General features: G+C 69.3%; 53 protein-coding genes. 24 read left to right on the forward strand and 29 right to left on the reverse strand.

Annotated features, from left to right (window positions below; genetic code table 11):
- The 5 genes from secD to H7I41_RS02170 form a co-directional block, all read left to right on the forward strand.
- Positions 1-1,337, forward strand: a 1,337-nt coding sequence (secD, locus tag H7I41_RS02150; protein ID WP_264010912.1) for a protein translocase subunit SecD, incomplete at its 5' end; no start/stop codon positions are given.
- Positions 1,338-2,642 carry a protein translocase subunit SecF gene (secF, locus tag H7I41_RS02155; protein ID WP_264010913.1) on the forward strand — a complete coding sequence of 435 codons (1,305 nt, stop codon included), beginning with the start codon at positions 1,338-1,340 and terminating at the stop codon, positions 2,640-2,642.
- 6 nt (positions 2,643-2,648) lie between these two features.
- A complete protein-coding gene (locus H7I41_RS02160) occupies positions 2,649-4,292 on the forward strand; it encodes an ABC transporter substrate-binding protein (RefSeq protein ID WP_264010914.1) in 1,644 nt (547 codons plus the stop codon).
- Positions 4,293-4,345: 53 nt separating this feature from the next.
- On the forward strand, positions 4,346-4,861 hold the full coding sequence (locus tag H7I41_RS02165; RefSeq protein WP_372503646.1) for an adenine phosphoribosyltransferase: 516 nt from the start codon (positions 4,346-4,348) through the stop codon (positions 4,859-4,861).
- An 81-nt stretch (positions 4,862-4,942) separates the two neighbouring features.
- Entirely contained in the window at positions 4,943-7,261 is a 2,319-nt protein-coding gene (locus H7I41_RS02170) for a RelA/SpoT family protein (protein ID WP_264010962.1), read from the forward strand.
- Here the strand turns inward: H7I41_RS02170 and H7I41_RS02175 are convergent.
- The 3 genes from H7I41_RS02175 to H7I41_RS02185 are packed head-to-tail and all read right to left on the reverse strand — an operon-like array spanning position 7,228 to position 10,352.
- Complete coding sequence (locus H7I41_RS02175) at positions 7,228-8,412, reverse strand: preprotein translocase subunit SecD (RefSeq protein WP_264010916.1); 1,185 nt, start codon at positions 8,410-8,412, stop codon at positions 7,228-7,230. The two genes, H7I41_RS02170 and H7I41_RS02175, sit on opposite strands and share 34 nt — an antisense overlap.
- A gap of 58 nt (positions 8,413-8,470) precedes the next feature.
- Complete coding sequence (locus H7I41_RS02180) at positions 8,471-9,436, reverse strand: peptidylprolyl isomerase (protein ID WP_372503644.1); 966 nt, start codon at positions 9,434-9,436, stop codon at positions 8,471-8,473.
- 16 nt (positions 9,437-9,452) lie between these two features.
- On the reverse strand, positions 9,453-10,352 hold the full coding sequence (locus tag H7I41_RS02185) for a peptidylprolyl isomerase (RefSeq protein ID WP_264010917.1): 900 nt from the start codon (positions 10,350-10,352) through the stop codon (positions 9,453-9,455).
- A 131-nt stretch (positions 10,353-10,483) separates the two neighbouring features.
- Between H7I41_RS02185 and H7I41_RS02190 the strand changes: the two genes are divergently transcribed.
- Both H7I41_RS02190 and hisS read left to right on the forward strand, forming a co-directional pair.
- Positions 10,484-11,152, forward strand: coding sequence for an MBL fold metallo-hydrolase (locus tag H7I41_RS02190; RefSeq protein WP_264010918.1), 669 nt, complete (start codon positions 10,484-10,486; stop codon positions 11,150-11,152).
- Between the two features lie 4 nt (positions 11,153-11,156).
- Positions 11,157-12,425 (forward strand): histidine--tRNA ligase, encoded by a 1,269-nt coding sequence (hisS, locus tag H7I41_RS02195; protein WP_264010919.1) that lies wholly within the window; start codon positions 11,157-11,159, stop codon positions 12,423-12,425.
- 30 nt (positions 12,426-12,455) lie between these two features.
- On the opposite strand, the gene H7I41_RS02200 is transcribed toward hisS, so the two are convergent.
- Together H7I41_RS02200 and H7I41_RS02205 are read right to left on the reverse strand one after the other, a co-directional pair.
- On the reverse strand, positions 12,456-13,094 hold the full coding sequence (locus tag H7I41_RS02200; RefSeq protein WP_264010920.1) for a carboxymuconolactone decarboxylase family protein: 639 nt from the start codon (positions 13,092-13,094) through the stop codon (positions 12,456-12,458).
- Positions 13,082-13,321, reverse strand: a complete 240-nt coding sequence (locus H7I41_RS02205; RefSeq protein WP_264010921.1) for a hypothetical protein — start codon at positions 13,319-13,321, stop codon at positions 13,082-13,084. The genes H7I41_RS02200 and H7I41_RS02205 overlap by 13 nt, the downstream gene beginning before the upstream one ends.
- A gap of 161 nt (positions 13,322-13,482) precedes the next feature.
- Here H7I41_RS02205 and H7I41_RS02210 point away from each other — a divergent pair, with 161 nt between their 5' ends.
- Positions 13,483-14,469, forward strand: coding sequence for an amidohydrolase family protein (locus tag H7I41_RS02210; RefSeq protein WP_264010922.1), 987 nt, complete (start codon positions 13,483-13,485; stop codon positions 14,467-14,469).
- On the opposite strand, the gene H7I41_RS02215 is transcribed toward H7I41_RS02210, so the two are convergent.
- The 7 genes from H7I41_RS02215 to urtA form a co-directional block, all read right to left on the reverse strand.
- On the reverse strand, positions 14,470-15,573 hold the full coding sequence (locus H7I41_RS02215) for an MBL fold metallo-hydrolase (protein ID WP_264010923.1): 1,104 nt from the start codon (positions 15,571-15,573) through the stop codon (positions 14,470-14,472). It abuts the gene before it with no gap.
- A 70-nt stretch (positions 15,574-15,643) separates the two neighbouring features.
- Positions 15,644-16,183 carry a hypothetical protein gene (locus tag H7I41_RS02220; protein ID WP_264010924.1) on the reverse strand — a complete coding sequence of 180 codons (540 nt, stop codon included), beginning with the start codon at positions 16,181-16,183 and terminating at the stop codon, positions 15,644-15,646.
- A gap of 122 nt (positions 16,184-16,305) precedes the next feature.
- Positions 16,306-16,998, reverse strand: a complete 693-nt coding sequence (gene urtE, locus H7I41_RS02225) for an urea ABC transporter ATP-binding subunit UrtE (RefSeq protein WP_264010925.1) — start codon at positions 16,996-16,998, stop codon at positions 16,306-16,308.
- Positions 16,998-17,831: an urea ABC transporter ATP-binding protein UrtD gene (gene urtD, locus H7I41_RS02230; protein ID WP_264010926.1), complete on the reverse strand. Its 834-nt coding sequence runs from the start codon at positions 17,829-17,831 to the stop codon at positions 16,998-17,000. Before urtD ends, urtE begins: the two co-directional genes overlap by 1 nt.
- Entirely contained in the window at positions 17,828-18,955 is a 1,128-nt protein-coding gene (gene urtC, locus H7I41_RS02235) for an urea ABC transporter permease subunit UrtC (protein WP_264010927.1), read from the reverse strand. Before urtC ends, urtD begins: the two co-directional genes overlap by 4 nt.
- Positions 18,952-19,836, reverse strand: coding sequence for an urea ABC transporter permease subunit UrtB (gene urtB / locus H7I41_RS02240; protein WP_264010928.1), 885 nt, complete (start codon positions 19,834-19,836; stop codon positions 18,952-18,954). The genes urtC and urtB overlap by 4 nt, the downstream gene beginning before the upstream one ends.
- 4 nt (positions 19,837-19,840) lie before the next feature.
- Positions 19,841-21,106, reverse strand: a complete 1,266-nt coding sequence (urtA, locus tag H7I41_RS02245; protein WP_264010929.1) for an urea ABC transporter substrate-binding protein — start codon at positions 21,104-21,106, stop codon at positions 19,841-19,843.
- Positions 21,107-21,336: 230 nt separating this feature from the next.
- On the opposite strand from urtA, the gene H7I41_RS02250 reads away from it, so the two are divergent.
- From H7I41_RS02250 to H7I41_RS02265, 4 genes are all read left to right on the forward strand, one after another.
- Positions 21,337-21,756 carry an Rv2576c family protein gene (locus H7I41_RS02250; RefSeq protein ID WP_264010930.1) on the forward strand — a complete coding sequence of 140 codons (420 nt, stop codon included), beginning with the start codon at positions 21,337-21,339 and terminating at the stop codon, positions 21,754-21,756.
- A 91-nt stretch (positions 21,757-21,847) separates the two neighbouring features.
- Positions 21,848-22,369: a 2Fe-2S iron-sulfur cluster-binding protein gene (locus tag H7I41_RS02255; RefSeq protein ID WP_264010931.1), complete on the forward strand. Its 522-nt coding sequence runs from the start codon at positions 21,848-21,850 to the stop codon at positions 22,367-22,369.
- Positions 22,366-23,355 carry an FAD binding domain-containing protein gene (locus H7I41_RS02260; RefSeq protein ID WP_264010932.1) on the forward strand — a complete coding sequence of 330 codons (990 nt, stop codon included), beginning with the start codon at positions 22,366-22,368 and terminating at the stop codon, positions 23,353-23,355. Before H7I41_RS02255 ends, H7I41_RS02260 begins: the two co-directional genes overlap by 4 nt.
- The gene (locus H7I41_RS02265) at positions 23,352-25,439 is read left to right on the forward strand and encodes a xanthine dehydrogenase family protein molybdopterin-binding subunit (protein ID WP_264010933.1); all 2,088 of its coding nucleotides are present in this window, start codon (positions 23,352-23,354) and stop codon (positions 25,437-25,439) included. Before H7I41_RS02260 ends, H7I41_RS02265 begins: the two co-directional genes overlap by 4 nt.
- On the opposite strand, the gene H7I41_RS02270 is transcribed toward H7I41_RS02265, so the two are convergent.
- The 5 genes from H7I41_RS02270 to H7I41_RS02290 are packed head-to-tail and all read right to left on the reverse strand — an operon-like array spanning position 25,425 to position 31,307.
- The gene (locus tag H7I41_RS02270) at positions 25,425-26,210 is read right to left on the reverse strand and encodes an alpha/beta fold hydrolase (protein WP_264010934.1); all 786 of its coding nucleotides are present in this window, start codon (positions 26,208-26,210) and stop codon (positions 25,425-25,427) included. The two genes, H7I41_RS02265 and H7I41_RS02270, sit on opposite strands and share 15 nt — an antisense overlap.
- Before the next feature lie 41 nt (positions 26,211-26,251).
- Positions 26,252-27,901 carry a FumA C-terminus/TtdB family hydratase beta subunit gene (locus H7I41_RS02275; RefSeq protein WP_264010935.1) on the reverse strand — a complete coding sequence of 550 codons (1,650 nt, stop codon included), beginning with the start codon at positions 27,899-27,901 and terminating at the stop codon, positions 26,252-26,254.
- Positions 27,898-29,253: an amidase gene (locus tag H7I41_RS02280; protein ID WP_264010936.1), complete on the reverse strand. Its 1,356-nt coding sequence runs from the start codon at positions 29,251-29,253 to the stop codon at positions 27,898-27,900. Before H7I41_RS02280 ends, H7I41_RS02275 begins: the two co-directional genes overlap by 4 nt.
- Before the next feature lie 2 nt (positions 29,254-29,255).
- Positions 29,256-30,386, reverse strand: a complete 1,131-nt coding sequence (locus H7I41_RS02285) for a hypothetical protein (protein ID WP_264010937.1) — start codon at positions 30,384-30,386, stop codon at positions 29,256-29,258.
- Between the two features lie 9 nt (positions 30,387-30,395).
- Entirely contained in the window at positions 30,396-31,307 is a 912-nt protein-coding gene (locus H7I41_RS02290) for a nitrilase family protein (protein ID WP_264010938.1), read from the reverse strand.
- A gap of 157 nt (positions 31,308-31,464) precedes the next feature.
- Here H7I41_RS02290 and H7I41_RS02295 point away from each other — a divergent pair, with 157 nt between their 5' ends.
- Together H7I41_RS02295 and H7I41_RS02300 are read left to right on the forward strand one after the other, a co-directional pair.
- A complete protein-coding gene (locus H7I41_RS02295) occupies positions 31,465-32,493 on the forward strand; it encodes a LacI family DNA-binding transcriptional regulator (RefSeq protein WP_372503645.1) in 1,029 nt (342 codons plus the stop codon).
- Between the two features lie 31 nt (positions 32,494-32,524).
- Positions 32,525-33,541, forward strand: a complete 1,017-nt coding sequence (locus H7I41_RS02300) for an Rv2578c family radical SAM protein (protein ID WP_264010940.1) — start codon at positions 32,525-32,527, stop codon at positions 33,539-33,541.
- A 1-nt stretch (position 33,542) separates the two neighbouring features.
- On the opposite strand, the gene H7I41_RS02305 is transcribed toward H7I41_RS02300, so the two are convergent.
- The 4 genes from H7I41_RS02305 to H7I41_RS02320 form a co-directional block, all read right to left on the reverse strand.
- Positions 33,543-34,808 (reverse strand): acyl-CoA dehydrogenase family protein, encoded by a 1,266-nt coding sequence (locus H7I41_RS02305; RefSeq protein WP_264010941.1) that lies wholly within the window; start codon positions 34,806-34,808, stop codon positions 33,543-33,545.
- A complete protein-coding gene (locus H7I41_RS02310; protein WP_264010942.1) occupies positions 34,805-35,947 on the reverse strand; it encodes an acyl-CoA dehydrogenase family protein in 1,143 nt (380 codons plus the stop codon). Before H7I41_RS02310 ends, H7I41_RS02305 begins: the two co-directional genes overlap by 4 nt.
- 55 nt (positions 35,948-36,002) lie before the next feature.
- Positions 36,003-37,232 (reverse strand): amidohydrolase family protein, encoded by a 1,230-nt coding sequence (locus H7I41_RS02315; protein WP_264010943.1) that lies wholly within the window; start codon positions 37,230-37,232, stop codon positions 36,003-36,005.
- A gap of 99 nt (positions 37,233-37,331) precedes the next feature.
- Entirely contained in the window at positions 37,332-37,961 is a 630-nt protein-coding gene (locus H7I41_RS02320; RefSeq protein WP_264010944.1) for a TetR/AcrR family transcriptional regulator, read from the reverse strand.
- Positions 37,962-38,103: 142 nt separating this feature from the next.
- On the opposite strand from H7I41_RS02320, the gene H7I41_RS02325 reads away from it, so the two are divergent.
- Both H7I41_RS02325 and H7I41_RS02330 read left to right on the forward strand, forming a co-directional pair.
- Positions 38,104-38,994 carry an acyl-CoA thioesterase gene (locus H7I41_RS02325; RefSeq protein ID WP_264010945.1) on the forward strand — a complete coding sequence of 297 codons (891 nt, stop codon included), beginning with the start codon at positions 38,104-38,106 and terminating at the stop codon, positions 38,992-38,994.
- A 40-nt stretch (positions 38,995-39,034) separates the two neighbouring features.
- On the forward strand, positions 39,035-40,768 hold the full coding sequence (locus H7I41_RS02330) for a glycoside hydrolase family 3 protein (protein ID WP_264010946.1): 1,734 nt from the start codon (positions 39,035-39,037) through the stop codon (positions 40,766-40,768).
- Positions 40,769-40,782: 14 nt separating this feature from the next.
- Here the strand turns inward: H7I41_RS02330 and H7I41_RS02335 are convergent, their stop codons facing one another.
- From H7I41_RS02335 to ypfJ, 3 genes are read right to left on the reverse strand one after another with little or no spacing between them, the layout of a single operon-like run.
- Positions 40,783-41,319: a DinB family protein gene (locus H7I41_RS02335; protein WP_264010947.1), complete on the reverse strand. Its 537-nt coding sequence runs from the start codon at positions 41,317-41,319 to the stop codon at positions 40,783-40,785.
- A complete protein-coding gene (locus tag H7I41_RS02340; RefSeq protein WP_264010948.1) occupies positions 41,312-42,958 on the reverse strand; it encodes a DUF885 domain-containing protein in 1,647 nt (548 codons plus the stop codon). The genes H7I41_RS02335 and H7I41_RS02340 overlap by 8 nt, the downstream gene beginning before the upstream one ends.
- On the reverse strand, positions 42,951-43,832 hold the full coding sequence (gene ypfJ / locus H7I41_RS02345) for a KPN_02809 family neutral zinc metallopeptidase (protein WP_264010949.1): 882 nt from the start codon (positions 43,830-43,832) through the stop codon (positions 42,951-42,953). The genes H7I41_RS02340 and ypfJ overlap by 8 nt, the downstream gene beginning before the upstream one ends.
- 73 nt (positions 43,833-43,905) lie before the next feature.
- Here ypfJ and H7I41_RS02350 point away from each other — a divergent pair, with 73 nt between their 5' ends.
- The gene (locus H7I41_RS02350; protein WP_264010950.1) at positions 43,906-45,408 is read left to right on the forward strand and encodes a carboxylesterase/lipase family protein; all 1,503 of its coding nucleotides are present in this window, start codon (positions 43,906-43,908) and stop codon (positions 45,406-45,408) included.
- On the opposite strand, the gene H7I41_RS02355 is transcribed toward H7I41_RS02350, so the two are convergent.
- Together H7I41_RS02355 and H7I41_RS02360 are read right to left on the reverse strand one after the other, a co-directional pair.
- Positions 45,405-45,911, reverse strand: coding sequence for an SRPBCC family protein (locus tag H7I41_RS02355; protein WP_264010951.1), 507 nt, complete (start codon positions 45,909-45,911; stop codon positions 45,405-45,407). The genes H7I41_RS02350 and H7I41_RS02355 overlap by 4 nt on opposite strands.
- 19 nt (positions 45,912-45,930) lie before the next feature.
- The gene (locus H7I41_RS02360; protein WP_264010952.1) at positions 45,931-46,818 is read right to left on the reverse strand and encodes an oxidoreductase; all 888 of its coding nucleotides are present in this window, start codon (positions 46,816-46,818) and stop codon (positions 45,931-45,933) included.
- 76 nt (positions 46,819-46,894) lie between these two features.
- Here H7I41_RS02360 and aspS point away from each other — a divergent pair, with 76 nt between their 5' ends.
- From aspS to H7I41_RS02375, 3 genes are all read left to right on the forward strand, one after another.
- Complete coding sequence (aspS, locus tag H7I41_RS02365) at positions 46,895-48,670, forward strand: aspartate--tRNA ligase (RefSeq protein ID WP_264010953.1); 1,776 nt, start codon at positions 46,895-46,897, stop codon at positions 48,668-48,670.
- Positions 48,667-49,119, forward strand: a complete 453-nt coding sequence (locus H7I41_RS02370) for a nitroreductase family deazaflavin-dependent oxidoreductase (RefSeq protein ID WP_264010954.1) — start codon at positions 48,667-48,669, stop codon at positions 49,117-49,119. The genes aspS and H7I41_RS02370 overlap by 4 nt, the downstream gene beginning before the upstream one ends.
- Before the next feature lie 65 nt (positions 49,120-49,184).
- Positions 49,185-49,610 (forward strand): nitroreductase family deazaflavin-dependent oxidoreductase, encoded by a 426-nt coding sequence (locus H7I41_RS02375; protein ID WP_264010964.1) that lies wholly within the window; start codon positions 49,185-49,187, stop codon positions 49,608-49,610.
- A 48-nt stretch (positions 49,611-49,658) separates the two neighbouring features.
- Here the strand turns inward: H7I41_RS02375 and H7I41_RS02380 are convergent, their stop codons facing one another.
- Complete coding sequence (locus H7I41_RS02380; protein ID WP_264010955.1) at positions 49,659-50,843, reverse strand: thiolase family protein; 1,185 nt, start codon at positions 50,841-50,843, stop codon at positions 49,659-49,661.
- Positions 50,844-50,940: 97 nt separating this feature from the next.
- Between H7I41_RS02380 and H7I41_RS02385 the strand changes: the two genes are divergently transcribed.
- Complete coding sequence (locus tag H7I41_RS02385; protein WP_264010956.1) at positions 50,941-51,414, forward strand: winged helix-turn-helix transcriptional regulator; 474 nt, start codon at positions 50,941-50,943, stop codon at positions 51,412-51,414.
- Here H7I41_RS02385 and H7I41_RS02390 read toward each other — a convergent pair.
- Positions 51,411-52,022, reverse strand: a complete 612-nt coding sequence (locus tag H7I41_RS02390; protein ID WP_264010957.1) for a TetR/AcrR family transcriptional regulator — start codon at positions 52,020-52,022, stop codon at positions 51,411-51,413. The two genes, H7I41_RS02385 and H7I41_RS02390, sit on opposite strands and share 4 nt — an antisense overlap.
- 37 nt (positions 52,023-52,059) lie before the next feature.
- Between H7I41_RS02390 and H7I41_RS02395 the strand changes: the two genes are divergently transcribed.
- The gene (locus H7I41_RS02395) at positions 52,060-52,899 is read left to right on the forward strand and encodes an SDR family NAD(P)-dependent oxidoreductase (RefSeq protein ID WP_264010958.1); all 840 of its coding nucleotides are present in this window, start codon (positions 52,060-52,062) and stop codon (positions 52,897-52,899) included.
- Here H7I41_RS02395 and H7I41_RS02400 read toward each other — a convergent pair.
- Complete coding sequence (locus H7I41_RS02400) at positions 52,896-53,273, reverse strand: MmcQ/YjbR family DNA-binding protein (RefSeq protein WP_264010959.1); 378 nt, start codon at positions 53,271-53,273, stop codon at positions 52,896-52,898. The genes H7I41_RS02395 and H7I41_RS02400 overlap by 4 nt on opposite strands.
- A 41-nt stretch (positions 53,274-53,314) precedes the next feature.
- Here H7I41_RS02400 and H7I41_RS02405 point away from each other — a divergent pair, with 41 nt between their 5' ends.
- Both H7I41_RS02405 and H7I41_RS02410 read left to right on the forward strand, forming a co-directional pair.
- Positions 53,315-54,262, forward strand: a complete 948-nt coding sequence (locus H7I41_RS02405; RefSeq protein ID WP_264010960.1) for a DUF389 domain-containing protein — start codon at positions 53,315-53,317, stop codon at positions 54,260-54,262.
- A 12-nt stretch (positions 54,263-54,274) separates the two neighbouring features.
- The coding region (locus H7I41_RS02410) for a transglutaminase family protein (protein ID WP_264010961.1) at positions 54,275-55,769 on the forward strand (1,495 nt) is incomplete at its 3' end.

Here is a 55,769-nt window from a genome sequence, read left to right on the forward strand (position 1 = left end):
AGCGGCCAGCGCCGCAGCCGCGGCCCTACCCGCAGCGGCCAGCGCCGCAGCCGCGGCCCTACCCGCAGCAGCCTGCGCCGGCCGACCCCACCACCGAACCCGCGCCCGCCACCCCCCGCCAGGAGGCGCCGCCTGCGCAGAATCGGCCACCGGGGCAGACCCCGCCGCCAGGGCAGACCCCGCCCGGTCAGACCCCGCCCGGTCAGAGCGACGAGCGCAAGGATCTGGCGCAGCGCATCTCCGACGAGAAGCAGCTCAGGCAGAGCGCCGACCCGTCCATTCAGCTGCTGGCCCTGCAGTTCCAGGCCACCCGCTGCGGCGACGAGGACGTCCTCGCCGGCAACGACGATCCCAACCTGCCGTTGATCACGTGCTCCACCGACGGCCAGACGGTCTACCTGCTCAACAAGTCGATCATGAGCGGCGAGCAGATCCAGGACGCCACGTCCGGCCTGGACCAGCAGCAGGGTCAGTACGTCGTCGACGTCCAGTTCAAGGACGAGGGCGCCAAGATCTGGGCCGACTTCACCGCGGCCAACGTCGGTACCCAGACCGCGTTCACCCTCGACTCACAGGTGGTCAGCGCTCCCGAGATCCGCGAGGCGATCCCGGGCGGGCGCACCCAGATCACCGGGTCGTTCACCAACGACACGGCGCGCGAACTCGCGAACGTGCTCAAGTACGGGTCGCTGCCGCTGTCGTTCGAGTCGTCGGAGGCCGAGACGGTCTCTGCCTCGCTGGGGCTGCAGTCACTGCGGGCCGGCCTGATCGCCGGCGCCGTCGGCCTGGCGGCCGTGCTGCTCTACTCGCTGCTCTACTACCGCGTGCTCGGTCTGCTCATCGCCCTGTCGCTGGTGGCCGCGGGCGCGGTGGTCTTCGCGATCCTGGTGCTGCTGGGCAGGTACATCAACTACACGCTCGACCTGGCGGGCATCGCCGGTCTGATCATCGGTATCGGCACCACGGCCGACTCGTTCGTGGTGTTCTTCGAACGCATCAAGGACGAGATCCGCGAGGGCAGGTCGTTCCGCTCGGCGGTGCCACGCGGCTGGGCGCGGGCGCGCAAGACGATCCTGTCGGGCAACGCGGTGAGCTTCCTGGCAGCCGCAGTGCTGTACTTCCTGGCCGTCGGGCAGGTGAAGGGCTTCGCGTTCACGCTCGGCCTGACCACCATCCTCGACGTCGTCGTGGTGTTCCTGGTGACGTGGCCGCTGGTGTATCTGGCCTCCAAGTCTCCGACACTGGCCAAGCCCAAGTACAACGGGCTCGGCGCGGTGCAGCAGATCGCCCGGGAACGACGCGCCGCGTCGCACGCGACCACCGGACGGGGACAGTAGATGGCGGCCATCAACCGGAACACCAAGAAGTCGTCGACCGCGGTCGAGGCGGCTCCCGTCGAAGCGGGTTCCGCCGCACCGAAACACGGCTTCTTCGTCCGGCTCTACACCGGCACCGGCGCCTTCGAGGTGATCGGGCGCCGCAAGTTGTGGTATCTGATCAGCGGCGCGATCGTGGCGGTCTGCATCCTCAGTTTCATCGTGCGGGGCTTCACCTTCGGCATCGACTTCGAGGGCGGCACCAAGGTGTCGATGCCGGTCAACGGCGTCAACGGCACCGCGACCACCACCCAGGTCGAGACCGTGTTCACCGACTCTGTCGGCAGGCCGCCCGAAACGGTGGTCGTCGTGGGCAGCGGTGACTCGGCGACGGTGCAGATCCGTTCCGAGACGCTGAGCAACGACGAGGCCGCCGACCTGCGCAGCGCGCTGTTCGAGGAGTTCCAGCCGAAGGGCGCCGACGGCCAGCCCAGCGAACAGGTGATCAGCGACTCCGCGGTGTCCGAGACGTGGGGCGGCCAGATCACCCAGAAGGCGCTGATCGCTCTCTTGGTGTTCCTGGTGCTGGCGGCCCTCTACATCGGGCTGCGCTACGAACTGTGGATGGCCGTCGCCGCCATCGTCACGCTGTTCTTCGACCTGATCGTCACGGCCGGCGTGTACTCACTGGTCGGATTCGAGGTCACGCCCGCAACGGTGATCGGCCTGCTGACGATCCTCGGTTTCTCGCTCTACGACACGGTCATCGTGTTCGACAAGGTGGAGGAGAACACCGAGGGTTTCGAGCACACGACCCGGCGCACGTTCGCCGAGCACGCCAACCTGGCGATCAACCAGACCTTCATGCGGTCGATCAACACCAGCCTGATCTCCGTGCTGCCGATCCTCGCGCTGATGGTCATCGCGGTCTGGCTGCTCGGTGTGGGCACCCTGATGGATCTCGCGCTGGTCCAGCTGGTCGGCGTCATCGTCGGCACCTACTCGTCGATCTTCTTCGCCACCCCGCTGCTGGTGACGCTGCGGGAGCGCACCGACAAGGTCCGCACGCACAACCGCCGGGTGCTGCGGCGCCGGACGGGAGCCGCCGCCAAGAGCTCGGCGGCGGCCGCCGACGCGGGCGCAGCCGACGACGACATCGACCCCGAGGTCGACGACGCCACCGAGGCCCGCGACGCGAAAGAGGCCGACCAGACCGAGACGGTCACCGCCTCGGCCGGCACCAAACCCGCTGTGGGCGCGCGACCGGTGCGCCCGACCGCCAGCAAGACCGGGCGGCCCGCGGGCAAGCGGAGCCCCCGGCGGTAGACGCCGATGGCAGCCCTCAAGCGGCGCGCCGTCGCGCTGGCGGCGGCGCTGTCGATCACCGCACTGCTGGCGCCCGCGTGTTCGGGCAGCTCGGCCGACGCCATCGACTACGCCGTCGACGGGTCGCTGAGCACGTACAACACCAACACGGTGACCGGCGCCGCGTCGGGCGGACCGCAGGCGTTCGCCCGGGTCCTCACCGGGTTCAACTACCACGGGCCCGACGGCCAGATCGTCGGCGACCACGACTTCGGCACCATCTCGGTGTTCGGCCGCACGCCGCTGGTGCTCGACTATCAGATCAGCGACAAGGCGGTCTATTCCGACGGTAAGCCGATCACCTGTGACGACCTGGTGCTGGCGTGGATCGCCCAGTCCGGCCGGTTCCCGGGCTTCGACGCCGCCAACCGGTCGGGCTACAGCGACATCGCCTCGATCGACTGCGCACCCGGCCAGAAGCGGGCCCGGGTGTCCTTCGCGCCCGACCGGGGATTCGTCGACTTCGGCCAGTTGTTCGCCGCCACCGCGCTGATGCCCTCGCACGTCCTCGCCGACGAACTCGGCGTCGACGTCACCACCGCGCTGCAGTCCGGCAACCTGCCCACCATCGACCGCATCGCGCAGGCGTGGAACACCACCTGGGACCTCCGCCCGGACGTGGACCTGAAGAAGTTCCCCTCGTCGGGTCCCTACAAGCTGGAGTCGGTGACCGGCGATGGCGCGGTGGTGCTGGTGGCCAACGACAAGTGGTGGGGCGCCAAAGCGGTTACCGGCCGGATCACGGTGTGGCCGCGCGGCGCCGACATCCAGGACCGGGTGAACGAGGGCGCTTTCGACGTGGTCGACATCGCGGCCGGGTCGTCGGGCACGCTCAATCTGCCCGAGGACTACGTCCGCAGCGACAGCCCGTCGGCGGGCATCGAGCAGCTCATCTTCGCGCCCGTGGGGCCGCTGGCCGCGCCGCCGGCACGCCGTGCGGTCGCGCTGTGCACACCCCGCGACATCATCGCCCGCAACGCCCAGCTCCCGATCGCCAATTCGCGGCTCAACCCGGCCAACGAGGACGCATTCGGCGCGACCGAGAACGTTCCGGAGGCGGCGCAGTTCACGGCGGCCAATCCGGTCGCCGCGCGGGCCGCGCTGAACAACCGGCCGCTCACGGTGCGTGTCGGCTATCAGACACCCAACGCGCGGCTGGCGGCGACCGTCGGCGCGATCGCCAAGGCGTGCGCACCGGCGGGCATCACCGTGCAGGATGCCGCCGGCGCCGCGGTAGGCCCGCTGTCCCTGCGCAACAACGACATCGACGTCCTGCTGGCGAGCACCGGCGGCGCGGCGGGCAGCGGATCGACGGGCTCGTCGGCGATGGACGCCTACGCGCTGCACACCGGCAACGGCAACAACCTGCCGCGCTACTCCAATCCGCGCATCGACGGGGTGACCGGCGCGCTGGCGGTGACGTCCGATCCCAAGGAGCTCGCCCGGCTGATCGGCGAGGGCGCACCGGTGCTGTGGGCCGACGTGCCGACGCTGCCGCTCTACCGCCAGCAGCGCACGCTGCTGACATCGGACAAGATGTATGCGGTGAGCAGTAATCCGACGCGCTGGGGCGCGGGCTGGAACATGGACCGCTGGCGGCTGTCGCAGTGACCGGCGGGCAGGAGCGACGGGGGCACCTCCCGCCCGAAGGGCAGGGGGCCGAGATCTCGCGGCTCGTCGCGACGATGATGCGCGAGGTGCCCGACTTCCCCGAGCCCGGCATCCAGTTCAAGGACCTCACGCCGCTGCTCGCCGACGCCGGCGGGCTGTCCGCGGTCGCCGACGCGCTGGCCGCCACCGCCGACGGCGCCGACCTGATCGCGGGCATCGACGCCCGCGGATTCCTGCTCGGCGCCGCGGTCGCCATCAGGCTGGGCACCGGCGTGCTGGCGGTCCGCAAGGGCGGCAAGCTGCCGCCGCCGGTGCACACCGAGACCTACCAGCTCGAATACGGCACCGCCACGCTGGAGATCCCGGCCGACGGCCTCGATCTGACCGGGCGCACCATCTGGATTATCGACGACGTGCTGGCCACCGGAGGCACCGTCGCGGCCGCGAACAAGCTGCTGATCAGCGGCGGTGCGACCGTGCTCGGCGCCGCGGTGGTGCTCGAGCTGACCGCGCTCGGTGGTCGCGAGGTGGTGGCGCCGCTCCCGGTCACCAGCTTGCACACGGTGTGAGGGATATCCTCGACACGGACGGCGACGTGGGCAGGAGGTGTGACAGTGGCTGATGACGGGTCCCTGACGCAGACCCAGCCGATGCCCGTGGTGTCACCGGAGGCCGAGCAGGCCGCGCCGCCGGAGGCCCCCAAGACGACATCGAGCGCCTCGCGGCGGGTGCGCGCCCGGCTGGCGCGCCGGATGACCGCCCAGCGCGGCACGCTCAACCCGGTGCTCGAGCCGCTCGTCGCGGTGCACCGCGAGATCCACCCGAAGGCGAACCTGCAGCTGCTGCAGCGGGCCTACGAGGTGGCCGAGGAGCGGCACGCCACCCAGTTGCGGCGCTCGGGCGACCCCTACATCACCCACCCGCTGGCGGTGGCCAACATCCTGGCCGAGCTGGGCATGGACACCACCACGCTGGTGGCCGCACTGCTGCACGACACCGTCGAGGACACCGGTTACACGCTGGACGCGCTGACCGCCGAATTCGGCAGCGAGGTCGGCCATCTCGTCGACGGGGTGACCAAGCTGGACAAGGTGGCGCTCGGCACGGCCGCCGAGGGCGAGACCATCCGCAAGATGATCATCGCGATGGCGCGCGACCCTCGGGTGCTGGTGATCAAGGTCGCCGACCGGCTGCACAACATGCGCACCATGCGGTTCCTGCCGCCCGAGAAGCAGGCGCGCAAGGCCCGCGAGACGCTCGAGGTCATCGCGCCGCTGGCGCACCGCCTCGGCATGGCGACGGTCAAGTGGGAGCTCGAGGACCTGTCGTTCGCGATCCTGCACCCGAAGAAGTACGAGGAGATCGTGCGCCTGGTCGCCGACCGGGCGCCGTCGCGCGACACCTACCTGGCGAAGGTCCGCGCCGAGATCAACGCGACACTGAGCAAGTCGAAGATCAACGCCGTGGTCGAGGGCAGGCCCAAGCACTACTGGTCGATCTACCAGAAGATGATCGTCAAGGGCCGCGACTTCGACGACATCCACGACCTGGTCGCCGTGCGGATCCTGTGCGACGAGATCCGGGACTGCTACGCCGCGGTCGGCGTGGTGCACTCGCTGTGGCAGCCGATGGCCGGCCGGTTCAAGGACTACATCGCCCAGCCCCGCTACGGCGTGTACCAGTCGCTGCACACCACCGTGGTCGGCCCCGAGGGCAAGCCGCTCGAGGTGCAGATCCGCACCCGCGACATGCACCACACCGCCGAGTACGGCATCGCCGCGCACTGGCGGTACAAGGAGTCCAAGGGCCGCAACGCGGTACCCGCCGGGCACGCCGCCGCCGAGATCGACGACATGGCCTGGATGCGCCAGCTCCTCGACTGGCAGCGGGAGGCCGCTGACCCCGGTGAGTTCCTGGAGTCGCTGCGCTACGACCTCGCGGTGCAGGAGATCTTCGTGTTCACCCCCAAGGGTGACGTGGTCACACTGCCCACCGGGTCGACGCCGGTGGACTTCGCCTACGCGGTGCACACCGAGGTCGGCCACCGGTGTATCGGTGCGCGCGTCAACGGCCGGCTGGTGGCGTTGGAGCGCACGCTCGAGAACGGCGAAGTGGTCGAGATCTTCACGTCCAAGGCGCCCAACGCCGGACCGTCCCGCGACTGGCAGAGCTTCGTGGTGTCACCACGGGCGAAGGCCAAGATCCGGCAGTGGTTCGCCAAGGAGCGCCGGGAGGAGGCGCTGGAGGCGGGCAAGGACGCCATCGCCCGCGAGGTGCGCCGCGGCGGACTTCCGTTGCAGCGCTTGATGAATGCGGAGTCGACGGCGGCGCTGGCCCGCGAGTTGCGCTATGTCGACGTCTCGGCGCTCTACACCGCGGTGGGGGAGGGCCACGTCTCGGCCCGCCACGTGGTGCAGCGCCTGCTCGCCCAGTTCGGCGGCGACGAGGCGGCCGAGGACGAACTCGCCGAGCGGTCCACACCGGCCACCATGCCGATGCGGCAGCGCAGCACCGACGACACCGGCGTCGCGGTGCCCGGCGCGCCCGGGGTGCTGACGAAGCTGGCCAAGTGCTGCACCCCGGTGCCCGGCGACAAGATCATGGGCTTCGTCACCCGCGGCGGCGGGGTGAGCGTGCACCGCACCGACTGCACCAACGCCGATTCCCTTCGGCTGCAAGCAGAACGACTCATCGACGTCGAGTGGGCGCCCTCGCCGTCATCGGTGTTCCTGGTCGCGATCCAGGTGGAGGCGCTCGATCGGCACCGGTTGCTGTCCGACGTCACCCGGGTGCTGGCCGACGAGAAGGTCAACATCCTGTCGGCGTCGGTGACCACGTCCAACGACCGGGTGGCGATCAGCCGGTTCACCTTCGAGATGGGCGACCCGAAACACCTGGGTCACCTGCTCAGTGTGGTGCGCAACGTGGAGGGCGTCTACGACGTGTACCGCGTCACGTCGGCGGCGTAGCCGGGCGGTGCGCCCCGGCTGCGGCCGGCATTGACCAGCAGCAGCACGCCGCCGATCACCAGCGCCACGACGACCACCCCTGCGGCGAGCAGACCGATCCGCCACACGATCGGACTCCCTTGCAGCGGCACGGTTTCGGTGGTCGACGACTCGAGGATCAGCGGAAAGGGCAACGCCCCGCCCTGCAGCGCCGCGGCGAGGTCGCGGGCGTCGTCCTCGGTGAAACCCCCGGTGATCTGCGTGCGTCCGCCGGGCATGGCCTCCCTGATCTCGGGTGCGCTGAGGACGGCGGTGTCGAGTGCGAAGGCGACCTGCGTGCCGATGTTGGCGGCGGTGAAGTCCGCCCAGCGCGACGTGCCGTCACCGTCGAATTCGAGGTCCACCACCCATTGGCCGCTTCCTTCGTCGAACTCGTGGCCGGCGCTCTCGATCCTCTCGCCGTCGATGATCGTCTCGTCGAGCAGGTAGACCGTCTCGCCATCGTCTGAGCAGGTGACCAGCGGCTGGTTCGGGTCGTCACGGCCCGCCAGTGCGTCGTTGTCGCCGCAGCGGGTGGCCTGGAACTGCAGCGCTAGCAGCTGGATCGACGGGTCGGCGCTCTGCCGGAGCTCTTTCTCGTCGGCCACCGCCTGCGGGCTCGGCGTCTTCGGTCTGTCGGTCGGTGCGCCCGCCGGCTGCGCTTCGATCGCGTGGATGACCGGGCGCAGATCGAGTCGGCCGGCTGCACCGATGTCGCTCCACGATTCGTCGTCGGCGCCGGGTACCGACAGGATGATCGCGTCGTCGTCAACGGTCGCCGCCGCGTCGGTGCCACCCCGGGCGGCGGCGCGGGCCTCGACGACGCCGCGGGCGCGTTCGAGCGAGTCCCCGGACGCCGACGATCCCGGGGCGGGCCGCAGCGTCAGCTCGGTGCGCTCCCCGGAGGCGGCGCCCGGCGCCCACCTGTCCCGGGTCAGCACCAGCGCGATCGCGTACCCGCAGACGACGACGGCGAGCACGGCGATCACGAGCCAACGCAATCCACGGTTCGGGGCGGCCGGCGACATCGGCTGCCACGGACCGTGACCGGCGCCGGGCGGCGGCCACGGGCTGCCCGGTGGTGGCGCCATGCTCATCGGATCGTCCCCCTCATCGCCCGCGAACCGGGTCACACCATTACACCCCGGCCGGCGGGGGTTGGGCGGCGCTGATCCGGCCACCCGGCGGGTGTCAGTCCAGTCGCGCCTGAGTGATCGTGACGTCCTGTGCCGGTGGGCCGTCGTCGGCGCCGTCGGCCACACCGTCGGCCGCGATCTCGTCGAGCGTCGCCAGACCGGTCGCGTCGACGGTGCCGAACACCGTGTAGGTCGGCGGCAGCCGGGAGTCGTCGTAGATCAGGAAGAACTGGCTGCCGTTGGTGCCGACACCGGAGTTCGCCATCGCCACCGTCCCGCGCGGATAGACCACCGCCTGCTTCAGCGCCGGATCGGACAGCCGGTACTGGTTGGTGGGGTACTCGTTCGGGAAGCGGTAGCCCGGCCCGCCCTCGCCGGTGCCCGACGGGTCGCCGCACTGCAGGATCTTCAGCACCGGCGAGTTCGTCAGCCGGTGACACGTGGTGCCGTCGAAGAAGCCCTGCTGGGCCAGGCTGGAGAAGTTGTTCACGGTGCACGGCGCCTCGGCGTTGTGCAGCGTCAGACCGATGTTGCCGCGGCTGGTCTCGATGCCTGCGCCCACCGTCGCCGGGTCGGTGGGCACCCGGCCGCTCCGCGGCGCGGCGGCCTTCTTGCTCGCCGGAGCCGGCGTCGCGGGGTACTGGCAGTTGGTGCCCAGCGGCTGTGGCGGGTCGAACGCAGGCAGTTCCTGCGCGGGTGGCGGCGGAGCGGCGGTGTAGACCGGGCCGCTCGGCCGGTTATCGATCCCCTGGGACAGCGCGACGAGGAACAGCACCATGAGCACGAGGAAGACGATGCTGAGTGCGGTCGCGACGTAGCCGACGATCAGGCCGGTGAGTGCCAGGCCGCGGCCGTCCTCCCCGGTGCGCTTGATCTGCGCCAGCGATATGTGGCCGAAGATGATGCCGAGCGGCGCGAACAGGAACGCACACACCAGCGCGGCGATCGCCATCCCGTTGGTGGAGCGGGGCGGCGGTGCGGGGTAGGGCGGATACCCGCCGTAGGGCGGCGGCGCGGTCACGTGGTGTGTGCCGGACTCAGTCGAGCAGTACCGAGGTGACCTTCACCTCGTTGGTCGGCGCGCCGTCGTCGGCTCCGCGTTCTCCGGGAACGACGCCCGCGCCGGCGATCTTGTCGAGGGTGGCCAGACCGGTCTCGTCGATCTTGCCGAACACCGTGTAGTTCGGCGGCAACTGGGAGTCGCCGTAGACCAGGAAGAACTGGCTGCCGTTGGAACCCGGCGCGCCCGTGTTGGCCATCGCCAGGGTGCCGCGCGGGTAGACCACCGGACTCTGCAGCGCCGGGTCGTCGGGCTGGAACTGGTTGGTCGGGTACTCGTTGTCGAAGCCGTAGCCCGGTCCGCCGGTGCCCTTGCCGGTCGGATCGCCGCACTGCAGCACCTTGAGGCCTTCGCTGGCGGTCAGCCGGTGGCACACCGTGTCGTTGAAGTAGCCCTGCTGCGCAAGACTGGCGAAGCTGTTGACGGTGCACGGCGCCTTGGCGTTGTCGAGCACCAGGCCGAGGTTGCCTTGATTGGTGGTCATGCTGACGCTGACCTCCGCCGGGTCGGTGGGCACCTCACCTGCGCGCGGCGGGTTGACCTTCTTGCTCGCCGGCTCCTGGGTGACCGGGTACTCGCAGCTCGAGCCCAGCCCGGCGGGTGCGGCGAACGGCGGCAGCTGGGGCAGGCCCTCTGCCGACGGCGCCGGTGCGGCCGAGGTGGTGGAGCTGCTCGGGGCGGCCGAGGCGGTGTCTGCGTCCGAGTCGTCCTTCAGGAAGAGGAAGCCGAAGACCGCGGCGCCGACGACGACCAGGACGCCGACCACCGCTCCGATGATCATGAGCTGACGGCGCCTGCGCTCCTGTTGTGCCCGCCGCTCCAGCTGTCGCTCGAGCTTGCGCTTGGCCGCTGCACGTCGTTGTTCGTTGGTGGGCACCGCCGGTAGTCCCTTCTCGCATCCGCCCGCTGTCGCGTCCGGTCGGCACCGAGTGTGCCAAAGCGAGCTGAGTGCGCGGTGAACGACCCACGGGATCGGCGTGCGCGATCGGGCATGGGAAACTCGTGGTCGTGTTGATCACCGGTTTCCCCGCGGGCATGTTGCAGTGCAACTGCTACGTGCTGGCCCCGCGGCCGGGATCGGACGCGGTGATCGTCGACCCGGGCCAGCGGGCGTTCGGCCCGTTGCGCCGCATCCTCGACGAACACCGCCTCACCCCGGCGGCGGTGCTGCTGACCCACGGCCACATCGACCACATCTGGTCGGCGCAGAAGGTCGCCGACATGTACGGCTGCCCGGCCTTCATCCATCCCGAGGACCGGTACATGCTGACCGACCCGGTGAAGGACTTCACCTCCGGCTTCCTCGGCGGTCTGGGCCGGATGGCGTTCGGCGCCGTGTTCCGCGAACCGCGGCAGGTGATCGAACTCGACGCCGACGGCGAGAAGCTCGACCTCGGCGACATGGTGGTGACCGTCGACCACACCCCGGGCCACACCCGGGGTTCGGTGGTGTTCCGGGTCGAGGGCGACGCCACCGAGGTGGCGCTCACCGGCGACACCCTGTTCCGCCGGTCGGTGGGCCGCACCGACCTGCCCGGCGGCAGTGGCCGCGACCTGCTGGGCTCGATCCTGACCAAACTGTTGGTGCTCGACGACGCCACCGTGGTACTGCCGGGCCACGGCGAGAAGTCCACGATCGGCGACGAGCGCCGCACCAACCCGTTCCTCAGAGGCTGACAACGTGACGGATCCGTCTGCTTTCCAGGCGCCCAAGGGCGTCCCGGACTACCTGCCGCCCGAGTCGGCGGGGTTCGTCGCCGTGCGCGACGGCCTGCTCGCGACGGCGCGGCGCGCCGGATACGGCGACGTGGAGCTGCCGATCTTCGAGGACACCGCGCTGTTCGCCCGCGGCGTGGGGGAGTCGACCGACGTGGTGTCCAAGGAGATGTACACCTTCGCCGACCGCGGCGACCGGTCGGTGACGCTGCGGCCCGAAGGCACCGCCGGCGTCATCCGGGCGGTCATCCAGCACCGGCTCGACCGCGGCGCGCTGCCGGTGAAGCTGTGTTACTCGGGGCCGTTCTTCCGGTACGAGCGCCCGCAGGCGGGCCGGTACCGGCAGCTGCAGCAGGTCGGCGTGGAGGCCATCGGCGTCGACGACCCCGCGCTGGACGCCGAGGTGATCGCGATCGCCGACACCGGCTTCCGGTCGCTGGGCCTCGACGGCTTCCGGCTCGAGCTGACCTCGCTGGGCGACGACACCTGCCGTCCGCAGTACCGCCAGCTGCTGCAGGAGTTCCTGTTCGAGCTCGACCTCGACGAGGAGACCAGGCGCCGCGCCGAGATCAACCCGCTGCGGGTGCTCGACGACAAGCGGCCGCACGTCCGGGAGATGACGGCCGACGCGCCGGTGATGCTCGACCACCTCTCCGAGAGCGCCAGGCAGCACTTCGAGACCGTGCAGACCCACCTGCAGGCACTCGGCGTGCCGTATGTGGTCAACCCGCGGATGGTGCGCGGTCTGGACTACTACACCAAGACCACGTTCGAGTTCGTGCACGACGGGCTCGGCGCCCAGTCGGGGATCGGCGGCGGCGGGCGCTACGACGGCCTGATGCGCCGGCTCGGCGGGCAGGACGTGTCCGGGATCGGCTTCGGGCTCGGGGTGGACCGCACGCTGCTGGCGCTGCAGGCCGAGGGCAGGCAGGTCGGACGGGCACGGGCGGTCGACGTGTTCGGAGTGCCGCTGGGGGAGCGGGCCAAACTCCGGCTCGCTGTGCTGGCCGCCGAACTGCGCGGCGCCGGGGTGAGCGTCGACCTGGCCTACGGCGACCGCGGGCTCAAGGGCGCGCTGCGCGCCGCCGACCGGTCGGGTGCGGTGCTCGCGCTGGTCGCCGGTGACCGGGACATCGATGCGGGCACCGTCGGCGTCAAGGACCTCGGCACCGGTGCGCAGGTCGACGTGCAGCTCGACGCCGTGGTCGCCGACGTCCTGACCCGCCTGGGCTGACCTACTCGTCGACCGCACACTCGGTGGACGTCACTGCCCGCCGGAGGTGGCGGCACCGATGTCGAGTGACTCACCGTCCTCGCCGCCCGCCTCCACGACGGGATCGTCGCGGTCGTCGAACTCCAGGCGCAGTGCCCGCGACATGATCGCGTGCATGACGTACATCGTCGTCGTGTAGCTGAACTCGAGGATCTCCTGGTCGGTGAACACCTCGCGCAGTTGTGCGAACAGCGTCTCGGGGACCCGGCCCTGCTGTCCGGCAAGGCAATCGGTGTAGGCCAGCAGCAGCCGCTCGGTGTGGTCGTAGCAGTCGGCGGTCTGCCAGGACGGGATGGCGGCGATCTTCTCCTCGGACAGCCCCGCCGACCGGCAGGCCTTGCAGTGCTGGGAGAAGACGAATTGGCTGCCCACCACCCAGCCGGCCCGGATCTGACCGAGCTCGCGGTGGTCGGCGCGGATGCTGACCTCTTCGCGGTACAGCCGGAACCCGCGCACGGCGTGCCGCAGGGCGGCGGGGGACTGGGCGAACACCGTCCACCAGTCGCCGGTGGTGCCGCCGACGGTGCCGGGTTCGGCCACCGGGTCGCGGTCGCCGAACATGAAGTCGTACATGTTCAGCGTGAACTGGTCGCGGACCTCCGCGCGTGGAACCTGTTTCAAGCGGGGCATTCTGGCGTCCTTTCAGCGGTCGAGGTCCCCGAGGCGATGCCCTGGTCGATGATCGCCAGCAGCGTCTTGGCGTACGCGTCGGCGTTGGCGATGATGCGCTCGGCCTCGGGGATGACCGCGATGTGCTGGCTCTCGCTGAACAACAGGGACAGTTCGGGAAAGTTCTGCAGATCGGCGACGTATGCGCCGAGCGCCCGGCGCAGCTTCTCGTCGTCGGGCGTTGTCACTCTCGGGGCGTGCGGCTGGAATTCTCGGGCCTCCGTCCTGGCCGGGTCGTCGCGTTGCCAAGGTACGCCGGAACAACCTGAGCTGACGCCCCGTTCGCGAGAATCTTCCACCCGCACCGGCCGTCGCGGTAGGGTCCGTTCACCGACCCGCCGGAGGTGCCATGTCGCTGATCGCGCTCGAGGAGCACTACGCGTGGGACCCGGCCAGCGCCGGCAACGTGGTGGACACCTGGCTGCAGACTCACGACAGCGTGGCCCACGACAGGCTGTACGACCGTGGCCCACTGCGGCTGGAGCAGATGGACGCCGCGGGCATCGACTTCCAGATCCTGTCCCTGTTCGATCCGGGCGTCCAGCAGGAGGACGACGTCGCGCGCGCCGTCGAGTTGGCGCGCCTGGCGAACGACGACCTGGCCGGCACGGTGCGTGAAAACCCGGATCGCTTCGGTGGTTTCGCCACCCTTGCGACGCAGGATCCCCGCGCCGCGGCCGATGAGCTTCGGCGATCCGTGGTCGATCTGGGGCTCGTCGGTGCCCTGGTCAACGGGCACAGTCGCGGGCGGTATCTCGACGATCCCGCCTACGAGGACCTCTTCGGCGAGGCCGAGGCGCTGGGGGTGCCGATCTACCTGCACCCCACCACGCCGCACCGGGCGGTGATGGACGCCTGGTTCGCTCCCTACGTCGACGCCGGGCTGCACCTCGCATCGTGGGGCTTCGCCGTCGAGACTGGAACACACCTGCTGCGGCTGATCTATTCGGGTCTGTTCGACAGGTTCCCAGGGCTGCAGATGATCATCGGCCACCTCGGGGAGATGCTGCCGTTCGCCGCGTACCGCACCGACCGCTACTACGGGCTCGGCGGCTCGGACTCAGCTCGCCGGCTTCAGCACCTGCCGTCGGAGTACCTGCGCCGCAACGTCTTCGTGACGACCAGCGGCAACTTCTGTCCTTCGGCGTTCGCGTGCACGCTGGAGGTGATGGGTGCCGACCGGGTGATGTTCTCGGTCGACTACCCGATGGACGACAACCGTGCCGGGGCCGAGTTCCTCGCCGCGTTCCCGATGGACGACGCCACTCGGCGCAAGGTCAGTTGCGGAAATGCGTTGCGGCTCTTCGGTTCCCGACTGCCCACACGGCTGGGCTGATCACAGCGCGAACACCTGGCCGTCCCTGGCGACGGTGACTGGACCCGTGTAGTGCTTGCCGATCGCCGCGAGCCACTGCGAATCGGGCAGATCGGTCGGGGAGTAGTGGCTCAGGACGAGGTGTCGGGCGTTCGCCGCGGCTGCGACCTCACCGACCTGCTCGGCGGAGGTGTGGGACCGCACGAGGTAATCCGGCGGAAACCTGTCGTGGTAGTACGCGTCGTCGAGGCTGAATTGTGCCTCGTGCACCAGGATGTCGGTATCACGGGCCAGTTCCACCAGGTTGTCGGACTTGGTGGTGTCACCGGAGAACGTGACGGAGACGGGCATCTTCGTCATGTCGAAGCGAAAGCCGAACGCCGGGTACACGTCGTAGTGCGAGACCAGCGTCGCGGTGACGGTCACGTTGTGGTCGGACATGACGGGGAAGGGCGCCGTTCTGGGTGACCTGTCGGTGTGACTGGAGCCCGGTGGCACCGCGATCTCGTGCACCTCGATCAGGTCTTCGATGTCGACGGTGCCCATGTCGCGGATGAAGATGTTGCTGGTGTAGGCGTAGGCCTGCAGGAGCGCCCGGCTCGTCGCCGCCAGACCCGGCGTGGGGTCGGCGGGGTTGACGGTGGCCGGCTGCGGGTCACCGACCTCGCTGGGCGGCAGGCCGCCCGCCGGCCCGGGTCCGTAGACGCGCACCGCCGCCTTGCCTTTGGCGGCGGTGTATCCGCCGGAGAGGAAGAAGCTGTAGTAGTCGACGATGTGGTCGGTGTGCAGGTGGGTGATGAACATGCTCTGCAGGTCGTCGAATCGGAAGCCCGCGTTGGTGAAGGCGTTCAGTGAGCCCAGTCCGCAGTCGATCTGGTAGACGTCGGATCCGATCTTCAGTGCCGACGAGACGCCGGTCTTGTGCGGGACGGGTGGTGGCCCCGCTTGCACACCCAGTGTGACGAGGGCGTTCTCGGGCAGCGTCTGAGCCAGTGGCGGCGCTGCCGAACCGAGGCCCGCCGAGCCGACGGCGGCACCGCCGATGACCGCCGACATCGACGCCGTGATCATGGCGCGGCGTGACAGCGCGGACAGTGGCTCCGAGCACCCGCAACCGTCGGCCATGAGCGTGATGCTAGGTCACAGCCGGGCGGCCGTGACCCGAACGTCGACAGTCGCGACCGTCGACAAGCGTTCACCGCTCGGTGTGCACGAGGGCCGTCAGCACCCCGTCGAGCTTGCCGACACTGTTGAACGGCGTGCCGCGCAGCAGATCCCGTGCACCGCCGGGAGTGACCGCCACAAGCTTCGACGCGCTCGACGTCATCTGCATCCTGCGTTCGAAGCGGACCTGGTCGAGCGGTGCGACGACTTCGCCGTCCGGGTCGAGGTACACCCGGTGTCTGCGGTCGAACACGGCCACCGGTCGCATCGTGCTCAGCGGCATCGACCGGGCCCGCTGGATGGATGCGTTGATCCAGTTCATCACCAGCAGCGACGCCACGCCGATGGCGAAGAAGACGCCGCCGATCACCAACGACCGAAGCGAGATCGTGCCCGTGACGGCCGAGAACAGCGAGACGACGCCGAAACCGCCGAAGACCAGGCTGAAGATCGTCAGGAGCAGCACCATCACCTCGGGTGGGGTGCGGCCACGGTCGATCACCAGCACCTTCGGGCCGTCCTCCGCGACCACGAATCTGCCGGCATCCGCGAGCACTGATGGTTCGGTCACGCGGAGAGTGTGCCCGCTCGACGGGCATGATCGTGCGCGGATGCCCGGATTTCGCGCGTGTCGTCCGACAAACGCCCCCCAAGCGGGGAGGTGTCCCCGGCACGCTCGCGGGTAAACCCGAGCTAGATGGCCATCGCGGCGCGTACGTCGGCCTCCGATGCCGATCCGCCGGTGCCGCTCGACGTGACCCGGCCGGCCTCCACGATGTAGTAGCGCTGCGACGACTCGAGGGCGAAACCGATGTGCTGCTCGACCAGCAGCACGCCGAGATCGCCGCGCCCGGTAAGCGCGGTGATCGCCGCCTCGATCTCGGCCACCACCGACGGCTGGATACCCTCGGTCGGCTCGTCGAGGATGAGGCAGGTGGGTGACGTGATGAGAGCACGAGCGATCGCCAACTGCTGACGCTGCCCACCGGACAGCAGACCCGCCCGCCGGGTCAGCAGTTCTCTCAGCGCGGGGAACAGGTCGAGTTGCTCGTCGATCAGTTGCCTGCCGTTCTTGCGCCCGTCCGCGACTACCTGGAGGTTTTCCGCCGTCGTCAGCTGCCCGAACGACTGCTGACCCTGCGGCACGTAGGCCAGCCCACGCGCGACCCGCGCGCTCGGCCGCAGCTTGGTGATGTCCTCACCGTTGAACACCACCTTGCCCGCCGTGCATTTCAGCAGCCCGACCACGGCGCGCAGCAGCGTCGTCTTGCCTGCACCGTTGTGGCCCATGACCGCGGCGACCCCGTCGGACGGCACCTCCAGGCTGACACCGTGGATGACCTCCGACCGGCCGTACCCGGTGCGGACGTCGATGAGTTCGAGCATCAGTCGCCAACTTCCTCGATCAGTTCGTCCGGTATGCCCTCGGCGCCCGCCGCGGCGGTGCCGAGGTACACCTCCTGGACCTTGGGGTTGGCCTGGACCTCGGCCACCGAGCCCTCGGCGATCACCTGGCCACGCGCCAGCACCGTCACCGAGGTGGCGAAGGCACGCATGAAGTCCATGTCGTGCTCGACGACCACCACGGTGCGTTCACCGCCGATGCGGCGCAGCAGGTTTCCGGTCTCCTCGCGCTCCTCGGTGCTCATCCCGGCGACCGGCTCGTCGAGCAGCAGCACGTCGGCGTTCTGCACGAGCAGCATGCCGATCTCCAGCCACTGCTTCTGTCCGTGGGCCAGCACCCCGGCCGGCTTGCCCGCCAGGTCGGCCAGGCCGATGGTCTCCAGGGCCTCCTCGATGGCCGGCAGAACGCCGGACCGCCGGCGCAGCAGCGTCCACGGTGAGCGGCCCGCGCCCGCCGCGATGTCCAGGTTCTGCAGCACCGTGAGCTGTTCGAACACGCTGGCCGTCTGGAAGGTTCTCCCGACCCCCCGCCTGGCGATCTGGTGCACCTTCTTGCCGAGCAGTTCCACCCCCGACTTGTTCACCGAACCCGAGGCGGCCACCAGGCCGGTGATGGCGTCGATCACCGTGGTCTTCCCGGCGCCGTTGGGCCCGATCAGAAATCGCAGGTCGCCTTGGAACAATGTCAGGTCGACGTCGCTGACCGCCTTGAACCCGTCGAAATCAACTGTCAGTCCACGCACTTCGAGGTATTCGGTGCCCATGCCGACGTTTCCGCCCGCCACCGGCTGCGACTGTGCCTGCGCGGTGGTCATGTCGGGGCTCCCACTCTGGTGTCGGATTCGGGCTCGTCGACCTGTTCTGCGGGCGCCGGATCCCCGGGTGGCGCTTCGGGTCTGCGCCGCCGGGAGCGCCGGGCCAGGACGCTGAGGCCGGCGAAGCCCGCCGGGAAGAAGCCGACCACGACGATGAACAGCAGGCCCTGGGCGTAGATCCACTCCGACGGAAAACGTTCGGAGAACACCGTCTGCGCCCACGCCACGCCGATCGCGCCGAGCACGGGGCCCAGCAGGGTGGTGCGGCCGCCGATCGCCACGCCGATCAGGAACGCGATCGACGGCAGGATCCCGACCTGGGACGGCGCGATGAAACCGACTATCGGGGTGAACAGAGCACCCGCGATGCTCGCGAACAGCGCCGCCACGGTGTACGCCACCACCTTGATGTTGGCCGGGTCGTAGCCCAGGAAGCGCACCCGCTCCTCACCGTCACGCACCGCCACCAGCAGTTCGCCGTAGCGGCTCTGCATCAACTGGCGGACCACGGCCACCACGACCAGCAGGGTGGCAGCAGCGATGAAGAACAGCATCCGCCGGTTCACCGGGTCGTTGAGCGTGAACCCGAAGAATGTGCGGAAGCCGCTGAGCCCGTTGCTGCCCCCGAGACTCGTCTGGCCGACGAGCAGGATGGCCAGCGCCGCCGCAAGCGCCTGCGACAGGATCGCGAAGTACGCGCCCTTGACGCGGCGCTTGAACACCCCGAGGCCGAGCGCGGCGGCGATTGCCGCGGGCACCACGACGATCGCCAGCAGAGTGAACGCCGGCGAGGCGAACGGCGCCCAGTAGGAGGGCAACTCGCGCACGCCGGCGATCTGCATGAAGTCCGGCACGTCGTCGCCGCGGATCTGCGCATCGGCGATCTTGAGGTGCATGCCCATCATGTAGCCGCCGAGGCCGAAGAACACGCCCTGGCCCAGCACGAGCATTCCGCCGCGGCCCCAGGCCAATCCGATGCCTACGGCCACGATCGCGAAGCACAGGAACTTGCCGAGCAGGCCGAGCCGGAAGTCCGAGAGCACGGCGGGGGCCAGGACGAACAGCACGAGCGCCGCGACTGCGAAGGCCGCCCACGTCTGCCACCGTCCGATGAATGTCCTCATACGAGACTCCTGGTGCGGACGGTGAACAGGCCCTGCGGGCGGACCTGCAGGAAGATGACGATGATCACGAACACGATCACCTTGGCCAGCGACGCGGTGGTGTTGTACTCGATGAACGAGTTCAGGAAGCCCAGCGCCAGCGCCGCGATCACGGTGCCCTTGATCTGACCCAGCCCGCCCACGACAACCACCAGGAACGCGTCTATCAGGAAGCTCTGCCCGATGGTGGGGCTGGTGGAGCCGATCAACGTCAGCGCGACACCGGCCACCGAGGCCAGTCCCGAACCGATGAAGAAGGTGGTGATGTCGGTCTTGCGCGAGGAGATCCCGCTCGTCTCCGCGAGGTCGCGGTTGGCCACCACCGCGCGGATGCGCCTCCCCATCGGGCTGGCCTTGAGCACGGTGGCGAGCACGGCCACACAGGCGACCGCGAGCACCAGGATGAAGATCCGCGTTCTCGGCACCACGGCGCCGAAGATCTCCACCCCACCCGACAGCCACGCCGGGCCCACCACGTTGACCGCGGGGGCGCCGAAGATGTCGCGGGCCACCTGCTGCAGGACGAGTCCGACGCCGAAGGTGACGAGCAGGGTGTCCAGTGGCCGGTGGTACATCCGCTGGATCAGCGTCACCTCGAGCAGGGCGCCCATCGCGCCGCCCACCACGAATCCGACCGCCAGCGAGATCAGCAGCGAGGCACCGGCGCTGGTGACGAGCTGCTGCACCACGTAGGCGGTATAGCAGCCCGCCATGATGAACTCGCCGTGGGCCATGTTGATGACCCCCATCTGACCGAAGGTCAGCGAGAGCCCGAGTGCCGCCAGCAACAGGATCGAGCCGAGACTCAATCCCGTTGCCAGCTGTCCGATCAGGACGTCCACAGGATCAGCTGGACAGGCCGGCGGCCCACGGATAGGACTTCAGGTACGGGTCCGGCTCGATCGGGCCCGGCGACTCCCAGATCGTGTAGATCAGCCCGTCGGGCCGGATCTCGCCGATGCGGGCGGTCTTGGTGATGTGGTGGTTCTCCCCGTCGATGGTGACCTTGCCCTCCGGTGCGTCGAAGGAGACGCCGCCCGCGTTGTCCTGAATGGCCTTGACGTCGAACGACTTCGCCTTCTCGACGGTGTTCTTCCACAGGTAGACCGACACGTAGGCGGCCTCCATCGGATCCGAGGTGGGCTTGTTCGCGCCGTAGGCCTTCTTGTAGGCCGCCACGAACGCCTTGTTCACCGGCGTGTCGATGGTCTGGTAGTAGTTCCATGCGGTGAGCTGCCCGGTGACGTTCTGCACACCGATGCCGCCGACCTCCTCCTCGGCGATCGACACCGACACCACCGGCATCGCCTGCGGGGTCAGCCCGACGTTCTTGTACTCGCGGAAGAACGCCACGTTGGAATCGCCGTTGAGCGTGTTGAACACCGCGTCCGCGTCGGCGGTGCGGACCTTGTTGACGATCGTCGAGAAGTCCGTCGAGCCGAGCGGGGTGTAGTCCTCGCCCTTGATCTCGATGCCGTTGGCGCCCGCGTAGGCCTTGATGATCCGGTTGGCGGTCTGCGGGAACACGTAGTCGCTACCGACGAGGTAGAGCGACTTGACGCCGCGCTGCTTGAGGTAGTCCAGCGCGGGGACGATCTGCTGGTTGGTGGTGGCGCCGGTGTAGAAGATGTTCTTGCTCGACTCGAGGCCCTCGTACTGCACCGGGTAGTACAGCAGTGAGTTCGCACTCTCGAAGACCGGGAGCATCGCCTTGCGGCTCGACGATGTCCAGCCACCGAACACCGCGGCCACACAGTCACTGCTGATCAGCTTCTCGGCCTTCTCGGCGAAGACAGTGGGTTCGGACGCGCCGTCCTCCCCGATGAGCTGGATCTGCTTGCCGGACACACCGCCTGCGGCGTTGATCTCGTCGACCGCCAGCTTGATGGCGTCGCGGACGGTGACCTCGGAGATGGCCATCGTGCCGGACAGCGAGTTCAGCGACCCCACCTTGATGGTGGAACCCGAGGTGTCCACGCAGGATTCGGCGCCGGCCGCCTCGGTGTCGCCGGCGCGGCTGCCGCAGCCGGCCAGCACCATCGCGGTGGCCAGCGCGATGCTTCCCGTCGCCAGGGCCGACCTGGTGATCGCAGCACGTCGAGGTAGTCGCATGAACAGCCTTTCGTCATGTCAACTGCGGTCTCACCGGATCTCTCTGCCGGGGAACACGCAGGTGGGGCACCGTGGCGGTGTCGAATCGGGACGTTAGAGCGCTGGTGTTTCTTCGAAATGTCACCGTGTGACGAACCGGTTAACCTGTTGGTCATCCTGTGTTGTGCTGTCCGACACCGGGTACCGCGCGCGGCTGTAACGGTCGGGTAGCCTGCGTCGATGTGACGGACATGCGAACAGCGACGATGCGGATCGGGGCGGCACTCGTGGTGGCGGCCGCGGGTTGTGCGGTGAGCCAGGCGACGTCGGTCGCGCAGCCGGCCGGGCAGAAGGTCACCTACACCCTCGCGGTGGCCGGGCCGGCGGACTTCACGCTGACCTACCTGACCGCTCAACCGCCCAGCATGGCCGCCTACAACGCCGACGCGTACGCCTACATCAAGCGCGACAAGCTGACGATCGCGCCGGGTGCACCGTGGGTGTTCGAGACGTCGCTCGAGGATCCGCAGTGGGCATTCCTCCAGGTGAGCAGCGCCACCCGCGGCGGCGTCGCGGCGCCCAACGCGCACTGCGAGGTCACCGCCGACGGCCAGATCATCGTCGCGCAGGACCACCCCTACAGCCCGCAGTGCTTCGGGACGCAGTGGTAGCGCGGTAGCCGCCCAGCCCGCGAAGACGCACCCAGGCCTGCCCGCCCGGCGGTCACCGTTTCGGGCACCGGGTCACGGGTACCCCGGCCCGATGAACTCTCCCGTCCCGGCCACCGACGTCACGATCGAGGTCGACGGCCGAACGCACACCGTGCGGATCGACAACCGTGTCACGCTGCTCGACCTGCTGCGTGAACACCTGCACGTCACATCGCCGAAGAAGGGGTGTGATCACGGGCAGTGCGGATCGTGCACCGTGCTGCTCGACGGCCGCCGGGCGATCAGCTGCCTGACGTTCGCCGTCGCGCAGGATGGCACGCGGGTGACCACGGCCGCGGGACTGCCGGAGGGGGACGCGCTGCACGAGATGCAGGAGGCGTTCGTCGAACAGGACGCGTTCCAGTGCGGGTACTGCACGCCGGGTCAGATCTGCTCGGCGGTGGCCATGCTCGACGAGGTGAAGGCCGGCCAACCCAGTTTCGTCACCGAGAACCTGGAGGCCGACCCGGAGCTCACCGACGAGGAGATCCGTGAGCGCATGAGCGGAAACCTCTGCCGCTGTGCGGCGTACCCCAACATCGTCGCCGCGATCCGGCAGGCGGCGAACCCGTGATCCCATTCACCTACCAGCTCGCCGACAGCGCCGAAGACGCCGTACGGACTCTCGCCGGGCGCAGCGATGCGGTCTTCCTCGGCGGCGGGACCAATCTCGTTGACCACATGAAACTCGGTCTGGTGGCGCCGAAGCTGGTGGTCGACATCAGCCGTCTGCCGCTGACCGGCATCACCCCGACAGCCGACGGCGGGCTGCGCATCGGCGCGAACGAGCGCAACACCGAGGTGGCCGTGGACCCCGTCGTCCGCAGCCGGTACCCGGCGCTGGCACGCGCGACGCTGTCCGGTGCGACCGGGCAGTTGCGCAACCTCGCCACGACCGGCGGAAATCTGCTGCAGCGCACGCGGTGTGTGTACTTCCAGGACGTCACGACGCCGTGCAACAAGAGGGAGCCGGGCACCGGCTGCTCCGCGCTCGGCGGCTACGTGCGCTATCACGCCATCCTCGGCGCATCCGAACACTGTGTGGCGGTGCATCCGTCCGACATGGCGGTGGCGCTGGCGGCATTGGACGCCGTCGTGGTGGCGCTCGATCGGGACGGTGAGCACCGCATCCCGGTCACCGACTTCTACCGGATGCCCGGCGACCACCCCGAGCGCGACACCGTGCTGCCCGACGGCGCGCTGATCACCGCTGTCGAACTGCCGCCGCCACCCGAGCGGGCGCGGTCGGAGTACCGCAAGGTGCGTGACCGGGCGTCCTACGCGTTCGCGCTGACCTCGGTGGCGGCCGAGTTGGTGGTCGACGACGGAATCGTGAGCTCGGCGCGGATCGCGCTGGGAGGAGTGGCGCACGGGCCGTGGCGCGCCCGGGTCGCCGAACGATCCCTGATCGGCGCGGCGGCCACCGAGGCGAACTACGCTCGCGCAGCGGCCGCCGAGCTCGAGCAAGCGAAACCCTTACAGGGCAACGAGTTCAAGATCGGACTCACCCGCGGCGCGATCACGGCGACACTGCTGGCGCTGGGGGGCGAGGGCGCATGACCGCCATGGACATCAACGCCATCGGCACACCGGTGCGCCGTCTCGACGGGCGTGCGAAGGTCACCGGCACCGCGCCGTATGCGTTCGAACATGCGGTGGCGCAGCCGCTGTACCTGCATCCGGTGCAGGCCACGGTGGCCCGTGGCCGGGTGACCGCCATGGACGTCGACGCGGCCCGCGACCTGCCCGGTGTGATCGACGTGCTGACCGTTTTCGACGCGCCTGCGCTGGCCGACGACTCCGACGGCGAACTGTCGATACTGCAGGGCACCGAGGTGCACTTCCGCGGCCAATTCATCGGCGGCGTCGTCGCGGAGACCGCGGAGACGGCACGACAGGCCGCGGGTCTGATCGGCGTCCGCTACGACATCGACGACCATCGCACCGAACTGCGCGTCGACGATCCGGAGCTTTACACGCCCGAGAAGGTCAACCCGTCGCACCCGCCCGACACCGTGGAGGGTGACGTGGCCGCTGCGCTGGCTGTCGCCGACCATGTCGTCGACCAGTGGTACTCGACGCCGATCGAGCACAACAATCCGATGGAACCGCACGCCTGCATCGCGATCTGGGAGAACGGCCCGCGCGTGACGCTCTACGACTCGATCCAGGGCGCGCACGCGGCGCGAAAGACCCTCGCCCCGCTGTTCGGGCTGGAACCCGAACAGATGCGGGTGATCTCACCGCACGTGGGCGGCGGCTTCGGCTCCAAGGGATCGCCGCATGCGCACGAGGTGCTGGCGCTGCTGGCCGCCCAGCGCACCGACGGCCGGCCCGTGAAGCTGGCCGTCACCCGTCAGCAGATGTTCTCCCTCGTCGGGTACCGCACACCGACGCACCAGCGGATCCGCCTCGGCGCCGACCGGGACGGCCGGCTCACTGCCGTTTCCCACGATGCGGTCGAGCTGACCTCTGCGGTGAAGGAGTACGCCGAGCAGACCGCCATCGTCTCCCGGATGATGTACGCCTCGCCGAACCGCGGTACGTCGCACCGGCTGGCCGCACTCGACGTTCCGGTGCCCTTCTGGATGAGGGCGCCGGGCGAGTGCCCGGGCATGTTCGCGGCGGAGGTCGCCATCGACGAACTGGCCGCGGCCGTCGGCATGGACCCGATCGAACTGCGTGTCCGCAACGAACCCGACGTCGACCCCGAGGACGGTAAGCCGTGGTCGGGCCGGCACCTGGTCGAGTGTCTGTGGCGCGGCGCCGACGAATTCGGTTGGGCGCAGCGCGATCCGGCACCGCGGGCGACGCTGTCGGGGGAGTGGTGGGTGGGCACCGGGGTGGCCGCGGCGGTGTACCCCGCGATGATGATGCCCGGCAACTCCGCCCGGATCTCCTACGCCGGGCCGGATCGCTACGCCGTGGCGATCGGCGCCGCCGATATCGGCACGGGCACCTGGACCACGTTGACCCAGATCGCGGCGGACGCCCTCGGTTGCCCGCTCGCCTCCGTCGAGTTGCAGATCGGCGACACCGACCTGCCCGAGGCGTCGGTGGCCGGCGGCTCGTCGGGCATCAACTCCTGGGGACGCGCGATCGTCACCGCCGTGCGCGCCTTCCGTGAGCAGCACGGCGACGCGCCTGCGGTCGGTGCAGAGGTCACCGCTGAAGCACCGGACAACCCGGAATCCGAGGAGTACAGCATGTACTCCTTCGGTGCGCACTTCGTCGAGGCGCGGGTCAACCGGTTCACCGGCGAGATCCGGGTGTCGAGGATGCTCGGGATGTTCTCGGTGGGACGGGCGATCAACCCGGCGACGCTGCGTTCGCAACTGATCGGCGGCATGACGATGGGGCTGTCGATGGCGCTGCACGAGGAGAGCGTGCGCGATCACCGCTTCGGCCATGTGGTCACCCAGGATCTGGCGACCTATCACATCAGCGCGCACGCCGACGTTCCGGCGATCGAGGCGCGCTGGCTCGACGAGGTCGACGAGCACGTGAATCCGATGGGCTCGCGGGGTGCCGGGGAGATCGGCATCGTCGGCGCGGCCGCCGCCGTCGTCAACGCCGTGTACCACGCGACCGGTGTGCGGGTCCGCGACCTGCCGGTGATGTGCGACGCGCTACTTGACATCTGATCGAACGGCGTCCGCGAGCAGGACCGCTGCGCGGATTTCGCGGGCAAGATCGGCGGGCGCTTCGACATGTGCCAGGTGACCCTGCCCCGCGAGCCGGACGACGTTCGCTTGGGGTAACGCTTCGGCGAAGCGGGCGAATGCGGTGCCGTAGGGCGCGTTTCCGTCGTTGCGGGCGCCGAGGATCAGCGTCACCGGCAGGTCCAGTTCCCGGTATCTGTCCAGCGTCGGCCGGTGCGCGTTGATCGCGGCGAGCTCGTCGGCCAGCGGCGCGGCGAGGGGGCGGAGCACCGCCCACACCGGGCTGCGCCGAAGTTGCGCGACGTACTCGTCGTTGAATCCTGACACGTCGGTGTTGACCAGTGCGACAGCACGGTCGAGGTCCCCGGCGGCCACCGCATCGTGCAGCGGCGCAACCACCTCCGGTGCGAACGGCCGCCCGACGGGTTCGTAGGCGATGAGCGATCGAACCCGATCACACCCGAGTGCGGTCTCCAGCGCGATCAGCGCGCCGTAGCTCCACCCGAAGAGATGGACGTCACCGAGTGTGTCGATGACGTGGCGCAGATCCTCGACCTCGACTCCCACCGAGTACCCGGCTCCCAGCGGACCGCTGGGAGCCCGCCCGCGGCGGTTGAGGGTGACGACCGGATTCGGGAGGTCGATCGCCTCCACCACGGGTCGCCATGTGGAGGCGTCGGCCATCACTCCCGGGACGATGAGAACGGGTGTGCCAGTGCCGGGTCGGCTCTCGGCGCTCAGGGTCGTCCCCACGCGACGTAGGTCGAGGTGTCCGAGTTCTGGGGGCAGGGCTGTCATCGTGGTGCAGTTCCGATCGTGAGCAGTGTTCGGGTGTCCCGGGCGTAGAAGTCGTTGCCCTTGTCGTCGATGACGATGAAGGCTGGAAAGTCTTCGACCTCGATCCGTAGAACGGCTTCCATGCCCAGTTCGCCGTACTCGAGGACTTCGATCGATGTGATGCAGTCATGGGCGAGGCGGGCGGCCGGTCCTCCGACGGATCCCAGGTAGAACCCGCCGTGCTGCTGACAGGAGCGCCGTACTGCGTCCGAACGATTTCCCTTCGCCAGCATCACCAATGATCCGCCGGCGGCCTGGAACTGCTCGACATAGGAGTCCATTCGTCCGGCTGTCGTGGGCCCGAACGAGCCGGATGCCAAGCCGTCGGGCCTCTTCGCCGGTCCTGCGTAGAACACCGGGTATCGACGCAGGTAGTCGGGCATCGGTTCGCCTGCGTCGAGTCGTTCGCGGATCTTCGCGTGCGCGAGATCCCGCGCGACGACCATCGTGCCGGTCAACGACACCCGGGTGCCCACCGGATGAGTGGAAAGTCGCGCGCGGGTGTGCGACAACGAGTCGTTCAGGTCGATACGTACCGGTTCCGGATCAAGCGCGGTGTTGTCCGCGTCCGGCAGGAACCGCGCAGGATCGGTCTCGAGTCGCTCGAGGAACACCCCGTCGCGAGTCACCTTGCCCAGGACGTGGCGGTCGGCCGCGCAGGACACAGCAAGCGCGACGGGCAACGAGCCGCCATGCCTGGGTAGCCGGATGACGCGGACGTCGTAGCAGAAGTACTTGCCGCCGAACTGCGCACCGATACCGAGCCTCTGCGTCGCACTGAGGACTTGTCGCTCGAAGTCGTGGTCACGGAACCCATGTCCGGCTGTCGAGCCCGCACTCGGTAAACCGTCGAGGTGGTGTGCTGACGCCAGTTTGGCCGTCTTGAGCGCGAATTCAGCACTGGTGCCGCCGATCACGACCGCGAGATGATAGGGCGGGCATGCCGAGGTGCCTATCTCGGCGGCCTTGGCGACGACGAAGTCCAGAAGGTTGCCGCTGGACAGGAGTGCGGGGGTCTGTTGGAACAGGAAGCTCTTGTTGGCGCTGCCGCAGCCCTTGGCCATGAACAGGAACCGATAGGTGTCGTCGCCCTCGGCGGAGATCTCGATCTGTGCCGGCAGGTTCGTGCCGGTGTTGCGTTCGTCGAACATCGACAACGGCGCCAGTTGCGAGTAACGCAGGTTGAGTGTGGTGTACGCACGGGCGATGCCACGTGAGAGATGTTCTGCGTCCCGGCCGTCCGTGAGTACGTGCCGACCTCGTCCGGCGTGGATCAACGCAGTTCCGGTGTCCTGACACATGGGTAGGACGCCACCCGCGGCGACGTTCGCGTTGCGCAGAAGTTCCGTGGCGACATAGCGGTCGTTCGGGGAGGCCTCGGGGTCGTCGAGGATCGCCGCGACTTGGCGGAGATGGCTGGTGCGCAGTAGATGTGACACATCGCGGTAAGCCTCGAATGAAAGCTGCTCGAGCACGTCAGAATCCACTTCGATGAATTCGCGTCCGGCGGCGTAGGTGGTGCGGATCGCCTCAGGCCGTACGTCAAGCCGCCGGTAGGCCGTTCTGTCGGCACCGACCGGCAGCAGCGGCGTATAGGCGACGGTCACCGCAGAGCGCCTTCGACTGCGTCGGCCACGCCGAACATCATGTGTTCCCTGCCCGTTGCGGTGATCAGCTGCAGCCCGACGGGCAGCCCCGACACGCCGCCGACCGGAAGGCTCACAGCCGGCTGCCCGGTGAGGTTCCACGGGCAGGTCAGCGAAAGCAAGGCCGACCGCACCTCGACCGCCTCGCCATCGATGACGTGTGCGCGCTGGTCGACATCGGTGGCGACTGTCGGCACGGTCGGCATGGCGATCACGTCGAATCGCCGGAACAGTTCGGCGGTCGCCGAACGCAGTTCGTCGCGTGCGCGGTCGGCACGGAGGTACTCCCACGCGGACATCTGCCGCCCACGAATAAGCCGATCGACGACCTCGGGGTCGATGTCGTCCCGGCGGCCGGTGAGGTCATCGGCATGTTCGGCATAGGCCTCGCTCGCCTGCAGCACGCTGAGGACGGAGAACAATTCGCCGGCCCGGAACGGCAGCCGCACGACGTCGTCGGAAAGGAGTCCCGCGACTTCCAGCGCGGCACGAACCGTCGCGGTGACCGCGGGATCGGTGGGGCCGATGCAGGACGGGTCGAGCCAGCCGACCCGGGCCGACGCTTTGCCGAGTGGTTGTACTGTCCCGGCCATGACGGCGTACCCGAGTGCGGCGTCCGCAGAGGTGCCGGCGAAGATCCCGACGTGGTCCAAGGATGGCGCGAGTGGGTGAACGCCTCGGGTGCGGATTGCCCCGTACGCGGGCTTGAACCCGACCACCCCGCACAGCGCGGCAGGCACCCGCACTGAGCCCGCGGTGTCTGTTCCTACGGCGAGTGGCACCATGCCCGCAGCGGTGGCCGCGGCGCCACCGCCACTGGATCCGCCGCTGATCCTGGTGGGGTCCGAGGGATTCCGGGACGCGCCGTGTGCCGACCGGTCACCGGTCGCGCCGTAGGCGAATTCGTGCAAGACATTCTTACCGACGATCACCGCGCCCGCCGCGCGCAGGCGGCGGACGCACTCGGCATCGTGCTCCGCGGGGCGATGCCGGTGCACCTTCGAACCGCGGGTGGTGACCTGGCCGGCGATGTCGATGAGATCTTTGACCGACACCGGGATGCCGTGCAGAGGTCCGCGGTCGCGACCGCGAGCAAGTTCGTCGTCGGCCCTTTCGGCGCCTGCCATGGCGTTGTCCGCGCCAACACTGGTGAAGGCGTTGAGGATCGGGTTGAGCCGGGCAATGGCCGCCAGGCTGTGGCCGACCAGTTCCACGCTGGTCACCCTGCGGTTGCGGAGATCCTCGGCGAGCGAGTTGATGTCGCGGTCACGGAAGTATCCGTTCAGCACATCGGTGTCTGCGGTATCGGTCATCGTCAGAATCCTGGAAGTGGTTGCAGGGCAGGGACGATCACTGCGGTGGAGAGAGCCATGGCAGCGACGTTCCCGATGAAGGGATGGAAGTCGGCGGGTAGTCGTGACGAGATCGCGGCGGCCAACGGTGGGCCGAGTGCCGCGCCCAGTACCGCGCCGGCGACGATCGAGACTGGTGTCCCTCCGTATGCCAGCACACAGGCCGGCGCGACCGAGACGACGGGAACGAACGTCGGGTAGAACGGCCGCCGTGACCACTGTCTGCGCCAGAGGAGCACGGCGACGACCGCTGCGAGCGCCTGCGCGGCAAGGATCTGAGGCAACAGACCCGACCCGTATGCCGGTAGCGCCGGGTCGAGCAGGTATGCCACCAAAACACCGGCGATGAGTCCGATGCTGGCCCATTCGCTACCGAAGAACTGGGCCTCCGAGAAGTCTGCCAACCCCCGGCGCAACAGCCAGGCGGGCCCGTGCGTCTCGGCGATCACCGGCGGTTGTGTTTCAGGCTCGCGGCGCAAGTGCGGCAGCGCGGGCAGCCAGGGCAGGTGACGGCAGACCGCGAAGGCGATCACCGCACCCATTGCCATCCCGCCGGTCACGCCGACCACCGGCGGAACACCCAGCCACGGACAGATGACGTCCGCGCCGAGGACCGACAGCGGAGGGGTGACGACGCCGCCGAGGACGCCGCCGGTGAGTACCGTCTTCATGTCGGGGCCGAACATCAGCACGACGGTCGGCGACACCGAGACGAACGGAGCGAACAGCGGCTGCCAGGCGCCGTCGGACATGGTCCAACCCCACATCAGATTGCTGATGGCCACACCGAGCAGCGCACTGGCCAGCATCGGGACCCACAGTCCGGATCCGCAGGCCTGGGCAAACCCCTGCCACCGCCGCCCGCAGGCCTGCAGCCGATGTGCGAGCAGACCACCGGCCAGAAGGCCGAGCCCCGCAAGCGTGCTCCCGTAGAAGTTGGGTTCACTTGCCGCTGAGGCGATGACATCGAGCACCGGGGCGACGTCGGGCAGGCTGCCGGTCCACACTAGAGCGGCCAGCAGACAGATGGCGGCGACGAGTGGCCACAGCGCCAGAGCGCCGCTGTGCGGGCGGGTCGACGGTGCGGTCGTCATATCCGCGCCCTACCGGGGAAGCGCCGGGCCGCCGCGGTAGCCGAGCAGCTGATCGTAGAGATCGGTGCGGCGGTCGCGGTGAAGATCGTTGAACTGGTTCCAGATCGCGGCGCCACGAGCGGCCGTGACGTCGATGTCTGCATAGACGATGGTGTCCTCGTCAGGTCCGGCGATCCGGTCGATCGGCCAGCCGTTGGTCCCGGCGATGAGCGAGTTGCCCATGAACCCGGAGGTGCGTTCCGTGCCGATCCGGTCTGCGGTGGCGATGTACACGTTGTTGACGTGCGCAGCCGTCATCGTGAGGTAGGCGGCCATGCACGTGCCGCTGGCGTCGTACAGCGGTGGCGGGGTCCACACCCATCCGGTGGGGATGCAGATGATGTCCGCGCCCTGTTGCGCGACGATGCGCGCGGTCTCGGGGAACCAGATGTCCCAGCACACCAGCAGTCCAATCCGGCCAATCCTGGTGTGGAACACCGGGTAGCCCAGATTGCCGGGGGAGAAGAACAGCTTCTCCTCGTTCCACAGGTGGGTCTTGCGGTACTTACCGACGTAGCCGTCTGGTCCGACGAGGACTGCGGTGTCGAACAGTTCGACGCCGTCGAGTTCGGGCAGGCAGCCCACGATGTAGACGTCGTGTGCGACGGCGAACTCGACCCAGCCGGCCACGGTCGCGCCGGACGGAACCTCCTCGGCGTGGGCGTAGGCCTCGTCGCGGGAGGCGAATGTGTAGCCGGTGGTTGCCAGCTCGGGCAGGACGATGAGGTTGGCGCCTTCAGCTACCGCGTTGCTGAGGCGCTCGTAGACCGCCTCGGAATTGGCCTTCAGGTTCTCGACCCCGACTTGCGGGTTGAACTGCACGACGGCGACGCGTACGGGGCTGTGCCGGTGGTTCTCTGGCAATCCATCCTGATCAGGCATGACACTCTCTTCTGTCGGTGCAGATGGTGCATTTTCGGGCGTTCGACGCGTCCGAGAATTCTGCCCGAACGTTCGGGCCGAACGTTCGGGCTATACTGCTCCCAGATGTGCGCCACTGTCAAGGGGTGGTCAGACGGGTCCGACACAGCAAACGGGGATGGCGGGAGTGGCTAAGCCAAGACAAGCGACACTGCAGTCGATCGCCGACGACCTGGGCCTGCACGTGTCGACGGTGGCGCGGGTGCTCAACGGCATGCGGCAGGGCGAGCGTGCCGCCTCGGGTGCCACCGCCGAGCGAATCCGCGAGCGTGCGGCGGAGGTGAACTACCGGCCCAATCCGCACGCCGCGAGTCTGCGTACGCGCCGGACGAACCTGATCGGTGTCCTGGTGCCGCGGTTGAGCGACGTCGTGCTGGCGACGGTGTACGAGGGCATCGAATCGGCTGCGGCGCAGCAAGGTCTGACGGCGTTCGTGGCGAACACGCAGGATGAACCCACCGGCCAGCGTCAGCGGATCGAAATGATGCTGGACCGCCGCGTCGACGGACTCATCCTCGGTGACGCGCGTGCTGATGACCATTCGGTTCTCGAAGAGCTGACCCGCAGGGAGGTTCCGTTCGTGCTGGTCAATCGCAGCGTCGCGGACTATCCGGCGGCGACTTGCGACAACTGGCTCGGCGGCCGGCTGGCTGCGCAGCACCTGCTCGACCTCGGCCACCGCAGGGTCGGGGTGATCGCAGGGCTCGCGCACGCGAGCACCGGTATCGACCGGCCGGCCGGATTCGTCGAGTGCTTCCGGGAGGCGGGCTTCGAAGTGCTACCGGAGAACATCGTGTACTCGGGACTGGACAGCCAGGGCGGTCATTTCGCGGCGGATCGGATGCTCGACGGTCCCTCGCCGCCGACGGCGCTGTTCGCGGTGAACGACTTCGCTGCGATCGGCGCGGCCGGCGCCATTCGCAACCACGGGTTGCGGGTCGGCCGGGACGTGTCGCTGATCGGCTTCAACAACATCGCGCTCACCGCCGAGCTGCACGTCCCGCTTACCTCGATCGAGTCGCACGCCTTCGACATGGGGCGCGATGCGGTGCAGCTGCTGGCGGACTCACTCGCGGGGCGGCCTCCGGCTCAGCGCCGGACGACGCCCGTCCTCGTTGTGCGGGAGTCGACGTGCGAGCCACCTTGACATCTGATCGAACACAAGTTCGAATGAAGAGGTGAGGTGGGACGGGCAGGGTGTCGGCGTCGATGACGGAGCGCTGCCGGGCCTGCAGCGCATCGGCTTCGTCCGAAGCGTCCGCACGCCGCAGTTCGACGGCATCACCTTCCACGAGGTGCTGTGCAAGTCGGCGCTGAACAAGGTGCCGAACTCCTCGATGCTGCCGTTCCAGTACACGGTCAACGGCTACCGCGGCTGTTCGCACGCCTGCCGGTACTGTTTCGCCCGCCCCACCCACGAGTACCTCGACTTCGACAACGGCGTCGACTTCGACTCCCAGGTGGTGGTCAAGACCAACGTCGTCGACGTGCTGCGCCGCGAGCTGCGCAGGCCGTCGTGGACCAGGGACACGGTGGCGCTGGGCACCAACACCGACCCCTACCAGCGAGCCGAGGGCCGCTATGAACTCATGCCGGGAATCATTGCCGCGCTGACCGATTCGGGGACACCGATGTCCATCCTCACCAAGGGGACACTGCTCCGGCGCGACCTGCCCCAACTGGCCGAGGCGGCGCGGCGGGTGCCGGTGAGCGTCGCGGTGTCGCTCGCGGTCGGCGACCCGGACCTGCACCGCGACGTCGAACCGGGAACGCCCTCGCCGCAGGCCCGGCTCGGTCTCATCGCCGCGATCCGCGACGCCGGGCTGCCGTGCCATGTGATGGTGGCGCCGGTGCTGCCGCATCTGACCGACTCCACCGAGCACCTCGACGGACTGCTCGGGCAGATCGCCGCCGCGGGCGCCGACAGCGTCACGGTGTTCGGGCTGCACCTGCGCGGTTCCACCCGCGGCTGGTTCATGTCGTGGCTGGCGCGCTCACACCCGCATCTGGTCGCGCGCTACCGCGAGTTGTACCGCCGTGGTGCGTATCTGCCCGAGGACTACCGCCGGTCGCTGCACGACCGCGCGGCGCCGCTGATCGCCCGTCACGGTCTGGCCAGGAACCGACGGGTCACGACGCCGGAGATCGTTCCCCCGGTCGCGGCGACGCAGCCGGTGCAGGCAACGCTGTTCTAGGTCAGACCTTGTTGCGCTTGACGTCCTTGAACGGCACACCGCGGTCGGCGGCCTGTTCCCGGGGGAAGCCGAGCACCCGTTCGCCGATGATGTTGCGGGCGATCTCGGTGGTCCCACCGCCCAGCGAGGCGGTCTGCCGCGACAGATAGCGGTCGCCGTAGCGGATCAGCCGGTCGCCCGCGTCGACCACGCCCGCCGCGCCGGAAAGCGCCACCGCCGTGTCGATCTCGAACTGGATCGACTCGGCGTGGGTGATCCGGATGATCGACCCGGCGGCCGGTGGCAGCGACCCGTCCAGCACACCGTGGTAGACGTGGTCGATCAGCTGCTCCTGCACCGCACGCCGCACCAGCGCCCGGCCGGCCATCTCGCGAGCGCGTTCGCTGTCGGCCTGGCCGGTCTCCGCCAGCAGTGCCCGGTAGTCGACCGGCTGATCGGTCACACCCTCCGGGCCGATGCCGCTGGCGAACTCCGAGCCACCGCCCACCGCGCGCCGCTCGTGGTAGAGCTGCCGGGAGGCGACCTCCCAGCCCTCGTTCACCTCGCCGACCACCGCGTCGTCGCCGAGTTCGAGGTTGTCGAAGAATTCCTCGCAGAACTCGTCACCACCGTCGACCTGCTTGATACGCCGCATCGTGATGCCCGGTGCGTCGAGCGGCACCATGAACATCGTCAGCCCTTCGTGTTTGGGCACGTTCCAGTCGGTGCGGGCCAGCAGCAGGCCGTAGTCGGCGGCGAAGGCGCTGGTGCTCCACGTCTTGGCGCCGTTGATCACCCAGGTGTCGCCCTTGCGGTCGGCCCGGGTGATCACCCCGGCGAGGTCGGATCCGCCGCTCGGTTCGGACAGCAGCTGCACCAGGATCTCGTCACCGCGGATGGCCGCGGCGATGTGCTCGCTCTTCTGCTCTTCGGTACCGGTGTCCAGGATCGTCGCCGCGCAGATGGTGAACGTCGGTGTGTTGAGGATGATCGGCAGCTCATAGTCCTTGGACACCGCGTCGAACGCCCGCTGATAGGCGATCGGGTAGCCCAGGCCGCCGTACTCACGGGGGAAGCAGATGCCGGCGAATCCGCCTGCGTGCAGCTTCTTCTGGAGTTCCCGGGCCCGCAGCCACGGGGCCTCCTCGCCGCGGTCGGAGTCCGGCGGGTTCGCCGGGTCGATGCGGGGCATGTTCTCGGCCAGCCACGCCTTCGCCCTGGCCTTGAAGTCCTCGACGGACTCGCCTGCCGCCGGAGCCGCCTGATCCTGCGATGCGGTCTCGGTCATGACGCGGACTCCAGTTCCTCGGACAGCGCGTACACGCGCAGGTTGTGGTCTTCGGGCGTACCGAGCATCGACCGGTACAGCGTCGCGCGGCGCAGGTACAGGTGCAGATCGTGCTCCCAGGTGACGCCGATGCCGCCGTGCAGCTGGACGGCGTGCTGGATCATCGGTGCGGCGTGCTCTCCGACATAGGATTTCGCGACGCTGACGGCGAACGCCGCGCCGGGGGAGCGGTCCGCCACCGCCGTCACGGCGGCGCGGGTGGCTGCGCGGCAGGCCTCGAGCCAGATCTTCAGGTCCGCGAAACGGTGCTTGAGCGCCTGGTAGGACGCCAGCGGCCGGCCGAAGGAATGCCGATCGAAGGCCCACTGGATGGTGAAACCCACCACGGTGTCAAGGATTCCGACCACCTCGGCGCACTGCAGGATCTGGGCGACCTGAGCCTGCCGGCCGATCAGCGCTGCGGTGTCGGCCGTCGTCCCAACGGCCGCCGACTCGTCGACGACGACGCCGTCGAACTCGACCCGTGCGTAGCGCTTCACCAGGTCGACCGAACGCTGCTCGGTGATCGAGACACCGGCCGCATCGGTCGGTACGAGGAACTGCCGCAGGTCGTCGCCGACGCGCGCCGTGACGAGCAGCACCGCGCTCTGGGCGCCCGCCTCCACCCGGTCCTTGACCCCGTCGATGCGGTAACCGCCGTCGGTCGGCGTCGCGGTCGCATTGGCGTGCAACGGATTCCAGGAGCTACCGGGCTCGCAGACCGCCCACGACGCGACGGTCTCACCGGAGACCAGCGCCTCGATCAGCTCGGCGTGCCGTTCGGAGTCGGACGCGTCGACCAGCCCGGCGAGCACCGTGCTGACCGGATGCAGCGGTCCCGGGGCGACGGTGCGGCCGATCTGTTCGGCGACCAGCGCGAGATCTTCGACGCCGTTGCCCGACACGCTTCCGCCGCCGAGTTCCTCGGGGACCAGCAGGCTGGTCCAGCCGAGTTCGGCCGCGCGCCGCCACCACCCCGGGTCGAAGGAGGAGCCCTCGGCGTGCAGTTCCCGGACCCGGGTCAGCGACGCCTCCTTCTCCAGGAAGGCCTGCGCGGTCGAGGCGAACAGCATCTGTTCTGGACTTGCCACTTCGGTCATGAGATCCGTTCAGCCTTAACGCGGGGTGGGAGGGTGGTGGTGCTCAGCGCACAGGTCAAGCGATGACGAGCGCGGGCACGTCGGGCTTGAATACCTTCTTGTTCGGCACCTTGAACAGGTCGACGAGGTTGCCGCCCATGACCTTCCGAATGCCCTCCTCGTCGAGGCCCATCTGCTCGAGGTCGCCGACCAGGTTGATCGGGTCGGCAAGGCCCTCGGGGTGCGGCCAGTCCGAGCCGAAGATCACCCGATCGATGCCGATCAGGTCGGCCATCTCCTTGAAGTCGTCCTCCCAGAACGGGGCCACGTACACCCCGCGCCGGAACGCCTGGATCGGGTCCTCGGGGAACTCCTGCGGCATCTTCGAGTAGACGTCCTTGAACTGCTTGAACAGGTACGGCACCCACGACGCGCCGTTCTCGACGGAGAGGATGCGCAGATCGGGGTTGCGGGTCAGTGCGCCGTGGCAGACCAGCGCCGCCATGGTGTCCTCGATGGGCCGTTTGCCCATCGAGACCATGCGGAATGCGGTCGGCTTGAACGGCAGGTACTCGTCGGCGGGTTCCCAGTCGTTCAGGTACTCCGCGTAGCCGCTGTCGGAGGCGTGCATGCAGACCGGGATGCCGGCCTTGACGCAGGCGTCCCAGAACGGGTCGAACTCGGGCAGGCCCATCGACCGGGTGCCGCGGTAGCCGGGCACCGGGGCCGGGCGCACCAGGACAGTCTTGGCGCCGCGCTCCAGACACCACTCGAGTTCCTCGAGCGCCCGGTCGACGACGCTCAGGTTGATGACCGGCGTGGAGAAGATCCGGTCCTCGTAGTTGAACTGCCACGTCTCGTACATCCACTGGTTGAGCGCGTGGATGATGTCGAGGATCGCGTCCGGGTCGTCCTTGAGCCGCTCCTCGACGAGGCTGGCCAGCGTCGGGAACATGATCGTGTAGTCCAGGCCGAGGCCGTCGAGCACCTCGAGGCGGGCCTCGGGGTTGCGGAACGCGGGGATGGCCTTCATCGGCTTGCCCATGATCTCGCGGAAGCTCTTGCCGCCGCTGCCGTGCCGGAAGTACTCCTCCTGGGCGCCGGGCTTGGCGACCACCTCGAACGTGGGGTTCGGGATGTAGTCGCTGATGTGGTTGCGCACGACGATCTTGGTGCGGCCCTTGACGTCGATGTAGTCGATCACGCCTTTGCGCTTGTCCGGCAGGAACTGTGTCAGCGCTTCCTGCGGTTCGTAGAAGTGGTTGTCGGCGTCGAACACGGGATATGACAGATCGCGTGAGGGCATGTCCGCCTCCTGGAAGTCTTGTTGGCTGCAAGTGGTAATGAAGTTACCACTTTCGTGCAGGTGACGAAACCGGCCTCAGGTGTAACGCCCTCGGGTGGCTCATCCGGGGTGTGCGACCAGGCTGCGTGAGCAGAACTCGAAGATGTGTCCGCCCTCGATCGGTACGCCGTTCAGTTCGGCGCCCAGCACCCGCAGTCGCATGGCGCCCAGCACGTTCTGCATGATCAGGGCCGCGGTGCTGTCGACGTCGATGTCGTCGCGGAACGTGCCCTCGGCGATCCCGCGGCCGATGATGTCGCCGATCAGCCGGTGCAGCGGCGCCAGCACGCGGGCGTAGTCCTGCGGCAGGCTCTCGGAGAGATGGTCGTTGTAGAACGTCAGGCCGCGGTTCACCCGGTCCTGGGTGCTGCTCTCCGCCGGGGTGCAGATCCGGTCGATCAGCACGCGAAGGGCTTCGACACCGCCAAGGCCGTCGGTCTGGGCGCGCCAGTGCTGTGTCGACTCCGCCATGATTCGCTCGATGAGCGCCAGCAGGAGTTCGTCTTTGGTGGAGAAGTGCTGGTAGAACGACCGCAGTGAGGTCTTGGACCGTTCCACCACCTCAAGCACCGTGAAGTCGGTGCGGCCCGTCTCGCCCAGGATGGTCAGCGCCGACTTCATGAACCGCGCGGCGCGCGCTTCGGAATCGACCCGGCCCGGGGTCACCGCCCTGCCGTTCGCGTTCGCCATGGGAGCACCTTCCCGTCCGGCTGCAGCTGCGAGAATGACGTTACCGCTTTTGTAGAGGCTCGTGCGCCTTCCGGTTACTGTGTTCCTCGCAGAAGACCGCCGCGCACCGACGAGAAACGATTTGAACGAGGGGTCAGGACCTATGACGACGGAATCGACGGACTCCGCGCAGGCGCAGTGGACGATCGGGATGCTGCTCGATCTGTTCGACGCCGAACCGGCCGGGGACAACCGCTTCACCGTGCAGACCGGCATCGCCGGAGTCGACGAACGCCAGGTGGTGGAGGGCACGCAGATCCTCGGCGCCGCGATCGTGGCTGCGGCCAAGCGCTTCCCGGAGAAGTCGGTGCGTTCGGTGCACGCAGTCTTCGCCCGTGCCGTGCTCGTCGGCCCGCCGGTGGAGCTCGAGATCGACGTGGTGGCCGAAGGCCGGTCGACGGCGACCGCCGTGGTGTCGGCGTCGCAGAACGGCAAGCGCGCCATCACGGTGACGGTGTTCACCGACGTGCCCTCGGGCGACGTCATCCGCCACCACCTGCCGCGTCCCGAGGTGGCGGGCCCCGGCGACGCGAACGAATCCTCGATGCCGATGACCGGCCGGCAGGTGCGGCTTGTCGACGTGGTGGACGTCAACAGCCCCGACGAGGTCGGCCCGCCGGAGCTCTACGCCTGGCTGCACTACGATCCGGTGCCCGGCCGTGACGAGCTGGCCAAGGCGCTCCTCGCGTATTTCACCGGCCACCTTGGCATTTCGACGACCATGCGGGCCCACGAGGGGATCGGCACCGCGCAGGCGCACCTGACGGTGTCCACCGCGCCGATGACCGCCACCGTCAGCTTCCACGAGCCGGTGCGCTGGGACGGGTGGCTGCTGTACTCCCATGAGAGCACCCAGGTGGGCGCGGGCATGTCCTACGTCCGCGGGGCCGTGCACACCGAAGCCGGCGAACTGCTGGCCTCCTTCAGCCAGGACGCGCTGATCCGCCCGCTGCGGACCACCGATACCGGCATCGCCGAGCACTCCCGGCTGTAGCCGCTGGCACCACTGCCGGACTTCCGGCACGCTGGATTCGGTGACTGGCGGACCAGACCTCGAACACCGCGTCGAAGCCCTGCTCGCCCGGCTGCCGATCGGCGAGAAGGTCGCTCTGATGTTCCACACCATGGCCGTCATCGGCGACCAGGGCGACGGCTTCGAGGGCCTGCCCTTGCCGTCCCTGCAGACCCTGCTCGACCTGGGCCTGACGCATTTCAACCTGCTGGGCCCCAGCCCGGACGGTCGCGACTTCGCCGACTGGGCCAATGGTGTGCAACGCCGGGCGTTGCAGCGGCCGCATCCGATACCGGTGACATTCTCGACCGACCCCCGGCACCACTTCACCGACAACCCGCTCGCCCAGATGATGGCCGGGGCGTACTCCTGTTGGCCGGAACCCCTGGGGCTGGCGGCAATCGGGTCGGCGGACCGGGTGCGCGAGTTCGCCGACATCGTCCGGCAGGAGTACCTCGCGGTGGGGCTGCGGATCGCCCTGCACCCGCAGATCGACCTGGCCACCGAGGCCCGCTGGCCGCGGATCAACGCGACGTTCGGCGAGGACGCCGACCTGACGTCACGGCTCGGCGCTGCGTATTTGGAAGGACTGCAGGGTGATTCGTTGAGCGCCGCGTCGGTGGCCGCGATGATCAAGCACTTCCCCGGCGGCGGGCCGCAGCGCGACGGCAACGACCCGCACTTCGCGTGGGGCCGGGAACAGGTCTACCCCGGCGGAGTGAGGGAGTACCACCTGCGGCCGTTCCGGTCTGCGCTGGCGGCCGGCGCGGCCGAGGTGATGCCCTACTACGGTATGCCGGTCGGAACCGACTGGGAGGAAGTCGGATTCGGATTCAACCGGTCGGTGATCACCGGTGTGCTGCGGGAGGAACTCGGGTTCGACGGTGTGGTGTGCACCGACTGGGGACTGATCACCGAAAACCCCGGACTCGGCGACCTCGGCACGGCACGGGCGTGGGGCGTCGAGCATCTCGACCGGCACGAGCGGATGTTGAAGGTGCTCGACGCCGGCGTCGACCAGTTCGGCGGCGAGCACTGCACCGACGTCCTGCTCGACCTCGTCGCCGACGGCCGTGTCAGCGAGGCCCGCATCGACGAATCGGCGCGCCGGCTACTGCGGGTCAAGTTCGCGCTCGGCCTCTTCGACGAGCCGTTCGTCGATCCCGAACACGCCGCAGTCACGGTCGGGCGTGCTGACTTCGCCGCCGCCGGGCGCCGTGCGCAGCAGGACGCGCTGACCCTGCTCACCAACGGCACGGCGGCGAACCCGTTGCTGCCGTTGCCACCCGGCATCCGGCTCTATGCCCCGGAGTTGTCGCCCGACGACGTCGCGGGCCGCGCCGCCCTGGTCGACGATCCGAAGCAGGCCGACGTCGCGCTGCTGCGGCTGGCCACGCCGTACGAGGCCGCCCCAGGCATAGCGGCGATGTTCCACCACGGCTCACTGGAGTTCACCGCCGAGGTGCTGCAGGAGGTCGGCGACGTGTGCGCCGCCGTGCCCACCATCATCGACGTCTATCTGGAGCGGCCCGCCGTGCTGACGCCGATCGTCGATTCGGCGGGTGCGATCATCGCGAACTTCGGTGTCGCCGCCGACGCGCTGGTCGAGGTGCTGTTCGGTGAGTCGGCGCCCCGCGGATCACTGCCGTTCGACCTGCCGCATTCGGACGCCGCGGTCGCGGCGAGCCGGTCGGACGTCGCCTTCGACACCGCCGACCCGGTGTTCCGGTTCGGCCACGGCCTTCGGTATCGGTGAGACGGCGGCCGACCTCAGCGTCCCGCGACGTCGACGTCGTACGCGTGGTGCACGACGTCGTGCAGATGGTAGACGGCGATGGAGGCGACGGTGAATTCGCTTCCGTTGCTGCGCAGTCCGCGGCGCAACCAGGCGTCCGGCGGAACCGCGGCGTAGGTGTCGGCGACGGTGATCGCGGCGTCGAACAGTTCACCGGCCACCACGGCCGGGCTCTGCGCGGCGTAGTCGTCGTCGCGCGCGGTCTGGTCCTGATCCCAGTTCGGGAACAGCGGCTCGGTCTGGGTGAGCATCGCCTGCACGCGGGTGTGGAAGATCCGGTGGACGTCGCGCACGTGACAGCCGTACTCGAGGGTGGACCACACCGCGGGTCTGCGCCGGATCGCCGCGTCGGCCGCACCCAGCCGGCGCAGCCAGTCGTCGGCGTCCGAGCGGATGCGGTCGGCGACGTCGAGATGCGAGACGGCGCCGGCGTCGAACCCGCATTCCGGGCAGGGCTGCGACAGCACCCAGGTCCAGTCCTTGGTGTCGGGTTCGAGTGCGCCGTCAGCCATCGGCGAAGTCGCCTGACACCGCCGCGCTGAGCACGTCCAGCGGCAGACCGCCGAGATCGAGTGCGCGCCGGTGGAATTCCTTGAGGGCAACACCGCTGCCCAACGTGGTGTCGCGCAGTTGCTGCCAGATCCGTTGACCTATCGCGTACGACGGCGCCTGTCCGGGCCAGCCCAGGTAGCGGTCGAGTTCGAAGCGCAGGTTCTCCTCGGCCATCGCGCTGTGGGACTGCAGAAAGTTCCACGCCCGCTCGGCGTCCCAGGTACCGCCGTCGGGTGCGGTCATTTCGCAGTGCACACCGATGTCGATGACGACGCGCGCGGCGCGGAACCGTTGCGCGTCGAGCATGCCCATCCGGTTGCCGTCGTCGTCGAGCCAGCCGAGTTCGGCCATCAGCCGTTCGGCGTAGAGCGCCCACCCCTCGCCGTGGCCCGAGACCCAGCAGCCCAGCCTGCGCCAGCGGTTGAGCCTGTCGGCCAGCACCACCGCGCGACCGATCTGCAGGTGATGCCCCGGCACGCCCTCGTGGAAGACGGTCGTCGTCTCCTGCCAGGTGTGGAACACGTCCACCCCGTGCGGGACGGACCACCACATCCGGCCGGGCCGGCTCAGGTCCTCCGAGGGCCCGGTGTAGTAGATGCCACCGGTGTGCGTCGGTGCGATCCGGCACTCAAGGTTGCGCAGCGCCGGGTCGATCTCGAAATGGGTGCCCGCCAGCGACTCGACCGCCCGGTCGGAGAGGTCCTGCATCCACGCCTGCAGCGCGTCGGTGCCGTGGACCACGTACCGCGGCTCGTGTTCGAGCTGCCGAAGCGCGCCGGCGACCGACGACCCGGGGTAGAGCCGGTCGGCGATCGACTTCTGTTCGGCCACAATGTCGTCGAGCAGCGCAAGGCCCCACTCGTAGGTCTCGTCGAAGTCGACGGCCGCGCCGAGGAAGGACCGCGCCCACAGCCGGTACCGGTCGCGGCCGACCGCGTCCTCCTGGTGGGCCTGCGGGGCGATGTCGTCGCCGAGCACCCTGGCCAGTTCGTGGTAGGCGTTCGCGGCGTTGGCGGCCGCCTGCTGCAGGTCCTCGTGCAGCGCGGCGCTCTGCGGCGCGGCGGCCGCGACCATGTCGACCAGCAGGTGCTGGATCCCCGCGGCCTGTTCGATGCCTCGCGCCACCTGGCGCACCGCGGGCGCGCGGCCGCTCTCGGCGGCGGTGCGCAGGGCCTGCGCGTAACCGGCCACCCGGTCGGGCAGCCGGGCGAGGCGCCGGGCGATCAGTACCCAGTCGTCCTCGGTGTCGGTGGCCATCAGGTCGAACACGTCGCGCATGGACTGCAGCGGCGAGGCGATCACGTTGAGCTCGCCGAGGTCGAGCCCCGCGTCGTTCAGGTCGATCAGCACGCCGAGGCGCTCCCGCATGGCGGCAACGGTCACCCGGTCGGTCTCGTCGACCGGTGTCACCCCGTCGAGCTCGCGCAGCGCGGCGCGGGCGGCCTCGGCGCGGGCGGTCACGCCGTCGGGGGAGTAGTCGGTGATGTCGTCGTCGTGCCCGACGATGCCCATTTCCGTTGCGGCGCAGGGATCGAGCGCCGCGACGGTGTCCAGGTAGCGTTCCGCGACTGTGTCGACGGCCGTGGCCGCCCTACCCAAGGTCGGTGGCGGCGAAGGTGTCGCAGGACGCCGGATCGCCGGTCCGGTAGCCCTCGGTGAACCACTTCTGCCGCTGCTCGGACGAACCGTGCGTCCACGCCTCGGGGTTGACCCGCCCGGTGGCGGCCTCCTGGATACGGTCGTCGCCGACGGCCGACGCGGCGGACAGCGCGTCGGCGATGTCCTTGTCGGTCAGCGGCTGCAGGTACGTCACATCGGTGCCCGGCTGCTTGGTGATCGCGGCGTAGTGCGCCCACACGCCGGCGTAGCAGTCGGCCTGCAGTTCGGTGCGCACTCCGCCGCCCGTCGGGCCCTCGGGATCCTGTTGGGCGCGCACCAGCGAACCCTGCAGCTGCTGGACATGGTGGCCGAACTCGTGGGCGACGACGTATTCCTGCGCCAACGGTCCACCGCTGGAACCGAACTGGTCTTTCAGCACGTCGAAGAACCCGACGTCGAAGTACGCCGTCTGGTCACCGGGGCAGTAGAACGGGCCGACCTCGCTGGACGCGGCTCCGCAGGCGGTGTTGACCTGCCCGGTGAACAGCTTCACGCGCGGCCGGGTGTAGTCCGGCAGCAGCTGCGGCCAGATGCCGTCGAGGGAGTTGGCGGTCGCGATCACCCGGCACTCGGCGATGCGGTTGGCGTCGGCGCCGGTGCGGCACTGGCTCGTGTCGAAGCCCTCCGCCTCGGCACCGGGTGCGCCCTGCTCCGGCATCACCGTGCTCGGGTCGACGCCGAGGAACAGCGCAACGACGAGCACGATCAGGCCGAGCCCACCGCCACCGACCGCGATGCCGCGGCCCGGGCCGCGACCCCCTCCGCCGGTGGATGTGGTGCTCGTGTCGATCTGCATACCTTCGTTGAAGGTCATCGCACACCCCATCTGTACTGGCCGTGACGCTCGGCGATACGCCGCGTTCAGCTTGCCACACTACGATTCAGGCGTGTCCGTCGTCGCCGAAGTGCCCACCGTCGCGCACACGACGCTCGGCCGGCTGCGCGGCTCCACCGAGGGTGGCGTCGCGGTGTGGCGCGGGATCGAGTACGCCCGCCAGCCGGTCGGCGAGCGCAGGTTCACCGCGCCGCTGCCGCCGCGGCCGTGGACCGGGGTGCGCGATGCGGTGGAGCACGGACCGCTGCCGCCGCAGGGCCGGTCATTCGTCGGCGGCGGCCGCGACGACCCGAAGATCCGCGACGAGGCGTGCCTGACCCTGACGGTGTGGTCCCCGGCTTCGCTCCCCGGGGCCGCGCTGCCGGTGATGGTCTGGATCCCGGGCGGCGCGTTCGTCTACGGCGCCGGCCAGCTTCAGCTCTACAACGGGTCGCGGCTGGCCGCCAACGGCAACGTCGTCGTGGTGAACGTGACCTACCGACTGGGCGTCTTCGGCGGCTTCGAGCTGGGCGACCTGGGCCACGGCCTCGACGACAATCTGTGCCTGCGCGACCAGATCGCAGCACTGCGCTGGGTCCGTGACAACATCGCCGCGTTCGGAGGCGACCCGGACCACGTGACGGTGTTCGGCGAATCCGCGGGTGCGACGTCGGTGCTCGCCCTGCTGGCCAGCCCGGCCGCCCGCGGGTTGTTCAGCCGTGCGATCGCGCAGAGCCCGGCACTGCCGCTCATCGCCGACCGGGAGATCAGGGCGCGCCGGTCCGAGCGGTTCCTGCAGCTGGTCGGCACCGGCCCGGCTTCGCTGAAGACCCTGCCGCAGCGGCAGTTACGCCGCGCGGCCGGTCAGCTGCAGCTGGAGAGCGCGGCCGAGAGCCCCACGCTCGCCTACGGGCTCACCCACGGTGTCGACCTGCTGCCGCAGCACCCGATCGACGCGGCCCGGGCCGGCGCCGTCGCCCCGGTGCCCTTGATCATCGGCACGAACAGCCACGAGGCGTCGATGTTCGCCTGGGGCAAACCGCCGATGCTGCCCACGACGACGGCCGGCGTCGAGGCCTACCTGCGCCGGCAGCCGGCCGAGGTGCGCGACCGGCTGCTGGCCGCATACCCGGAGTTCCCCCGCCGCCGCGCATTGATCGCGTTCGGCTCCGACGTCATGTTCGGTGCGCCGACGTGGGCGTTCGCCGACGCCTACAGCGCGCATGCGCCCACCTACGTCTACCGCTTCGACCACACCACCTGGACGCTGCGGGCACTGGGCCTCGGCGCCACGCACGGCAGCGAGATCGTGCACATCCAGCACAGCTACGCCTCCTACCTGGGCCGCAAGATCCATCCGCTGGGCAGGCGGGTGCAGCCGGCGGTGGGACGGCGGATGCAGAGCACCTGGCTGGACTTCGCCACCCGCGGCTGGGCGCCGGGGCAGGTGTGGCGCGAGGACTGGCCGCGCTACGACGCCGAGCAGCGCCGCACGCGGGTGATCCGGTCCGCCCGCGACGTGTCGGTCGACGACCCCGACGAGGTCCGCCGCAAGGCCTGGGACGGGATGTACTAGGCGGCGGTCGGATACCGCTCGTCGGTGTAGCGGCGCAGGTTGTGCAGGAAGCGCTGGAACAGCCAACCCATGACGGGCTTGCCGAGCGTCATGCCCACCCGCGCCGCGACACCGTTCGGCTTCATGGCCATCACCCAGGTGAGGTGGCTGCCGGTGGGCGTCGGGACAACGCGGTAGTCCTCGGCGAACCCGGCGATGCTGCGGGTCGAGGCCTCGTTGAACCGGAACGCCATATGACTGAACGGCGTCCAGGCCAGGAACTCCTCGTCGCCGACGATGCCGCCCCGCATCTCCACCCGACGGGTGGTGCCCACGGCGCGCGGTTCGGGGCTGGTCCACGTCACCTTGGTGATCACCGTCGCCCACTGCGGCCACGACGTCTCGTCGGCGAGCACCTCGAACACCTGCTCCGGGGTGATCGCGAGGTCGACGGTGCTGACGAAGCGATACGGCGCCGAGTCGACGAACGTGAGGGGGACGCGCTCGCAGGGGAACATGGGCATACACCCTAGGGCACGGTGTCTAGCCGGGACCGTCGCTGGCCGCTGCGAGCAGGGGCACCAGCACGTCGCTGACCGGCGTCGCCACTCCGTAGCCGGCCGCCTTGCGGGCGATCACGCCGTTGCGGATATCCCACTCCAGCGGCCGGTGTGCCTCACGGTCGGTCAGCATCGAGGTGGTGATGTCGGGCGGCGACTGCCGCAGCATCCCGAGGATCTCGTCGGCCACGCCGTCGCCGAGGGTGGCGCCGTCCGCACGTGCCACCGCGAGGCACTCGGCGAGGTAGCGCCGCGCCAGCGCGTCGACATCGTCGCGGCGGAACATCCCGGTCCGCCGGCCCGTGAGCACCATCAACCCGATGACGGCGTTCATCAGCAGCTTGTGCCAGGCGGCGGAGATGAAGTCCGGTTCGAGCTCCACGGTCATCCCGGTGGGCCGCAGCAGGTCGGCGAGTGTCCCGGCCGCCGGGGTGTCGGGCAGCACGAGCCGCGCGTCGGTGCGCAGCCGGACCCAGCCCTTCGCCTGCACCTCCGCCGAGATCCACACCGCGGCGGGCACCACCGTCGCCGCCGGGCAGTACCTGCCCACCCGCTCGGTCTGCTCGACCCCGTTCTGCAGCGCGCAGACCACGGTGTTCTCGTCGGCCAGCCGGGCCAGCCACTGGCCGGCCTGTTCGTTCTGGGTGTCCTTGACGGCCAGCAGCACGACGTCGACCGCCGCCTCGACGGCGGTGGGATCGGTGTGCACCGGCCCGGGCACGACGATCGGGTCCCGGTCGTCGCGGCGCACCTCGACGCCGTCACGGGCGCTGCGGCCGCACAGCAGCACCGGCTGGCCGGCGGCGTGCAGGTAGGCGGCGACGGTGGCGCCGATGGCCCCGGGACCGATGACCGCGACGCGTGTGCCCATACGCGCCAAGCTACCGACGCGGGTGCCACCACTACACTGTGGCGGTCGTCTTGTCAGGCAACCCCCAGGAGATTTCGTGCTGCGCAGTCATGCCGCCGGTTCGTTGCGGCCCGCCGACACCGGTGAGACGGTGACGCTGGCCGGCTGGGTGGCGCGCCGGCGCGACCACGGCGGCGTCATCTTCATCGATCTGCGCGACGCGTCGGGGGTGACCCAGGTGGTCTTCCGCGAGGCGGGGGTGCTCGAGGCAGCCCACCGGCTACGGGCCGAGTTCTGCGTCGCCGTCGAGGGCGTGGTGGAGACCCGGCCCGAGGGCAACGCGAACGCCGAGATCGCGACCGGTGAGATCGAGGTGAACGCCACCTCGCTCACCGTGCTGAGCGAGAGCGCACCGCTGCCGTTCCAGCTCGACGAGGTCGCCGGGGAGGAGGCCCGGCTGCGGTACCGCTACCTCGACCTGCGCCGTGAGGGGCCGGGCCAGGCGATCCGGTTGCGGTCGCGGGTCAACGCCGCCGCCCGCGCGGTGCTCGCCGAGCACGACTTCGTCGAGATCGAGACGCCGACGATGACGCGGTCGACGCCGGAGGGGGCGCGCGACTTCCTGGTGCCTGCCCGGCTGCAGCCCGGCTCGTTCTACGCGCTGCCGCAGAGCCCGCAGCTGTTCAAGCAGCTGCTGATGGTGGCGGGCATGGAGCGCTACTACCAGATCGCCCGCTGTTACCGCGACGAGGACTTCCGGGCCGACCGGCAGCCGGAGTTCACCCAGCTCGACATGGAGATGAGCTTCGTCGACGCCGAGGACGTCATCGCGATCTCCGAGCAGGTGCTGCGCGCGCTGTGGGCGTTGATCGGCTACGACCTGCCGCTGCCGCTGCCGCGGATCACCTACGACGACGCGATGCGCCGCTTCGGCTCCGACAAGCCCGACCTGCGCTTCGACCTGGAACTCGTCGAGTGCACCGAGTACTTCGCCGAGACGCCGTTCCGCGTCTTCCAGTCGCCCTACGTCGGTGCGGTGGTGATGCCGGGCGGCGCCTCGCAGCCACGGCGGACGCTCGACGGCTGGCAGGAGTGGGCCAAGCAGCGCGGCGCCAAGGGGCTGGCCTACGTGCTGGTCGGCGAGGACGGCACGCTCGGCGGCCCGGTTGCCAAGAACCTCACCGACGCCGAGCGCGACGGCCTGGCCGCCCACGTCGGCGCCGCACCAGGTGACTGCGTGTTCTTCGCCGCCGGTACCGCCCGCTCGGCGCGCGCACTGCTCGGCGCCGCGCGCATCGAGATCGCCAAGCGGCTCGACATGATCGATCCGACCGCCTGGGCCTTCACCTGGGTGGTGGACTGGCCGCTGTTCGAGATGGCCGAAGAGGCAACGGCCGCGGGCGATGTCGCGGTCGGGTCCGGGGCGTGGACGGCCGTGCACCATGCGTTCACGGCGCCCAAGCCCGAGTCGGAGGCGATCTTCGACACCGATCCGGGCGCCGCCCTGGCCAACGCCTACGACATCGTCTGCAACGGCAACGAGATCGGCGGCGGGTCGATCCGTATCCACCGCCGCGACATCCAGGAGCGGGTGTTCGCGATGATGGGCATCGACCACGACGAGGCGCAGGAGAAGTTCGGCTTCCTGTTGGAGGCGTTCACCTTCGGTGCGCCGCCGCACGGCGGGATCGCCTTCGGCTGGGACCGCATCACGGCGCTGCTCGCCGGCACGGACTCGATCCGCGAGGTGATCGCGTTCCCGAAGTCCGGCGGCGGCGCCGACCCGCTCACGGGGGCGCCGGCGCCGATCACCGCGCAGCAGCGCAGGGAGTCGGGAATAGACGCCAAGCCCAAGAAGTCTGATCAACCATGAGCGACATCGACAAGGACAAGCTCGTCGCGGACACCGCGGCGCTCGACGACTTCAACAAGGCCATCGTCGAGGAGTTCCGCGCCAACGGCGGCAAGGTCGGCGGCCCCTTCGAGGGCGGCACCCTGCTGTTGCTGCACACCACCGGCGCCAAGAGTGGCAAGCCCCGGCTGTCGCCGCTGGCCTACCTGACCGTCGACGGCAGGATGCTGATCGTCGGCTCCTACGCCGGCGCGCCCAAAGACCCGGCGTGGGTGCACAACCTGCGGGCACACCCCCGGGCCCACATCGAGGTGGGCACCGAGAGTTACGACGTCGACGTGCGCGAGTTGCCCGCCGACGAGCGCGACGCGACGTACCCGAAGATCGTCGAGCTGGCGCCGGTGTTCGCCGAATACCAGGCCAAGACCGATCGGGCCATCCCGCTGTTCGAGCTGACGCGGCGGGAATAGATTCCCCCTCGCCGCGGTCGACTTGTGTCGTGACTGAATTCGACAACGATTTCGACGCAGACAAGATGGCGTCCGACCGCAACGTGCTCGACGACGTCAATCGCAAGGTGGTCGAGGAGTTCCGGGCCAACGGCGGCAAGGTCGGCGGTCCGTTCGCCGGCTCCGACATCGTGCTGATGACCAACGTCGGCGCCAAGTCCGGGAAGCCGCGGGTGTCGCCGTTGGTGTACTTCCCCATCGACGACCGGATCCTGATCGCCGGTTCCTTCGGTGGCGCACCGAAGGCGCCCGCCTGGGTGCACAACCTGCGGGCCAATCCGAGAGTGCATGTCGAAATCGGCACCGAGGCCTTCGACGCCGACGCCCACGAGTTGCCGCTGGACGAGCGCAACGCGCTGTACCCCCGCGTCGTCGAACTCGCTCCACAGTTCGGTGAGTACCAGTCGAAGACGGACCGCGTCATCCCGCTCTTCGAGCTCGTCCGGGCGTGATTCGGGCGCGGTTTCGTTCGCTCGGGGAACGAAACCGCGCCGAAATCGCTACAACCGCTCGATGATCGTCGCGTTGGCCATGCCGCCGCCCTCACACATGGTCTGCAGGGCGTACCGGCCGCCGCGTTGCTCCAGCGCGTTGACCATCGTGGTCATGATCCGGGCGCCGCTGGCCCCGAGCGGATGCCCGATCGCGATGGCGCCGCCGTTGACGTTGGTCTTCGACAGGTCGGCGCCGGTGTCGCGCGCCCATGCCAGTACCACCGGGGCGAACGCCTCGTTCACCTCGAACAGGTCGATGTCAGCGAGCGTCAGACCGGCGCGCGCCAGCACCTTCTCGGTGGCGGGGATGACGCCGGTGAGCATGTACAGCGGATCGGATCCCACCACCGTCATCGAGTGGATGCGCGCCAGCGGCCGCAGACCCAGCCGATTGGCCGCCTCGGTGGTGGTGATCAGCACCGCGGCGCTGCCGTCGGACAGCGGTGAGGAGTTGCCCGGCGTGATCGACCACCCGATCTGCGGGAACCGTGCCTCGTACGCCGGGTTGTAGAACGCGGGCTTGAGGCCGGCCAGTGTCTCCACCGTGGTGCCCGGACGGATGATCTCGTCGGTGCTCAGCCCAGCGATCGGCGCCAGTTCGGCGTCGAAGCGGCCCTCCTTGGTGGCGGTCGCGGCCTTCTCGTGGCTGCCTGCGGAGAACTCGTCGAGTTCGGTGCGCGAGAGCCCCCACTTGGCGGCGATCAGTTCCGCGCTGATGCCCTGGGGGACCAGGCCCTCGGGGTAGCGCGCGGCGAAGCCGACGCCGAACGGATCGCTGCCGGGCAGCACGCTGGAACCCATCGGGGCGCGTGACATCGACTCGACACCGGCCGCGACGACGATGTCGTAGGCGCCGGAGATGACGCCCTGGGCGGCGAAGTGGATGGCCTGCTGGCTGCTGCCGCACTGCCGGTCGATGGTGGTCCCCGGCACGGTCTCGGGGAGGCCGGCGCCGAGGACCGCGTTGCGGGCGATGTTGACCGCCTGGTCGCCCACCTGCGTCACGGCGCCTGCGATCACGTCGTCGATCTCGGCGGGGTCCACGCCGGTGCGGGCGATCAGTTCCTTGAGACTGTGCGCGAGCAGGTCGACGGGAAGTACGTCGTGCAGGGCGCCACTGGCCTTGCCCTTGCCTACCGGGGTGCGGACGGCTCCGACGATGACGGCGTCCCGTCCTGCGAATCCAGTCATGAATTGCCTCCTGATGCTCAGCGCTGAGTATTCTGATGTGGACCCAGATATACCACCTGGGTATAGTTAGAACAACTCAGGGATGGGGTTTGATTCCATGGCAGTGCTGCAGGGGCCGCTCGCCGATCGCGACGCCTGGTCTGCGGTGGGCGAGTGCCCGATCGAAAAGACGATGGCGTTGCTCGGCACCAAGTCGGCGATGCTGATCATGCGCGAGGCCTACTACGGCACAACGCGATTCGACGATTTCTCCCGCCGGGTCGGCATCACCAAGGCCGCCACCTCGGCACGGTTGTCCGAACTCGTCGACGCCGGCCTGCTCACTCGCCGCCCCTACCAGGTGCCCGGCCAGCGCAGCCGCGACGAGTACGTGCTGACCGACGCCGGCACCGACTTCATGCCGGTGGTCTGGTCGATGTTCGAGTGGGGCAGGCGGCATCTGCCGCATCGCTCGCGGGTGCGGTTGGTGCACGACGGCTGCGGCGCCGAGGCGACCGTGGCGGTGCGCTGTGCCGACGGCCACGACGTGCCGGCCGACGAACTCGCGGTCGCGTTGACCCGCCGGGACTAGCGGAGCGCATCGGCGACGGCGCCGACGAGCAGGGCCCGCATCGTCGACTCCGACAGCCCAAGGGCAGCCGGTTCTCCGGCGGCCATGCCCTCCACCGCACGCTCGATGAGCATGACGAGTAGCACGTCGGCTTCGGGCGGCCGATCGGCGCCCGGGCTTATTTCGTCGCGAAGCCGGCCGAGGATGGCGACCTGGCGCCGTTGCAGCCGCAGGTACGTCTCGGCGGCCTCCGTATTCGTCATCTTGTAGCTCGCCATCGCCTGGCGCAGGCCGTGCCACCGCGCGTGCAGGTCGGCACTCACCGACACGATGCGCTCGGCGCGGTCCTCGGCGGTGCCCTCCGACAGGATGGCGGCGCCGAGGGCATCCCACTCGTCGACGACCCACGTCTCGTAAGCGGCCAGTAGGGCCGCGCCCTTGTCCGTGAAGTGCTTGTAGAAGGTGCCGGTCGCGTAACCGGCGACGGTCACGATCCTGCGCACGTCCGTTCCGGCGTACCCGTAGGTGTTGAAGGCCTCGGCCGCGGCCTGCACCAACCGGAGCCGGGTGTCCGGCGCACGCCCGCGTCGGGGGCGTACCGGACGCGGCGGCTGCGCGTTAGTGAACATTGCGTCACTATAGAGGCCCCACAGCGAGGAGACGCGCATGCAGATCCGACCCGGAGACACGGCGTTGATCACCGGCGCATCCCGCGGCCTCGGGCGACTCATCGCTCTCCACCTCGCCTCGCGCGGCATGGACGTGCTGCTCTCGGCTCGCGACCAGGTCGCACTCGACGCCGTCGCGGCCGAGGTACGGGAGGCGGCGCCGGTCGCGGTGAGCACGGTCGCCGCCGACCTGGCCGACCGGGACGACGTTGCAGGCGTCGTGGAACGAGCCGAGGCCGTCGGAGGTCCCGTCGACGTCCTGGTGAACAACGCGGGCGTCGAGCAGACGCGTCGGTTCGATCAACGCACGCCTGACGACATCGCCACGATGACCGACGTCAATCTCCTCGCCCCGATGCTGCTGACCCGCGCAGTGCTGCCCGGCATGCGCGAACGCAGGCGAGGCCACATCGTGAACATCGCCTCGATCGCCGGCCTCCTGGCGTCGGCATATGAAGAGCCGTACAACGCCACCAAATTCGGTCTGGTCGGATTCACCCGGTCGTTGAGGCTGACCGCGAAGGACCGAGGGTGGGGCGTCAGTGCGTCGGCCATCTGCCCGGGCTTCATGGAGGGTGAAGGGATGTATGCCGCCATGCGCGACGAATTCGGCGTCGCGGCGCCGCGTTCCATGCGGGCGCTGCCCGCTGCGCGGGTGGGCGCAGCGGTTACGGCGGCGATCGAGCGAGATATACCGGAGGTCCTGCTGATGACCGGGGCTCCTCGCCTGACGCTCCTCGCGGCAACGGCGGCACCGCGCCTCTTCGAGCGGTTGACCATGCGGCTCGACCTCGCGGCGCCCTTCCGCAGCGTCGCCGAGCAGCGCACCCACCGCTAGCCGTCTGCCAGGAACGCCTTCACCAGTGTTCGCGGCGCCTGCGCCAGCCACGCCTCGGTGACGAGTTCGGTCAGCTCCGGCGTGTCGATCGCAGCCAGGCGCACCAGCACCGACGGATAGCCGTCGAAGTGCGGCGTGGTGAAGAACACCGCCGGCCGATCGGCGATCAGTGCGAACTTCACGCCCTCGTCGGCGACGCGCGCCCCGAGGATCTCCCCGTCGGGGGCAGCGTCGCCCAACGCCTCGACGTCGGCCTTGCGCAACGGGCGCTCCCAAACGACGAGTTTCTTGCGCACCCGCCACGTGCGCGGGGACGTTTCCGTCGTCTCCGGAAGTCCGCCGGCGATCCGCGCCACCTCCGCCCAATCGGCCATCTCGTGATTCTGCGCCCCGAGAAATGGCTAGTCTCAGCGCCGTGCTGCATTTGCGGGTGATCTCGCCGGCCGAGCGGCGGGACGCTGTCCTGGAGGTGCTGCGCAGCGAGCCCGGCGCGACCCACGTGGTGATCCATGTCGACGCCGCCGTCGAACCGACGGGGGACGAGATCACCGCCGACATCGCCCGCGAGTGCGCCAACGACGTGGTGGACCGGCTCAAGGACCTGTGCGTGCAGCGCGACGGTGCGATCACGCTCGACGTCGTCGACACCGTGGTCTCGACCGCCGCCCATCAGGCCGAGAAGGACGCCGAGGGCGACCCGGCCGACGCCATCGTCTGGGACGAACTCGCCGAGCGCACCCGCGACGAATCGCGGCTCAACGTCACCTTCCTGGCCTTCCTGTGCCTGGCATGTCTGCTCGTCGCGGTGGGTGTGGTGACCGACTCCACGGTGACCCTGCTCGGCGGCATGGTGGTCGGCCCCGAGTTCGGACCGCTCGCGGCGCTGGCCGTGGCCGCCGTCCGGCGCAGGCGCAACATGGCGATCCGGGCGTCGATCGCTCTGGCGGTCGGATTCCCGCTGGCGATGCTCGTCACCGCCGCGGCCGTGCTGGCGGGAGAGGCGGTCGGCTGGATCCCGCTGGAGACCACCCGCCAGCTGCAGGAGGTCGACTACATCTTCCGGGTGGGACCGCTCTCGCTGGTGGTGGCGCTGCTCGCCGGGGCGGCCGGGATGCTGTCACTGGTGTCCTCGAAGTCGGCTGCACTGGTCGGGGTGTTCATCTCGGTCACGACCGTGCCCGCGGCGGGCTTCGCGGTGGTCGCGGCGACGGTCGGGGAGTGGGACGTCGCCGCGAAATCGGCCCTGCAGCTGCTGCTGAACCTGGTCGGCATCGTGGTCGCGGGCATGCTGGTGCTCTGGCTGCACCAACATCTGCACCGCCGCCGCGCGGCCGCGCGTCATGCGCAGGCCGATCCCGTGTGATGGGATCATCCGATGGGCATCAAGGTGGCGCTGGAGCATCGCACCAGCTACACGTTCGACCGACTGGTGGAGGTGTTCCCCCACGTGGTGCGGTTGCGCCCGGCGCCGCACTCCCGTACGCCGATCGAGGCCTACTCGCTGAGCGTGCAGCCCGACGACCACTTCGTCAACTGGCAGCAGGACGCGTTCGGCAATTATGTTGCGCGACTGGTCTTCCCGACCCGTAGCCGGGAGCTGACCATCACCGTGGGACTGATCGCCGACCTCAAGGTGATCAATCCGTTCGACTTCTTCGTCGAGAGCTACGCCGAGAGTTGGCCAGGTGCAGAAGGATTCACCTATCCCCGGGCGCTGGCCGACGACCTCGAACCGTATCTGCGGCCGGTCGACGAGGACGGTGAGGGATCCGGGCCCGGCGAGGTGGCCCGCGACTGGGCGCAGAACTTCTCGGTCGCCCCGGGTACGGCGATCATCAACTTCCTCGTCGCGATCAACCGGGCGGTCAATGCCGACGTCGGCTACAGCGTGCGCCTGGAGCCCGGCGTGCACACCCCGGATCACACGCTGCGCAACGGAATCGGCTCGTGCCGCGACTCGGCGTGGCTGCTGGTGTCGGTGCTGCGGCAGCTCGGCCTCGCCGCCCGCTTCGTGTCCGGTTACCTGGTGCAGCTGACGTCCGACGTCAAGGCGCTCGACGGACCGTCCGGTCCTGCCGCCGATTTCACCGATCTGCACGCTTGGACCGAGGTCTACATTCCCGGGGCCGGCTGGATCGGCCTGGACCCCACCTCGGGTCTGTTCGCCGGCGAAGGACACATCCCACTGTCGGCGACGCCGCACCCGGCGTCCGCGGCGCCCATCACCGGCGCCACCGAACCCTGCGACACCACGCTCGACTTCTCCAACATCGTCACCCGCGTGCACGAGGACCCGCGGGTCACGAAGCCCTACGACGACGGGGCATGGGCCGCGATCAGCGCGCTGGGCGCCCGGGTCGACGAACGACTCGCCGAGCGGGACGTCCGCCTCACCATCGGCGGCGAGCCCACCTTCGTGTCGATCGACAATCAGGTCGACCCGGAGTGGACGATCGCCGCGGACGGGCCGGACAAACGCCGCCGCGCCTCGGTGCTCGCGGCGCGGCTGAAGAAGGTGTGGGCACCCCACGGTCTGGTGCAGCGCAGCCAGGGCAAGTGGTATCCCTCAGAGCCGTTGCCGCGCTGGCAGATCGGGCTGTTGTGGCGCACCGACGGCGAGCCGCTGTGGCATGACGACGCGCTGCTGGCCGACCCGTGGCCCGAAGAACCCGACCACGTCGAGGTCGCCCCCGACGCCGGTGAACGGCTGCTCGGCGAGATTGCGGCCGGTCTGGGCCTGCCCGCCACCCAGGTCCGCGCGGCCTTCGAGGACCCGCTGAGCCGCCTCGCCCGCGCCGTGCGGATGCCCGACGGCGAACCCGTCGCGGCCGCCGACGACCTCGCCACGGACTCGGCCGGCGCACGCGCGG

Source organism: [Mycobacterium] manitobense (assembly GCF_025821665.1).
Lineage (GTDB): Bacteria > Actinomycetota > Actinomycetes > Mycobacteriales > Mycobacteriaceae > Mycobacterium > Mycobacterium arseniciresistens.

What these genes read in the sequence shown, in the direction of transcription:
- secF (WP_264010913.1), top strand. Translation starts at nt 1,338, where the DNA reads ATGGCGGCCATCAACCGGAACACCAAGAAGTCGTCGACCGCGGTCGAG.
- H7I41_RS02160 (WP_264010914.1), top strand. Translation starts at nt 2,649, where the DNA reads ATGGCAGCCCTCAAGCGGCGCGCCGTCGCGCTGGCGGCGGCGCTGTCG.
- H7I41_RS02170 (WP_264010962.1), top strand. Translation starts at nt 4,943, where the DNA reads ATGCCCGTGGTGTCACCGGAGGCCGAGCAGGCCGCGCCGCCGGAGGCC.
- H7I41_RS02200 (WP_264010920.1), bottom strand. Translation starts at nt 13,094, where the DNA reads ATGCCCCGCTTGAAACAGGTTCCACGCGCGGAGGTCCGCGACCAGTTC.
- H7I41_RS02210 (WP_264010922.1), top strand. Translation starts at nt 13,483, where the DNA reads ATGTCGCTGATCGCGCTCGAGGAGCACTACGCGTGGGACCCGGCCAGC.
- H7I41_RS02215 (WP_264010923.1), bottom strand. Translation starts at nt 15,573, where the DNA reads ATGGCCGACGGTTGCGGGTGCTCGGAGCCACTGTCCGCGCTGTCACGC.
- urtE (WP_264010925.1), bottom strand. Translation starts at nt 16,998, where the DNA reads ATGCTCGAACTCATCGACGTCCGCACCGGGTACGGCCGGTCGGAGGTC.
- urtD (WP_264010926.1), bottom strand. Translation starts at nt 17,831, where the DNA reads ATGACCACCGCGCAGGCACAGTCGCAGCCGGTGGCGGGCGGAAACGTC.
- urtC (WP_264010927.1), bottom strand. Translation starts at nt 18,955, where the DNA reads ATGAGGACATTCATCGGACGGTGGCAGACGTGGGCGGCCTTCGCAGTC.
- urtA (WP_264010929.1), bottom strand. Translation starts at nt 21,106, where the DNA reads ATGCGACTACCTCGACGTGCTGCGATCACCAGGTCGGCCCTGGCGACG.
- H7I41_RS02250 (WP_264010930.1), top strand. Translation starts at nt 21,337, where the DNA reads ATGCGAACAGCGACGATGCGGATCGGGGCGGCACTCGTGGTGGCGGCC.
- H7I41_RS02255 (WP_264010931.1), top strand. Translation starts at nt 21,848, where the DNA reads ATGAACTCTCCCGTCCCGGCCACCGACGTCACGATCGAGGTCGACGGC.
- H7I41_RS02265 (WP_264010933.1), top strand. Translation starts at nt 23,352, where the DNA reads ATGACCGCCATGGACATCAACGCCATCGGCACACCGGTGCGCCGTCTC.
- H7I41_RS02280 (WP_264010936.1), bottom strand. Translation starts at nt 29,253, where the DNA reads ATGACCGATACCGCAGACACCGATGTGCTGAACGGATACTTCCGTGAC.
- H7I41_RS02285 (WP_264010937.1), bottom strand. Translation starts at nt 30,386, where the DNA reads ATGACGACCGCACCGTCGACCCGCCCGCACAGCGGCGCTCTGGCGCTG.
- H7I41_RS02290 (WP_264010938.1), bottom strand. Translation starts at nt 31,307, where the DNA reads ATGCCTGATCAGGATGGATTGCCAGAGAACCACCGGCACAGCCCCGTA.
- H7I41_RS02295 (WP_372503645.1), top strand. Translation starts at nt 31,465, where the DNA reads ATGGCGGGAGTGGCTAAGCCAAGACAAGCGACACTGCAGTCGATCGCC.
- H7I41_RS02305 (WP_264010941.1), bottom strand. Translation starts at nt 34,808, where the DNA reads ATGACCGAGACCGCATCGCAGGATCAGGCGGCTCCGGCGGCAGGCGAG.
- H7I41_RS02310 (WP_264010942.1), bottom strand. Translation starts at nt 35,947, where the DNA reads ATGACCGAAGTGGCAAGTCCAGAACAGATGCTGTTCGCCTCGACCGCG.
- H7I41_RS02315 (WP_264010943.1), bottom strand. Translation starts at nt 37,232, where the DNA reads ATGCCCTCACGCGATCTGTCATATCCCGTGTTCGACGCCGACAACCAC.
- H7I41_RS02320 (WP_264010944.1), bottom strand. Translation starts at nt 37,961, where the DNA reads ATGGCGAACGCGAACGGCAGGGCGGTGACCCCGGGCCGGGTCGATTCC.
- H7I41_RS02325 (WP_264010945.1), top strand. Translation starts at nt 38,104, where the DNA reads ATGACGACGGAATCGACGGACTCCGCGCAGGCGCAGTGGACGATCGGG.
- H7I41_RS02335 (WP_264010947.1), bottom strand. Translation starts at nt 41,319, where the DNA reads ATGGCTGACGGCGCACTCGAACCCGACACCAAGGACTGGACCTGGGTG.
- ypfJ (WP_264010949.1), bottom strand. Translation starts at nt 43,832, where the DNA reads ATGACCTTCAACGAAGGTATGCAGATCGACACGAGCACCACATCCACC.
- H7I41_RS02355 (WP_264010951.1), bottom strand. Translation starts at nt 45,911, where the DNA reads ATGCCCATGTTCCCCTGCGAGCGCGTCCCCCTCACGTTCGTCGACTCG.
- H7I41_RS02360 (WP_264010952.1), bottom strand. Translation starts at nt 46,818, where the DNA reads ATGGGCACACGCGTCGCGGTCATCGGTCCCGGGGCCATCGGCGCCACC.
- H7I41_RS02370 (WP_264010954.1), top strand. Translation starts at nt 48,667, where the DNA reads ATGAGCGACATCGACAAGGACAAGCTCGTCGCGGACACCGCGGCGCTC.
- H7I41_RS02375 (WP_264010964.1), top strand. Translation starts at nt 49,185, where the DNA reads ATGGCGTCCGACCGCAACGTGCTCGACGACGTCAATCGCAAGGTGGTC.
- H7I41_RS02380 (WP_264010955.1), bottom strand. Translation starts at nt 50,843, where the DNA reads ATGACTGGATTCGCAGGACGGGACGCCGTCATCGTCGGAGCCGTCCGC.
- H7I41_RS02385 (WP_264010956.1), top strand. Translation starts at nt 50,941, where the DNA reads ATGGCAGTGCTGCAGGGGCCGCTCGCCGATCGCGACGCCTGGTCTGCG.
- H7I41_RS02390 (WP_264010957.1), bottom strand. Translation starts at nt 52,022, where the DNA reads ATGTTCACTAACGCGCAGCCGCCGCGTCCGGTACGCCCCCGACGCGGG.
- H7I41_RS02395 (WP_264010958.1), top strand. Translation starts at nt 52,060, where the DNA reads ATGCAGATCCGACCCGGAGACACGGCGTTGATCACCGGCGCATCCCGC.
- H7I41_RS02400 (WP_264010959.1), bottom strand. Translation starts at nt 53,273, where the DNA reads ATGGCCGATTGGGCGGAGGTGGCGCGGATCGCCGGCGGACTTCCGGAG.